This window comes from Roseovarius sp. (genome assembly GCF_030373445.1).
In the GTDB taxonomy this organism is placed as follows: Bacteria; Pseudomonadota; Alphaproteobacteria; order Rhodobacterales; family Rhodobacteraceae; genus Roseovarius.
On sequence record NZ_JAUCYU010000014.1, the window covers coordinates 1 to 52899 of the forward strand.

At 66.9% G+C, this 52899-nt stretch carries 63 protein-coding genes (1 of these 63 only partly in view); 26 read left to right on the forward strand and 37 right to left on the reverse strand.

What is annotated here, in order from left to right; genetic code table 11:
• The coding region (locus QUV18_RS20760; protein ID WP_300896038.1) for a homogentisate 1,2-dioxygenase at window positions 1-939 on the reverse strand (939 nt) is incomplete at its 3' end.
• 69 nt (window positions 940-1008) lie between these two features.
• On the opposite strand from QUV18_RS20760, the gene QUV18_RS20765 reads away from it, so the two are divergent.
• The 3 genes from QUV18_RS20765 to QUV18_RS20775 are packed head-to-tail and all read left to right on the forward strand — an operon-like array spanning window position 1009 to window position 3287.
• Window positions 1009-1455: a MarR family transcriptional regulator gene (locus QUV18_RS20765; protein WP_300896039.1), complete on the forward strand. Its 447-nt coding sequence runs from the start codon at window positions 1009-1011 to the stop codon at window positions 1453-1455.
• A 45-nt stretch (window positions 1456-1500) separates the two neighbouring features.
• Window positions 1501-2364, forward strand: a complete 864-nt coding sequence (locus QUV18_RS20770; protein ID WP_300896040.1) for a DMT family transporter — start codon at window positions 1501-1503, stop codon at window positions 2362-2364.
• Between the two features lie 59 nt (window positions 2365-2423).
• Window positions 2424-3287 (forward strand): ornithine cyclodeaminase, encoded by an 864-nt coding sequence (locus tag QUV18_RS20775; protein ID WP_300896222.1) that lies wholly within the window; start codon window positions 2424-2426, stop codon window positions 3285-3287.
• Here the strand turns inward: QUV18_RS20775 and QUV18_RS20780 are convergent.
• The 21 genes from QUV18_RS20780 to QUV18_RS20880 form a co-directional block, all read right to left on the reverse strand.
• Window positions 3280-3621 (reverse strand): lysozyme inhibitor LprI family protein, encoded by a 342-nt coding sequence (locus QUV18_RS20780; RefSeq protein WP_300896041.1) that lies wholly within the window; start codon window positions 3619-3621, stop codon window positions 3280-3282. The two genes, QUV18_RS20775 and QUV18_RS20780, sit on opposite strands and share 8 nt — an antisense overlap.
• Before the next feature lie 80 nt (window positions 3622-3701).
• Window positions 3702-4511 carry a division plane positioning ATPase MipZ gene (locus QUV18_RS20785; protein ID WP_300896042.1) on the reverse strand — a complete coding sequence of 270 codons (810 nt, stop codon included), beginning with the start codon at window positions 4509-4511 and terminating at the stop codon, window positions 3702-3704.
• Window positions 4512-4702: 191 nt separating this feature from the next.
• Complete coding sequence (gene rpmE, locus QUV18_RS20790; RefSeq protein ID WP_300896043.1) at window positions 4703-4924, reverse strand: 50S ribosomal protein L31; 222 nt, start codon at window positions 4922-4924, stop codon at window positions 4703-4705.
• Window positions 4921-5325: a 50S ribosomal protein L19 gene (gene rplS / locus QUV18_RS20795; protein WP_300896044.1), complete on the reverse strand. Its 405-nt coding sequence runs from the start codon at window positions 5323-5325 to the stop codon at window positions 4921-4923. Before rplS ends, rpmE begins: the two co-directional genes overlap by 4 nt.
• 296 nt (window positions 5326-5621) lie before the next feature.
• Window positions 5622-7028: a multicopper oxidase family protein gene (locus QUV18_RS20800; protein WP_300896045.1), complete on the reverse strand. Its 1407-nt coding sequence runs from the start codon at window positions 7026-7028 to the stop codon at window positions 5622-5624.
• Between the two features lie 61 nt (window positions 7029-7089).
• Complete coding sequence (gene trmD, locus QUV18_RS20805; RefSeq protein ID WP_300896046.1) at window positions 7090-7893, reverse strand: tRNA (guanosine(37)-N1)-methyltransferase TrmD; 804 nt, start codon at window positions 7891-7893, stop codon at window positions 7090-7092.
• Between the two features lie 83 nt (window positions 7894-7976).
• Window positions 7977-8135: a DUF1328 family protein gene (locus QUV18_RS20810; protein WP_300896047.1), complete on the reverse strand. Its 159-nt coding sequence runs from the start codon at window positions 8133-8135 to the stop codon at window positions 7977-7979.
• 95 nt (window positions 8136-8230) lie between these two features.
• Entirely contained in the window at window positions 8231-8752 is a 522-nt protein-coding gene (gene rimM / locus QUV18_RS20815; protein WP_300896048.1) for a ribosome maturation factor RimM, read from the reverse strand.
• The gene (gene bluB, locus QUV18_RS20820) at window positions 8752-9381 is read right to left on the reverse strand and encodes a 5,6-dimethylbenzimidazole synthase (protein ID WP_300896049.1); all 630 of its coding nucleotides are present in this window, start codon (window positions 9379-9381) and stop codon (window positions 8752-8754) included. Before bluB ends, rimM begins: the two co-directional genes overlap by 1 nt.
• 18 nt (window positions 9382-9399) lie before the next feature.
• Window positions 9400-9816, reverse strand: coding sequence for a 30S ribosomal protein S16 (gene rpsP / locus QUV18_RS20825; protein WP_300896050.1), 417 nt, complete (start codon window positions 9814-9816; stop codon window positions 9400-9402).
• A gap of 47 nt (window positions 9817-9863) precedes the next feature.
• Window positions 9864-10160 carry a chorismate mutase gene (locus QUV18_RS20830; protein WP_300896051.1) on the reverse strand — a complete coding sequence of 99 codons (297 nt, stop codon included), beginning with the start codon at window positions 10158-10160 and terminating at the stop codon, window positions 9864-9866.
• Window positions 10153-10758, reverse strand: coding sequence for a GNAT family N-acetyltransferase (locus QUV18_RS20835; protein WP_300896052.1), 606 nt, complete (start codon window positions 10756-10758; stop codon window positions 10153-10155). Before QUV18_RS20835 ends, QUV18_RS20830 begins: the two co-directional genes overlap by 8 nt.
• Before the next feature lies 1 nt (window position 10759).
• Window positions 10760-11350 (reverse strand): GNAT family N-acetyltransferase, encoded by a 591-nt coding sequence (locus tag QUV18_RS20840; RefSeq protein WP_300896053.1) that lies wholly within the window; start codon window positions 11348-11350, stop codon window positions 10760-10762.
• On the reverse strand, window positions 11347-11871 hold the full coding sequence (locus QUV18_RS20845) for a GNAT family N-acetyltransferase (RefSeq protein ID WP_300896054.1): 525 nt from the start codon (window positions 11869-11871) through the stop codon (window positions 11347-11349). Before QUV18_RS20845 ends, QUV18_RS20840 begins: the two co-directional genes overlap by 4 nt.
• On the reverse strand, window positions 11871-12440 hold the full coding sequence (locus tag QUV18_RS20850; RefSeq protein ID WP_300896055.1) for a GNAT family N-acetyltransferase: 570 nt from the start codon (window positions 12438-12440) through the stop codon (window positions 11871-11873). Before QUV18_RS20850 ends, QUV18_RS20845 begins: the two co-directional genes overlap by 1 nt.
• A complete protein-coding gene (locus QUV18_RS20855; protein WP_300896056.1) occupies window positions 12437-12964 on the reverse strand; it encodes a GNAT family N-acetyltransferase in 528 nt (175 codons plus the stop codon). Before QUV18_RS20855 ends, QUV18_RS20850 begins: the two co-directional genes overlap by 4 nt.
• Window positions 12961-13395, reverse strand: coding sequence for a DUF6691 family protein (locus QUV18_RS20860; protein WP_300896057.1), 435 nt, complete (start codon window positions 13393-13395; stop codon window positions 12961-12963). Before QUV18_RS20860 ends, QUV18_RS20855 begins: the two co-directional genes overlap by 4 nt.
• Window positions 13396-13821, reverse strand: coding sequence for a YeeE/YedE family protein (locus QUV18_RS20865; protein ID WP_300896223.1), 426 nt, complete (start codon window positions 13819-13821; stop codon window positions 13396-13398).
• A complete protein-coding gene (gene ffh, locus QUV18_RS20870) occupies window positions 13821-15332 on the reverse strand; it encodes a signal recognition particle protein (protein WP_300896058.1) in 1512 nt (503 codons plus the stop codon). Before ffh ends, QUV18_RS20865 begins: the two co-directional genes overlap by 1 nt.
• A gap of 221 nt (window positions 15333-15553) precedes the next feature.
• A complete protein-coding gene (locus tag QUV18_RS20875; protein WP_300896059.1) occupies window positions 15554-16060 on the reverse strand; it encodes a hypothetical protein in 507 nt (168 codons plus the stop codon).
• A gap of 111 nt (window positions 16061-16171) precedes the next feature.
• Window positions 16172-16762, reverse strand: a complete 591-nt coding sequence (locus QUV18_RS20880; protein WP_300896060.1) for an NAD(P)H-dependent oxidoreductase — start codon at window positions 16760-16762, stop codon at window positions 16172-16174.
• A gap of 206 nt (window positions 16763-16968) precedes the next feature.
• Here QUV18_RS20880 and QUV18_RS20885 point away from each other — a divergent pair, with 206 nt between their 5' ends.
• Together QUV18_RS20885 and QUV18_RS20890 are read left to right on the forward strand one after the other, a co-directional pair.
• A complete protein-coding gene (locus QUV18_RS20885) occupies window positions 16969-17850 on the forward strand; it encodes a LysR family transcriptional regulator (protein ID WP_300896224.1) in 882 nt (293 codons plus the stop codon).
• The gene (locus QUV18_RS20890; RefSeq protein WP_300896061.1) at window positions 17847-18734 is read left to right on the forward strand and encodes a DMT family transporter; all 888 of its coding nucleotides are present in this window, start codon (window positions 17847-17849) and stop codon (window positions 18732-18734) included. Before QUV18_RS20885 ends, QUV18_RS20890 begins: the two co-directional genes overlap by 4 nt.
• 122 nt (window positions 18735-18856) lie before the next feature.
• On the opposite strand, the gene QUV18_RS20895 is transcribed toward QUV18_RS20890, so the two are convergent.
• The gene (locus QUV18_RS20895) at window positions 18857-19855 is read right to left on the reverse strand and encodes a glycosyltransferase family 61 protein (RefSeq protein WP_300896062.1); all 999 of its coding nucleotides are present in this window, start codon (window positions 19853-19855) and stop codon (window positions 18857-18859) included.
• Window positions 19845-20174: a metalloregulator ArsR/SmtB family transcription factor gene (locus tag QUV18_RS20900; RefSeq protein ID WP_300896063.1), complete on the reverse strand. Its 330-nt coding sequence runs from the start codon at window positions 20172-20174 to the stop codon at window positions 19845-19847. Before QUV18_RS20900 ends, QUV18_RS20895 begins: the two co-directional genes overlap by 11 nt.
• A 271-nt stretch (window positions 20175-20445) precedes the next feature.
• On the opposite strand from QUV18_RS20900, the gene QUV18_RS20905 reads away from it, so the two are divergent.
• The 7 genes from QUV18_RS20905 (at window position 20446) to QUV18_RS20935 (ending at window position 24716) form a co-directional block, all read left to right on the forward strand.
• The gene (locus QUV18_RS20905) at window positions 20446-20787 is read left to right on the forward strand and encodes an AtpZ/AtpI family protein (protein WP_300896064.1); all 342 of its coding nucleotides are present in this window, start codon (window positions 20446-20448) and stop codon (window positions 20785-20787) included.
• Window positions 20777-21571, forward strand: coding sequence for a F0F1 ATP synthase subunit A (locus QUV18_RS20910; protein WP_300896065.1), 795 nt, complete (start codon window positions 20777-20779; stop codon window positions 21569-21571). The genes QUV18_RS20905 and QUV18_RS20910 overlap by 11 nt, the downstream gene beginning before the upstream one ends.
• Before the next feature lie 46 nt (window positions 21572-21617).
• Window positions 21618-21854: a F0F1 ATP synthase subunit C gene (locus QUV18_RS20915; protein WP_085799500.1), complete on the forward strand. Its 237-nt coding sequence runs from the start codon at window positions 21618-21620 to the stop codon at window positions 21852-21854.
• Window positions 21855-21942: 88 nt separating this feature from the next.
• The gene (locus tag QUV18_RS20920) at window positions 21943-22488 is read left to right on the forward strand and encodes a F0F1 ATP synthase subunit B' (protein ID WP_300896066.1); all 546 of its coding nucleotides are present in this window, start codon (window positions 21943-21945) and stop codon (window positions 22486-22488) included.
• 5 nt (window positions 22489-22493) lie between these two features.
• Complete coding sequence (locus QUV18_RS20925) at window positions 22494-23054, forward strand: F0F1 ATP synthase subunit B (RefSeq protein ID WP_300896067.1); 561 nt, start codon at window positions 22494-22496, stop codon at window positions 23052-23054.
• A gap of 185 nt (window positions 23055-23239) precedes the next feature.
• On the forward strand, window positions 23240-23761 hold the full coding sequence (locus QUV18_RS20930; RefSeq protein WP_300896069.1) for a methanogen output domain 1-containing protein: 522 nt from the start codon (window positions 23240-23242) through the stop codon (window positions 23759-23761).
• The gene (locus QUV18_RS20935) at window positions 23745-24716 is read left to right on the forward strand and encodes a sensor domain-containing diguanylate cyclase (RefSeq protein ID WP_300896071.1); all 972 of its coding nucleotides are present in this window, start codon (window positions 23745-23747) and stop codon (window positions 24714-24716) included. The genes QUV18_RS20930 and QUV18_RS20935 overlap by 17 nt, the downstream gene beginning before the upstream one ends.
• Before the next feature lie 433 nt (window positions 24717-25149).
• Here the strand turns inward: QUV18_RS20935 and QUV18_RS20940 are convergent, their stop codons facing one another.
• Entirely contained in the window at window positions 25150-26796 is a 1647-nt protein-coding gene (locus QUV18_RS20940) for an ABC transporter substrate-binding protein (RefSeq protein WP_300896072.1), read from the reverse strand.
• A gap of 370 nt (window positions 26797-27166) precedes the next feature.
• Between QUV18_RS20940 and aroC the strand changes: the two genes are divergently transcribed.
• Window positions 27167-28270 carry a chorismate synthase gene (gene aroC / locus QUV18_RS20945; RefSeq protein ID WP_300896073.1) on the forward strand — a complete coding sequence of 368 codons (1104 nt, stop codon included), beginning with the start codon at window positions 27167-27169 and terminating at the stop codon, window positions 28268-28270.
• Window positions 28267-29208, forward strand: coding sequence for an AEC family transporter (locus tag QUV18_RS20950; RefSeq protein ID WP_300896074.1), 942 nt, complete (start codon window positions 28267-28269; stop codon window positions 29206-29208). Before aroC ends, QUV18_RS20950 begins: the two co-directional genes overlap by 4 nt.
• Window positions 29209-29214: 6 nt before the next feature.
• Here QUV18_RS20950 and QUV18_RS20955 read toward each other — a convergent pair whose 3' ends face one another.
• Complete coding sequence (locus tag QUV18_RS20955) at window positions 29215-30021, reverse strand: helix-turn-helix transcriptional regulator (protein WP_300896076.1); 807 nt, start codon at window positions 30019-30021, stop codon at window positions 29215-29217.
• 116 nt (window positions 30022-30137) lie between these two features.
• On the opposite strand from QUV18_RS20955, the gene QUV18_RS20960 reads away from it, so the two are divergent.
• Both QUV18_RS20960 and QUV18_RS20965 read left to right on the forward strand, forming a co-directional pair.
• Entirely contained in the window at window positions 30138-30542 is a 405-nt protein-coding gene (locus QUV18_RS20960; RefSeq protein WP_300896077.1) for a hypothetical protein, read from the forward strand.
• A gap of 3 nt (window positions 30543-30545) precedes the next feature.
• Entirely contained in the window at window positions 30546-30887 is a 342-nt protein-coding gene (locus tag QUV18_RS20965) for a DUF1330 domain-containing protein (protein WP_300896078.1), read from the forward strand.
• Window positions 30888-30911: 24 nt separating this feature from the next.
• Here QUV18_RS20965 and QUV18_RS20970 read toward each other — a convergent pair whose 3' ends face one another.
• The 3 genes from QUV18_RS20970 to QUV18_RS20980 all read right to left on the reverse strand — a co-directional run bounded on the left by QUV18_RS20970 (window position 30912) and on the right by QUV18_RS20980 (window position 33794).
• Window positions 30912-31805: a DMT family transporter gene (locus QUV18_RS20970; protein WP_300896080.1), complete on the reverse strand. Its 894-nt coding sequence runs from the start codon at window positions 31803-31805 to the stop codon at window positions 30912-30914.
• Between the two features lie 85 nt (window positions 31806-31890).
• On the reverse strand, window positions 31891-32178 hold the full coding sequence (locus tag QUV18_RS20975) for an HU family DNA-binding protein (RefSeq protein WP_300896081.1): 288 nt from the start codon (window positions 32176-32178) through the stop codon (window positions 31891-31893).
• A 131-nt stretch (window positions 32179-32309) separates the two neighbouring features.
• Window positions 32310-33794 carry an AMP nucleosidase gene (locus QUV18_RS20980; RefSeq protein WP_300896083.1) on the reverse strand — a complete coding sequence of 495 codons (1485 nt, stop codon included), beginning with the start codon at window positions 33792-33794 and terminating at the stop codon, window positions 32310-32312.
• Window positions 33795-33893: 99 nt separating this feature from the next.
• On the opposite strand from QUV18_RS20980, the gene QUV18_RS20985 reads away from it, so the two are divergent.
• Together QUV18_RS20985 and QUV18_RS20990 are read left to right on the forward strand one after the other, a co-directional pair.
• Window positions 33894-34340 carry a VOC family protein gene (locus QUV18_RS20985; protein ID WP_300896084.1) on the forward strand — a complete coding sequence of 149 codons (447 nt, stop codon included), beginning with the start codon at window positions 33894-33896 and terminating at the stop codon, window positions 34338-34340.
• Window positions 34341-34349: 9 nt separating this feature from the next.
• A complete protein-coding gene (locus tag QUV18_RS20990) occupies window positions 34350-35204 on the forward strand; it encodes an SDR family oxidoreductase (protein ID WP_300896085.1) in 855 nt (284 codons plus the stop codon).
• Window positions 35205-35282: 78 nt separating this feature from the next.
• Here QUV18_RS20990 and QUV18_RS20995 read toward each other — a convergent pair whose 3' ends face one another.
• The 3 genes from QUV18_RS20995 to QUV18_RS21005 all read right to left on the reverse strand — a co-directional run bounded on the left by QUV18_RS20995 (window position 35283) and on the right by QUV18_RS21005 (window position 38505).
• Complete coding sequence (locus QUV18_RS20995; RefSeq protein WP_300896086.1) at window positions 35283-36557, reverse strand: folylpolyglutamate synthase/dihydrofolate synthase family protein; 1275 nt, start codon at window positions 36555-36557, stop codon at window positions 35283-35285.
• On the reverse strand, window positions 36554-37546 hold the full coding sequence (gene accD, locus QUV18_RS21000) for an acetyl-CoA carboxylase, carboxyltransferase subunit beta (RefSeq protein ID WP_300896226.1): 993 nt from the start codon (window positions 37544-37546) through the stop codon (window positions 36554-36556). The genes QUV18_RS20995 and accD overlap by 4 nt, the downstream gene beginning before the upstream one ends.
• Window positions 37547-37629: 83 nt before the next feature.
• Window positions 37630-38505 (reverse strand): type II CAAX endopeptidase family protein, encoded by an 876-nt coding sequence (locus tag QUV18_RS21005; RefSeq protein ID WP_300896087.1) that lies wholly within the window; start codon window positions 38503-38505, stop codon window positions 37630-37632.
• Window positions 38506-38614: 109 nt separating this feature from the next.
• Here QUV18_RS21005 and QUV18_RS21010 point away from each other — a divergent pair, with 109 nt between their 5' ends.
• The 6 genes from QUV18_RS21010 (at window position 38615) to QUV18_RS21035 (ending at window position 44798) form a co-directional block, all read left to right on the forward strand.
• Entirely contained in the window at window positions 38615-40282 is a 1668-nt protein-coding gene (locus QUV18_RS21010) for a tetratricopeptide repeat protein (RefSeq protein ID WP_300896088.1), read from the forward strand.
• 217 nt (window positions 40283-40499) lie between these two features.
• Window positions 40500-42257 (forward strand): dihydroxy-acid dehydratase, encoded by a 1758-nt coding sequence (ilvD, locus tag QUV18_RS21015; protein WP_300896089.1) that lies wholly within the window; start codon window positions 40500-40502, stop codon window positions 42255-42257.
• Window positions 42238-42957, forward strand: a complete 720-nt coding sequence (locus tag QUV18_RS21020) for a hypothetical protein (RefSeq protein ID WP_300896090.1) — start codon at window positions 42238-42240, stop codon at window positions 42955-42957. Before ilvD ends, QUV18_RS21020 begins: the two co-directional genes overlap by 20 nt.
• Before the next feature lie 57 nt (window positions 42958-43014).
• Entirely contained in the window at window positions 43015-43788 is a 774-nt protein-coding gene (locus tag QUV18_RS21025; RefSeq protein WP_300896091.1) for a DUF6478 family protein, read from the forward strand.
• Between the two features lie 11 nt (window positions 43789-43799).
• Window positions 43800-44177, forward strand: a complete 378-nt coding sequence (locus QUV18_RS21030) for a hypothetical protein (protein WP_300896092.1) — start codon at window positions 43800-43802, stop codon at window positions 44175-44177.
• A gap of 129 nt (window positions 44178-44306) precedes the next feature.
• Window positions 44307-44798 carry a lytic transglycosylase domain-containing protein gene (locus QUV18_RS21035; RefSeq protein WP_300896093.1) on the forward strand — a complete coding sequence of 164 codons (492 nt, stop codon included), beginning with the start codon at window positions 44307-44309 and terminating at the stop codon, window positions 44796-44798.
• Window positions 44799-45351: 553 nt separating this feature from the next.
• Here QUV18_RS21035 and QUV18_RS21040 read toward each other — a convergent pair.
• Both QUV18_RS21040 and mutL read right to left on the reverse strand, forming a co-directional pair.
• A complete protein-coding gene (locus QUV18_RS21040) occupies window positions 45352-46524 on the reverse strand; it encodes a DNA recombination protein RmuC (RefSeq protein WP_300896094.1) in 1173 nt (390 codons plus the stop codon).
• The gene (gene mutL / locus QUV18_RS21045; RefSeq protein WP_300896095.1) at window positions 46521-48383 is read right to left on the reverse strand and encodes a DNA mismatch repair endonuclease MutL; all 1863 of its coding nucleotides are present in this window, start codon (window positions 48381-48383) and stop codon (window positions 46521-46523) included. Before mutL ends, QUV18_RS21040 begins: the two co-directional genes overlap by 4 nt.
• 134 nt (window positions 48384-48517) lie before the next feature.
• Here mutL and QUV18_RS21050 point away from each other — a divergent pair, with 134 nt between their 5' ends.
• Window positions 48518-49414 (forward strand): MBL fold metallo-hydrolase, encoded by an 897-nt coding sequence (locus QUV18_RS21050; RefSeq protein WP_300896096.1) that lies wholly within the window; start codon window positions 48518-48520, stop codon window positions 49412-49414.
• A gap of 12 nt (window positions 49415-49426) precedes the next feature.
• A complete protein-coding gene (locus QUV18_RS21055; RefSeq protein ID WP_300896097.1) occupies window positions 49427-49804 on the forward strand; it encodes a rhodanese-like domain-containing protein in 378 nt (125 codons plus the stop codon).
• A 62-nt stretch (window positions 49805-49866) separates the two neighbouring features.
• On the opposite strand, the gene QUV18_RS21060 is transcribed toward QUV18_RS21055, so the two are convergent.
• From QUV18_RS21060 to QUV18_RS21070, 3 genes are all read right to left on the reverse strand, one after another.
• The gene (locus QUV18_RS21060) at window positions 49867-50151 is read right to left on the reverse strand and encodes a hypothetical protein (RefSeq protein WP_300896098.1); all 285 of its coding nucleotides are present in this window, start codon (window positions 50149-50151) and stop codon (window positions 49867-49869) included.
• Window positions 50152-50603: 452 nt separating this feature from the next.
• Window positions 50604-51719, reverse strand: coding sequence for a hypothetical protein (locus QUV18_RS21065; protein ID WP_300896099.1), 1116 nt, complete (start codon window positions 51717-51719; stop codon window positions 50604-50606).
• Between the two features lie 180 nt (window positions 51720-51899).
• On the reverse strand, window positions 51900-52899 hold the 3' portion of the coding sequence (locus tag QUV18_RS21070) for an ammonium transporter (protein ID WP_300896100.1). 332 nt of this gene lie beyond the right edge of the window; only the last 1000 of its 1332 coding nucleotides appear in the window; its start codon lies beyond the right edge, outside the window; its stop codon occupies window positions 51900-51902.

A 52899-nucleotide genomic window follows, 5' to 3' on the forward strand; every position in this document is an offset into this window, starting at 1 on the left:
GAGCACGGTGAAGATCGACGGGTCGGGGTGGTCGAAGAGGATCGCGCCGACCGGGGAATAGGTGCGCAGGTCGTACTTGCAGGGGGCGTAGTTGCCGTGCCACGCGACCACGTCGAGCGGGCTTTGCGGGATCTGCGTTTCGTGGAACTGGCCACACCACTTGATGGTGAGGGTGGAGGGGGTTTCCCGATCCTCGAAGGCCGCCACCGGCGCCTTGAAGTCGCGCGGGTTGGCGAGGCCGTTGGCCCCGATGGGCCCGCGGGCGGGGAGTTCGAATTTCTGGCCGTAGTTCTCGCAGACGAAGCCGCGGCAGGGCCCTTCCAGCACCTCGACCCGGTAGACGAGGCCGCGGGGGAGGATGGCGATTTCCTTGGGTTCGACGTCGATGATGCCGAGCTCTGTGCAGAAGCGGAGGCGTCCTTCCTGCGGGACGACCAGCAGCTCGCTGTCGGCGGAGTAGAAATAGGCATCTTCCATCGAGGCGGTGACGAGGTAGATGTGGCTGGCCATGCCGACCTGCGTGTTCACGTCGCCCGCCGTGGTCATGGTGCGCATTCCGGTGAGCCAGGTGAGCCTTTCGTCGGAATGGGGCACGGGATCCCAGCGGTACTGGCCCAGCGAGATCACGTCAGGGTCGACATTCGGGGCGGATTTCCAATGCGGCAGGTCGATCTTCGTGTAGCGCGCCGAGTGCTTGACCGAGGGCCTGATCCGGTAGGTCCAGGTGCGCTCGGGCGGGTTGGCGGTGAAGGCGGTGCCGGAGAGCTGTTCGCCGTAGAGGCCGTAATTGCATTTCTGCGGCGAGTTCATGCCCTGGGGCAGGGCGCCGGGCAGGGCCTCGGTCTCGAAATCGTTGCCGAAACCGGGCATGTAGCCTTCGTGCGTGCCCACGGGCGTGGCGGCCTGGGTCAGGCCATGGGACTTGGTCTGGCGGTTCATGGCAGCGGTCCTCCTTGACCAATGGAGCTAACAGTTGAATTTGTAACTAACAAGGCTACATGGCTCACCATGATGCGCGATACATGTGACGAGACATTCGAGCTGGCCGATTTCCTGCCGTACCTGCTGAACCAGGCGGCGGAGGCGTCGGGGCAGGAATTCCAGACGATCTACAAGGGCCGCTACGGGATGTTGCGGACCGAGTGGCGGGTGCTGTTCCACCTTGGCATTTACGGCCGGATGACCGCCAAGGAGATCGGCGAGCGGGCGGTCATTCACAAGACCAAGGTGAGCCGGGCCGTGCAGAAGCTGGCGGCGCGGCGGTTCATCACGCGCGAGCGGCACGCGGCGGACCGGCGGTTCGAGTATCTCGACCTGACGACGGCCGGGCGGGCGGCCTATCGCGACCTGCACGAGGTGGCGCGGCAATACGATGCAAGGCTGACCTCGCAGTTCTCGGCGGAGGAGACGGCGCTGTTGCGGTCGATGCTGAAGCGGCTGGCCGGCGGGCGGTAGGCGCGGGACTTTACTTTCCCGAGGAAAAGCCGTTCTGCTGGCGCCATGAATGAACATCTCAAAGGTCTGATCATCACCACGCTGGGCGTGCTCTTCGTGGTGCCGGATTCGCTTTACGTGCGGCTCATCGATGCCGAGCCGATGGTCACCGCGTTCTGGCGCGGGATGAGTGCCGGGGGGATCATCCTTCTGGGGCTTCTGGCGGTGCAGGGCACCAAGGGGTTCGGGCAGGTGCTGCGCTCGGGCTGGCCCGGGGTGATCTACATGGTGCTGATCGGGTATACGGCGCCGGGCTTCGTGCTGGCGGTGACGCATACCAGCGTGGCGAACGTGGTGTTCATATTCGCCTCGATGCCGATCTTCTCGGCGATCTTCGCGCGGGTGTTTTTGGGCGAGCCGATCAGCCGGCGGGTGGTGATGACCATGCTGGCGGTGATGGCGGGGCTGGCGATCATCGCCTATGGCTCTGGCGAGAACGAGGTGGCGCATTGGTCGGGGGACTTGTACGCGCTGTCGGTGTGCATTGCCTATTCCGGCGCGCTGACGGCGGTCAGGGGGCTGAAGGATATCTCGATGATCCCGGCGATCCCGCTGGCCTATATCGGGGCGGCGCTTTTGATCTGGCCGTTCATCGAGCCGGGGCCGCCGGTCGAGGCGCAGTGGCACCTGTTCCTTGGGCACGGGGCGTTCATCGCGGTGGCGACCTGTTTCCTGACGCTGGGACCGCGCTATATCAGCTCGCCCGAGGTGTCGTTGCTGATCCTTCTGGAATCGGTGCTGGCGCCCCTGCTGGTCTGGGCGATCGTGGGCGAGGACCCGGGGCGCTGGGCGATGATCGGGGGCGCGGTGGTGATCGGGGCGCTTTTGGCGTCGAACTTCGTGGCCCTGAGGCGGCGGCGGGTGGTCTGACGGTGGGGCCGGCGTTCATCTCTTACGAGGAGGGCGAGCGGCAGCTTGAGTGGCTGGCGATGGCGAAGGCGCTGGAGGCGGGGCATCACCTGCCGCGTGCGACAGCCGAAGTGAGTTACCTGACACGGGGCGAGGATACCGCGATCACGCTGTCGGCGTGGATCGACGGGCTGGGGCTGGCGGTGAAGTCGGCGCATGTGTTTCCGGGGGCGCCGGCGCATGGCGCGCCGAACATCAATGGCGGGGTGTATGTCTACGACGACAAGACCGGGGCGCTGAAGGCGGTGCTGGACTTTCACCTGGTGACCAAGTGGAAGACGGCGGCCGACAGTCTGCTTGCGGCGCTGAAGCTGGCAAGGCCGGAGAGCCGGCGGGTACTTATCGTGGGCGCGGGCGTGGTGGCACGGTCGATGGTGGAGGCCTATGGCGCGGGGTTTCCGGGGTGTACGTTTCGTGTCTGGAACCGGTCGGTGGAAGGGGCCGAGAGGCTGGCGGCCGAGTATCCCGGTGTGGAGGTCGTGACCGACCTGGAGGCGGCGGTGCGTTGGGCGGATATCGTGAGCTGTGCGACGCTGGCGAAGGAGCCGTTGATCCACGGCGAGTGGCTGCGGCCGGGGCAGCATGTCGACCTGATCGGGGCGTTCCTGCCGGATATGCGGGAGGCGGATGACGCCGCCATGCGGCGGGCGCGGGTGTTCGTGGATATCCGCGGCGACACGATGGAGAATATCGGCGAGATCGCGGACCCGCTGGCGCGCGGGGTGATCTCGGAGGCGGACGTGTTGGCGGATTTCTATGATTTGCCGAAGGGCATGTTCCGGCGGGAGAGCGATGAGGAGATCACGCTGTTCAAGAATGGCGGGGGCGGGCACCTGGACCTGATGGCCAGTGCCCATATTCTCGAGATGTGCGGCGCTACCTGATGAATTCGGCAAGCTCGCGGGCGCGGTCTTCGCCGAGGTTCATCTTGCAGGCGCCGACGGCCATGTCGGTGCCGGGGTCGCCGCCGAAGGTGGTGGCGAGGAAGGCGCACTGGGCGTCGCGATAGGCGATCCATGCGGTTTGCGAGGCTTCGAGCGCGGGGACGGCGGTGGTTTCGCCGGTGATGGTGTCAATCTCGTGGGCAAATTTCATCGCGGCGTCGAGGTACATGGCGACGATTTCGTCGACCCGCTGAACTTCGGCCTCGATCGTGTCGGCGGGGGCGGCGGTGGCGAAGCCGAGGGTGAGGGCGAGGAGAATTGCGAGACGAGTCATGGTGGCTTTCGGTAGCGGGTGGGGCGTTTTCTTGAAAAGAAAACGGGCCGAAATCTTTTGAAGATTTCGGGGCGTCGCGCCTAGAAATCGACCTCGACGCCGGGGAGGTTGAGCGCCTTGATCAGGTCGCGGAGTTCCTGCCGGGCGGCGACGTTGGAGATGTTGAGCTGTTTCACCCCGATATCCTTGAGATCGAGCAGGGTGAGGCCGCGGGGGAAGAGTTCGCGGAAGATGACACGCTCGTTGAAGCCCGGGGCGGTGCGGAAGCCGATGCGCTTGGCGAGGTTGTCGAGCGCCGCACCCATCTTTTCCTTGTTGACCATCTGTTGCGCGCCGAGGCGGTTGCGGACAACGATCCAGTCGATCGGTTTGAGCCCGGCCTGGGCGCGCAGCTGGCGGGCGTTCCAGACCATCTCGGAATAGACCGAGGGGCCGAGGATCTTCATGCCGTCGGCATCGACATGGGCGAGCAGGTCAAAATCGATGAAGCTGTCGTTCAGGGGCGTGATCAGCGTGTCGGCCAGCGAGTGGGCGACCTGGCTGAGGCGGGTGTGGGAGCCGGGGCAGTCGATCAGGATGAAATCGCTGTCGGGTTCCAGCTCGGCTACGGCGGCGGAAAGCCGGCGGTCATAGATGTTCTCGCCCGGCTGGAGGGCGGACTGGTCGACCTCGGGGAGGTCGCGATAGGCGGGAGAGGGGAGGTTCAGGCCCGATTTCTGAAGGAAACGCTCGCGGTTGCGGATGTAGGTGCCGAGCGTCTTCTGGCGGAGGTCGAGGTCGAGCGTGCTGACCTTGTGGCCGAGCCGGGCCAGTGCCGTGGCCACGTGCATCGACACGGTCGACTTGCCCGCACCGCCCTTTTCGTTCCCCACGACGATGATATGCGCCATGTTCCGTTGCCCCTCGTTCTGCGCCTGGTGTCTGCGCGATTTTTTGCGCAACTTACCGGTGCCGTTGACGATTTGAAAGAGAGCTTCGCGCAGTTGCGGCGCGGGACTGGCGCTGTTGCATCAGGTGGGCGGAAAAGGAAAACGCCGCCCCGGTGGGAGCGGCGTTCGGTGGTTCGGCGCGTGGCGCCCGATCAGAAGCCGAGGCCTGCGTACTTGTTCTTGAACTTCGACACGCGGCCGCCCGCGTCGGTCAGGCGGTGGCCGCCGCCCGTCCAGGCCGGGTGGACCGTGGGGTCGATGTCGAGCGACAGGCTGTCGCCGTCGGACCCGTAGGTCGAGCGCATGGTGACGACGGTACCGTCGGTCATCTTGACTTCGATGAAGTGGTAATCGGGGTGGATGTCTTTTTTCATGTCGCCGATCCTTGCACGGGTTTCTTGCCGTCGTCCTTGGGCTTGTAGTTCGAATCCTCGGCGATCCGGGCCGATTTGCCCCGGCGCGCGCGCAGGTAGTACAGCTTGGCGCGGCGAACGCGGCCGCGGCGGATCACGGTGATGTTGTCGATGTTGGTCGAGTAGAGCGGGAAGATCCGTTCCACGCCTTCACCGAAGGAAATCTTGCGGATGGTGAAGCTTCCGGCGATGCCGTCGCCGTTCTTGCGGCTGATGCAGACGCCTTCGAAGTTCTGCACCCGGGTGCGGGTGCCCTCGGTAACCTTGAAGCCGACGCGGACGGTGTCGCCTGCCTTGAAGTCGGGAATGTCCTTCCCGAGTTCGGCGATCTGTTCCGCCTCGATCTGAGCGATAATGTCCATCGCTGCATTCTCCTAATTGCGCTTGCGGTTTGGCCCGCAAAGGTGTCTCGCGTCCTCAGAGCTCTTGGTCTTCGTCCGGGTCCGCCGTGCCGGTCATTGCCGGGGGCGCCCGCCAGAGGTCAGGTCGTCTTGTCTTGTTCGGTGCCCCTAAGGGCCTGTCCGGAAAAGCGAAAATGGCGCGGAGACGGACCCATCAGAAGAAAAACGGGAATCACGCGCGCCGACGCTGGTTCGGAATGGGCGCGGTAAATCAGGTTCGAGGCTCAAATTCAAGGAAAAAAGGGCCCTGGCAGGCGTCAGGCGACCTCGACCACGCCCATCATGCCGGAGGCCTGGTGTTCGAGGATGTGGCAGTGGAGCATCCACTTGCCGGGGTTGTCGGCGACGAGCGCGATCTCGGTGGTCTCGTCGGGCATCAGGAGGGCGGTGTCGCGGAGGGTGGCGATGTTGCCGGCGCGGGGGTCGGTGAAGCGGAAGCTGTGGCCGTGGAGGTGGATGGGGTGCGGCCAGCGGGTGCGGTTTTCCAGCGTGATGCGGTGGGTCTTGCCGAGGGCGAGGCGCAGGAGCGGTTCTGTTTCGTGCAGGCGGGTCGGGACGGTGCCGTTGATCGACCAGAAGCGGCCCGCCTGGGCCAGTTCCTGAATGGAGAGCATTTTGCCGTCCATCATGGCCTCGGACATGCCGCCCATGGCGCCGCCGTCGAAGGTGAGTTTGTGGGTCTCGGCATTGGCGAGGTCGGGTTGGGCGACGGGGTTGGGGGGCAGCGCCTCGGGCGGGCCGAGAGGGGTGTCGCGGAGGGGCGGTTCCTCGGAGACCTCCCATGTCATGACTTCGAAGGCGCGGTCGGGGCCGTAGGCGTCGTCGATCACGCGGGCGGGGGTGCCGGGGGCCACGTCGATATCGAGGATGAGGTCGGCGCGCTGGCCGGCGCCGAGCCAGACGCCGGTGTCGCCAAGTTTCTGCGGGGCGACCGGGTGGCCGTCGAGGGCGATGAGCCACGGGTCGAAGGGGGCGAAGGTGAGGTGGAAGTTCTGGGCGTTCGAGACGTTGCAGATGCGCAGGCGGAGGCGTTCGCCGGAGCGGACGGGGGTGCGTGTCAGGTAGGTGCCGTTGACGGTGAGCACGTTGCCGGTGCGGCCGCCGTGGCTTTGATCGTGGCGGTTGCTGAAGGGGGCGATCTGGGCCTGCTGGTCGAGGCGCCAGTCGTCGATGGCCCATGTGAGATCGCGGTCGGCCTGAAGGCGGGCGGCGATTTCGGGGGGTTCCTCGACGATCAGCAGGCCGTGGAGGCCGCGGCCAACCTGTTCGGAGCTGTTGACATGGGGGTGATACCAGAAGGTGCCGGCGTCAAGGAGGGGAAGTTCGTAGTCGAAGCTGTCGCCGGGGGCGATGGGGGGCTGGCTGAGGAAGGGCATGCCGTCTTGTGAGACGGGGACGCGGAGGCCGTGCCAGTGGACGGTGGTGGGCTCGGGCAGGTCGTTCTGGACGGTGACGCGGAGGGTGTCGCCTTGCCGGGCGCGGAGGACGGGGCCGGGGGCGGTGCCGTTGTAGAGCCATGCCTTAGTGGCCGGGCCGTCGGGGACGACGAGCGGCGCCTCGCCCGGGGCGGCGGTGAGGGTGAGGGGGTTGGCGGCGGCGAGGCGGGGAAGGGTCGTGACAAGGCCGGTCGCCAAGGCGCCCTTGAGTACGGTGCGTCTGTGCATGGTGATCCCCTCCCTGTGCCTGGGATCGAAGATAGGGCGCGGGAGGGTCTGTGGCGAGAGGTCAGTCGTTTTTGTCGCGGCGGGCGGTGTAGGCCTGCCAGAGGTCGGGGCGGCGGGCGCGGGTGAGCGCCTCGGCCTGTTGCTGCCGCCACTCGGCGATTTTCGCGTGGTTGCCGGAGAGGAGGACTTCGGGGATGGCGCGGCCGTTCCATTCGGCGGGGCGGGTGTATTGCGGGTGTTCGAGAAGGCCGGAGGTGAAGCTTTCCTCTTCGGTGGAGGCCGCGTTGCCGAGAACGCCGGGGAGGAGGCGGACGGTGGCGTCGATCATCGCCTGTGCCGCGATCTCGCCGCCGGTGAGGACGAAGTCGCCGAGCGAGACCTCGGTGATGCCGTAGTGGTCTATCACGCGCTCGTCGAGCCCTTCGAAGCGGCCGCAGATCATGGTGAGGCCGGGGCCTTCGGAGAGGTGTTGGGCCATGGCCTGATCGAAGCGGCGGCCGCGGGGGCTGAGGTAGAGGAGGGGGCGTGAGGGCGGCGCGCCGGCGGTGGCGGCCTCGATGGCACGGGACATGACGTCGGCGCGCATGACCATGCCGGCGCCGCCGCCGGCAGGGGTGTCGTCGACATTGCGGTGGCGGCCTTCGCCGAACTCGCGCAGGGGGGTGGTTTCCAGCGCCCAGAGCCGGTCTTTCAGAGCGCGGCCCGTCAGGCTTTCGCCCAGCACGCCTGGGAAGGCCTCGGGGAAGAGGGTGATGATATGGGCGGTCCACACCCCGGCGAGGCGGGGGTTGTGATCCATCAGGCTGCGCGGTTGAAGCGAGGCGGTGATGGATTTGCGGCCATGGGAACGGGGCTGGTCAGACATGGCCTGTCTTTTGGGGGGGACGGGCCGGGGCGGTCAAGCGCATTCGTCGTGACCGGCCCCGGCCCGAAGGCCTGTGGCCCTCGTCAGAGGGCTATGACCCCGATCGCGAAGAGCAGGAAGAGCACCAGCGCGACAATGATGAGGATCTTGGCGCCCGACAGGGCGACGCCGGAGAGGCGGCCGAAACCCAGCATGGCGGCGATGGCGGCGATGGCGAGGAGGATGAGGATCCATTCGAGCATTGGGGACGTTCCTTTCAGTTGACCGCGCGGGGATTTGGCGGCGTCTGAGGGATAACGTCACGTGATGCGTCTGGTTCCGCCCGTTTCGTACGCGATCAGCTTTTTGCGTCGTCGGGGAAGAGCCCGTCGGGCGGATCGGCCACGATCCGGCGGGCGGCGAGGTCGACCGTGGGCACGGCCTCGCGCGTGAAGGGCAGAAGGACGGTGGCGGAGGAGCCGGGCAGGCGGATTTCGAGCAGGTCGGTGGCGCCGTGGTTGTGGACGGCCTTGACGGTGCCGAGGCGGGTGCCGCCGGTGTCGAAGACCTCCACCTCGATCAGGTCGGCATGGTAGAACTCGTCCTCCTCGGGTTCGGGGAGGCGGGCGCGGTCGACATAGAGGCGCGTGCCGCGCAGGGCATCGGCCTGTTCCTTGGTGGCGATGCCGGAGAGGCGGGCGGTGAGGCCGTTCTTGGTCTGGCCCGTCAGGGTGATCTCGTAGCTTTGGCGGCCGTCCTCGGAGGTCAGCGCGCCATAGGCGGTGACATCCTCGGGGATGGCGGTGAAGCTTTTCAGACGGACCTCGCCCTTGACGCCGAAGGCGCCGGCGATGGCCCCGAGGCAGACACGGTCTTCCATCAGCGCACCTCCAGGGGGATCGAGCCGCGGCGGTCTTCCCACCCGGCCTGTTCGAGTTCGGGGGTGTCGGAGAAGGCCTCGGGCCAGCCGACACAGAGATAGGCGACCAGCGACCAGTCACCGGGCAGGTCGAGGTCGCGGCGGAGGCGGGCGGGGTCGAGGATCGAGACCCAGCCGACGCCGAGCCCCTGCGCCCGGGCGTAAAGCCAGAACTGGGTGATGGCGGCGACAACGGAATAGGGCCGCATCTCGGGCATGGTCAGCGCGCCGAGCCCCGCGCCCTTGGCGGTGGCGGTGTCGCAGAAGACGGCGAGTTGCACCGGGGCTTCCTGCATGCCGGTGAGCTTGAGCGTGCTGTAAAGCTTTGCCTTGTCGCCGGAATAGCCGTCGAGCGCCCGTGCATTGGTTTCGCGGAAATTGTCGAGCGCGGCGGCGCGGGCGGTGTCGCTGTCGACACTGATGATGCGCCATGGCTCGGAAAGCCCCACGGAGGGGGCGAACAGAAAGGTGTCGAGGCACTGCGCGAGCAGCGCCTCGTCCACCGGATCGGTGCGGAAGCGGCGCACGTCGCGCCGCCACCGCATCAGGTCGATCAGGCCGGACTGGAAGTCTGATGAGAACCGCGACATTCCAGTTTCCTGCCCGATTTACTCTTCGGTCGCCTCTTCGGAAGCGGCCTCTTCTGCCGGGGCTTCCTCGGCCGGAGCGTTGGCGGCTTCCTCGGCGGCCTTGGCCTTCTCGGCCTTCTGCTCGGCGCGGTCCTGGGCTTTCTGGCCCGGGGTGCCCTTCTTGGGGTTCGCGCGCTCTTTCTTCTCGAGCACGCCGGCGTTCTCGAGGAAGCGGGCGATGCGGTCGGACGGCTGGGCGCCGTGATCCATCCAGTACTGGATGCGCTCGACGTTCATCTTGACGCGGTCCTCGCTGTCCTTCGGCAGAAGCGGGTTGTAGGTGCCCAGCTTCTCGATGAAGCGGCCGTCACGCGGCATGCGGCTGTCGGCAGCCACGATGCTGTAGAAGGGGCGTTTCTTGCTGCCACCACGGGCAAGGCGGATTTTCATGGCCATTGTGATTTCTCCTTTTGAATGGCGTTGGTTCGGCGGGATGTCCCGCCCTACGATTGGTGTTGCTGGTGATGCCGGATCACCTCGGCGATGATGAAGTTCAGGAACTTCTTGGCGAAATCCGGGTCGAGATCGGCCTGTTTCGCCAGGTCTTCGAGCCGTGCGATCTGGGCCTCTTCGCGGGCCGGATCGGACGGGGGAAGGTCATGTTCGGCCTTGAGCTTGCCCACGGCCTGGGTGTGTTTGAAGCGCTCGCCGAGCGTGTAGACGAGGATCGCGTCGAGCCTGTCGATGCTCTCGCGGTGCTCCTTGAGGAGCGAGGCGGCGCGGGTGGTTGCGTCAGTCAATGGGCATCCCCTTCGGTTTGAAGAGCGGGTCGCAGTAATGCTCGATTTCCAGTTCGATCCCGTCGCGAAGCTGGCCGGACTGAAGGCGCGCGGGGGCCGGGTGGCGGTAGACCGTGTCGTTGCCGTCGATGGTGGCGGCGTCGGGGTCGCGGACCGCGCCAAGCCGCTCGGCCAGGCGGATGGAATCGAGGTTCTTGGGGTCGATGTAGCTGACCGCGTCGTCCCAGCCGAGATCGGCATAGAGGTGCTTGCGGACCCGGTGGGTCGCCTCGAGCGCGTAGCCGTTGCCGGCCTCCTCGGGCCAGATGATCCAGGCGAGTTCGCGTTCGGGCCAGGCGGCGGGGAACCAGCCGCCGGCCATGCCGAGGGTGCGGTCGGTTTCCTTGTCGTGGATCATCCACATGCCGAAGCCGCGGATGTTCCAGTGGCCGATTTCGGCGGCGTAGAGCATCCAGGTCTCGTACGGGTTGAGCGGCCCGCCCATGAAGCGCGAACGGTAGGAGGCGAAGGTGGCCTTGAAGTTCGGGTAATCCTGCGGTTCCGGCCCGCGCAGGGAGAGGCGGCGGGTTTCGAGGACGGGGATGGACGTGGTGACCATGTCAGCGGCCCCCCGGTACGGCGTGGCGGTAGACGGCGCAGCGGTCGGCGTCCGGCAGGGCGGCTTCGGCGGCCGGGTCGCGGGTGGCGCCGAGGCGTTCGGCCAGCGCGACGGAGCGGATGTTGTCGGCGTCGACATAGCTGACCAGCCGGGAGAGGCCGAGCGGGCCGAGGGCGTGGTCGCGGACGGCGCGTGCGGCTTCGAAGGCGATGCCGCGGCCTTCGGCTTCGGGGGTGACGGCCCAGCCGAGCTCGGGCTCCATGTCGCCGGGTTCGGCGCCGATCAGGACCATGCCGAGCACGGTGCCGGAGGCGCGGTCGGTGACCGTCCAGGCGCCGTGGCCGCGCAGGGGCCAGGTGCCGGTGAGCTGCATGAAGATCTCCCACGCGTCGGCGCGGGTTTTCGGATGGCCGAAGAACGAGCCGCGCGGGCCGTCGACCATGGCGGCGAAGGCGTCGAAATCCTCGATCCGGGGGGCGCGCAGGACCAGGCGTTCGGTTTCCAGCACGGGGATCAGGGCCTGCATCCGGGCGGCGAGATCGGCCGTGGCGCCGGTGGGCGGGGTTTCGTGGAAGGGGATCGGGTGGGTCATGCGCCGATCTCCTCTGCCGGGTGGCGCCAGAGCTGGCAGGGGCTGCCCAGCACCTCGACATCGCGCTCGTGCCAGCAGCCGAGGCGTTGGGCCAGGCGGAGCGAGCGGGCGTTGTCGGGGGCGATGTAGGACATGATCGCGTTCATGCCGAGATGTTCGGCCGCGTGGCGGCGGGCGGCGCGGCAGGCCTGGTAGGCATAGCCGCGGCCCTCGAACCCGTCGTAGATGTGCCAGCCCAGCTCGGGCTCGTGCCAGCCGTCATTGTAGATCACGCCGACGCGGCCCGCGGCCTCGCCGGTTTCGCGGTGTTCGAGCATCCACATGCCGTAGCCCCGGAGCGACCAGTGGCCGATGCCCGCCATGAAGGAGCGCCAGCTGTCGTAGCGTGCCTGCGGCCCGCCGACGAAGCGGGCGCGGTCGGAGGCGGCGAAGCGGGCGAAGGCCTCGAAATCCGCTTCGCGGTAGCCGCGGAGGATCAGGTCTTCGGTTTCGATCACGGGGACGGAGGCGGGCAGCGACATCAGGCGTAGGCCTCCGGGCTTCCGTCACTGTCGGTGTCGAGCCCGAGCGCCGAGGGGCTCGGGTGACGATAGAGCATGTCCTCGCCCATGTTGGGGTTGTGGTAGGTGCGCTCGTAGGTGGCGCCCATGCGTTCGGCCAGCGCGACCGAGCGGTCGTTGCCGGGCACGATGTTCGAGGTGAGCGTGGTGAGGCCCAAGTCGGTATAGGCCCATTCGCGGGCGCGGGTTGCGGCCTCGTAGGCGATGCCCTTGCCTTCGTATCCGTCGTAGACGACCCAGCCGACCTCGGGCTCGGGCCAGCCCTCGGGCTCCCATATGCCGGAGATGCCGCAGGGGGTGCCGGTCTCTTTCAGCTCGATGGTGAAATAGCCGTAGCCGCGCAGGGCCCAGTGGCCGATATTGGCGGCGAACCAGCGCCAGGCGGTGGGGCGGTCTTTTTCCACCCCGAAGCCCCAGGCGCGGACCGGGTCGGTGAGGAAGGCGCAGAGCGGCTCGAAATCGGCCGGTTCCGGCGCGCGCAGGATCAGGCGGGGGGTCTCCAGCCGGGGGATGTGCAGCGCGAGGGTCATTGCGCGGCCCTTTCGGCGGGGCGGGCGTGGCGGTAGACGAGGTCGGTTGCGTCTTCGCCGCGCGCGTCGCGGTCGAGGGTGGCGCCGAGGCGTTCGGCCAGCGCGATGGAGCGGGTGTTGCCGGGGCTGATGTAGCTGACCAGTGTGGGCAGGCCGCGCTCGGTGAAGGCCCAGTCGCGGGCGGCGGTGGCGGCCTCGAAGGCGTAGCCTTGGCCCTCAAACCCCTCGTAGAGGTGCCAGCCGATCTCGGTTTCCGGGTAGGTGTCGTGGTTGAGGATGCTGACCGCGCCGACAAGGGCGCCGTCTTCGCGGCGTTCGACATGCCAGGGCCCGAAGCCGAAGAGCGGCCAGTGGCCCAGCTCGGCGGCGAATTCCTTCCACGCGGCGGGGCGGTCTAGCTGGAACATGTGCGCGGCGCGATCGCTGGCGACGAGGGTGCAATAGGCCTCGAACTCCTCGACACGCGGGGCGCGGAGGATCAGGCGGGCGGTTTCGAGGCGGGGGATCTGCACGGTCCGGGTCATGCCGCCTTCCCCTTGCCGGTGAGGCCGAGGTCGATGGCACGCCAGATGATCATGCCGCTGATCATCGCCATCAGGAAGATGATGCCTTGCGTGCCGCCATAGGAGAGAGAGGCGAGTGCCGGGCCGGGGCAGAGGCCGGCGAGGGCCCAGCCGATGCCGAAGAGGGCCGAGCCGGTGAGCAGGCGCGGGTCGAGCTGCACCGAGGGTTTCGCGGGCAGGGCGGTGCCGAGCGCCGATGACCGGCGTTTCGCGGCGACGCGCCAGGCGATGGCCATCGGGAGGATGGCGCCGCCGAGGACAAAGGCGAGCGTGGGGTCCCACGCGCCGAAGATGTCGAGCCAGCCCTGCACCTTGGTGGTGTCGGTCATGCCGGAGACCAGCAGACCGGCCCCGAAGAGGCCGCCGGCGAGGAAGGCGAAGAGCGCGCGCATTCAGATCACCCCCATCACGTGGCGGGCGATCAGCATGGTGGCCGCGCCGACGCCGAGATAGACCAGTGTCGCGACGATGCCGCGCGGCGAGAGGCGCGAGATGCCGCAGACGCCGTGGCCCGAGGTGCAGCCATTGGCCATGCGGGTGCCGATGCCGACGGCGAGGCCGGCGATGGCGACGATGAGAAGGTTGCCGGTGAGGTGGGTGTCGGGCCGGGTGGTGGCCAGGGCGATCAGGGCGGGCACGCCGACGAGACCGGCGAGGAAGGCCAGCCGTTCGACCAGGTTAGACCAGCCGGAGCCGTCGACCACGCCGCCGATCAGGCCGCTGGCGCCCATGATCCGGCCGTTGACCAGCAGGAACAGCGCCGCCGCGCTGCCGATCATCAGGCCGCCGATCAGGCCGGTTATCCAGTCGGGCTGGATCATTTCTTCTTGCCGAACCCGCTGAGACCCGGGGGCAGGGACTGGCCGCCGCCCATGCCGGGGAAGCCGCCGGGCATGCCGCGGCCCGAGCCCATCTGCTTGGCCGCCTGTTCGATCGCCTTGGGGTCCATGCCCTGCATGTCCTCGGGGGAGGGGCCGCCCTTGCCGAACATGCCCTTCATGGCCTGTTTCAGCATGCCGCCTTTGCCCATCTTTCCCATCTTCTTCATCATGTCGCCCATCTGCCGCTGCATCTTGAGCAGCTTGTTGAGCTCGGAGACTTCCATGCCGGCGCCCGCGGCGATGCGCTTCTTGCGGGAGGCCTGGAGGATCTTGGGATTGGCGCGTTCCTTCTTGGTCATGGATTGGATGAGGGCGATCTGCTGGACGAGCATCCGGTCGTCGATGCCGGCGCCTTCCATCTGTTTCGCCATCTTGCCCATGCCGGGCATCATTCCCATCATGCCTTCCATGCCGCCCATCTTCTGCATCTGTTCAAGCTGCATCTTCAGGTCGTTCATGTTGAACTGACCCTTCTGGAAGCGCTTCATCATGCGCTCGGCCTGTTCGGCCTCGATGGTCTGCTGGGCTTTTTCCACGAGCGAGACGATGTCGCCCATGCCGAGGATGCGGCCGGCGATGCGCTCGGGCTCGAAGGTTTCGATGGCGTCCATCTTCTCGCCGGTGCCGACGAAGCGGATGGGCTTGCCGGTGATGGCGCGCATCGACAGCGCGGCGCCGCCGCGGCCGTCGCCATCCATACGGGTGAGGACGACGCCGGTCACGCCGATCTTGTCGTCGAACTCGGTCGCGACGTTGACGGCATCTTGACCGGTCAGGCCGTCGACCACGAGCAGGGTTTCGCGCGGGTTGGCGACGTCACGGACATCGGCCGCCTGCTGGATCAGCTCGGCGTCGATATGGAGGCGGCCGGCAGTGTCGAGCATGTAGACGTCGTAGCCGCCGAGGGAGGCCTGCGTCTTGGCGCGCTTGGCGATGGTGACCGGGTCTTCGCCCTTGACGATGGGCAGGGTGTCGACGCCGACCTGCTGGCCGAGGATCTGGAGCTGTTCCATGGCCGCCGGGCGGTTGACGTCGAGCGAAGCCATGAGCACGCGCTTGCCGTCGCGTTCCTTGAGGCGCTTGGCGAGCTTGGCGGTGGTGGTGGTCTTGCCGGAGCCCTGCAGGCCGACCATGAGGATCGGGGCCGGGGCGTTGTCGATCTTGAGCGCGCCGGGGTCGCCTTCGCCGGTGAGCGTGTCGACCAGCGCGTCGTGGACGATCTTGACGACCTGCTGGCCGGGGGTGACGGATTTCGTCACGGCCTGGCCGGTGGCCTGGTCCTGCACCTTCTTGATGAACTCGCGCGCGACGGGCAGCGAGACGTCGGCCTCGAGCAGCGCGACGCGGACCTCGCGCAGGGCGGTCTTGACGTCGTCTTCGGACAGCGCGCCCTGTTTCGTCAGCCGGTCGAGGACGCCGGATAGGCGTTCTGATAGATTTTCAAACATGCCTGCGGCCTCCTTCGCCGGTTTCTGTCATGCCCTCCGAACATAGGAGAGGCGGTTCAAATCATAAACGCCCCCACGGGCGAAACTCGCTGGTGGGGGGCGATCCCGGGCATGGCCCATGGGACCGGAAGCGATAGGGACTTCCGGAAATTTGGGGTCGGTTAAGCCGAAAGCGCCGGCGAGTCAAGCGAAGGCTGCCGGATGGGGCGGCGGGGAGGGTCTCAGGCAGGCTGGCTGGTGCTGCGGCTGGCGGCGAGCCAGTCGTTGATGGCGGCGACGAGGCGGGCGGCGCCGGTGCCGGACGAGAAGACCTCGGTGATCGGGTGGAGGGTTTCGCCCGCGCCGGTGCCGTCGTTAAGCACCAGGGTCGGGCGAAAGAGGCGCTGGCGGGATTTTCCCGAGCTGGTCGTGCTTTCGGTGGTGGCGCGGACCAGTTCGACCAGCGGCAGCGTGGTCTCGCGAAGGCCGAGCATGGTGCGGCGGCGGATCGTGGCGGTCTGGGCCGCCGCGTCGAGAATGACCTGGAGCCGTTCGACGAAGACGCACATGGCCGCGATGCCGAGCCCCCCGCCCAGCGTGCCGAAGGCCAGGCCCAGCCATTCGCCGGCGAAGACCAGCAGGACGCCGGGGGTGACGAAGGCCATGACGAAGCCGAAGAGTCCGATGGCGAGCAGCAAAGGCACCCGTTCGGCGACCAGCAGGTCCGGCGTGTTGCGGTATATCTTCATCGGCTCCCCTGAAAGCCATTTGTACGGAAGGTAGCAAAATTTCAGGGGCGCGGGCGGAAAATCCGCCGTCCGCGGCGGGGCGGGCGGCGGATTGCTCATGAATCGGGCCGGTCAGGCGGCGTTGCGCAGTTCTGCGATCTGGTCGAGGGCCTTTGCCATGCCGGCCTCGGCGTCGGCACCGAGACGGTCGGCGGCGACCACGGTGACGTCGGTGATGCCCATGAAGCCGAGGATGAATTCCAGGTAGGGGGTGGCGTGGTCGATCTCGGAGCCCGCCCCGGTGCCGCCGGAGGCGAGTGCGACGATGACACGTTTGCCGGAGAGCAGGCCGACGGGGCCCTGCTCGGTATACTTGAAGGTCAGGCCGACGCGGGCGACGAGGTCGATCCAGGCCTTGAGGGCGGCGGGGATCGAGAAGTTGTAGACCGGCAGGCCGATGACGATGGTGTCGGCCTGTTTCAGCTCGGCGACGAGCGCGTCGGACTGGCCGAGCACGGCCTGCTGGGCCGGGGTGCGGCTGTCGGCGGGGGTGAAGTTGGCGGCGACCCAGTCTTCGGTGACATGGGGCAGGGGCGTGTCGGCGACATCGCGGGTGATGACGCGGGCGTCGGGGTGATTGGCGACGATGCGCGCCGAGAGGTCGCGGCTGACGGAGCCGGTGTGGCGGGCGGAGGCGTCGATATGCAGGATGGTGTGGGTCATGTGAGGAGGTCCTTGGAAGATCGGTTGCGATTGGCATCAAGATTGGCTTGTGCCGATGCGAACGCAACGATAGGAAAGTGACAGGCTATGTTGATATTCGCACATGAGTTGGCGGGCGGCCTGCACGGGCTGCGCCAAGAGCGGACATCGGATGGCCGGGAGCCGGGCCCCTATGGGCCGACAGAGCCGGAGGGTGAGCGATGCCGATGGACAACTGGGATGAAATCCGGACGGCGTACAACGTCGCCCGGATCGGGACGGTGAGCGGCGCGGCGGAGGTGCTGGGTGTGCACCACGCCACGGTGATCCGGCATATCGACGCGCTGGAGGAGCGGCTTGGCGTGAAGCTGTTCCAGCGGCACGCGCGGGGCTATACGCCCACGGAAGCCGGCGAGGACCTGTTGCGGGTGGCGCAGGCGACGGATGACCAGTTCAGCCAGCTGGCCGGCCGCATCAAGGGGCGCGGCAACGACGTGTCGGGCGAGCTGGTGGTGACCACGCTGGGCGGTCTGAGCCACCTGCTGGTGCCGGTGCTGGCGGATTTCCAGAAGGCGCATCCGGAGATCGTGGTGCGCTTCCTGACCGGCGAGCGGCTGTTCCGGCTGGAATACGGCGAGGCGCATGTGGCGGTGCGGGCGGGCAACCCGCCGGACCAGCCCGACAACGTGGTTCAGCCGTTCCACAAGCAGCGGATCACCCTCTTCGCCAGCGAGGGCTATGCCGCGGCGCACGGCCTGCCCGGCGATGTGAGCGATTATCACAAGCACCGGTTCGTCAGCGCCGACGACCCCAAGTCGCGCGCGCCCTTTGCCAAGTGGCTCCGCGAAACGGTGCCGGTGGAATGCATCACCTTCCGCAGCGGCGACGTGCATGCCCAGCGACGGGCGATCCGCGAGGGCGCCGGGATCGGCTTCATGTCGCGGCTTCAGGCCGAGGAGATGGGCGGTCTGGTCGAGGTGACCGAGCCGCGCGAGGAATGGGCGGCGCCGCTGTGGCTGGTCACCCACATGGACCTGCACCGGACGACGAAGGTGCAGGCCTTCTTGGCCTTCCTGAAGGACCGAGCGAAGGCCTGGGAGGACCTATGACCGAAGCGATGAAGGGGCATCTGGCGATGCTCTGCTTCTCGGCGCTGGTCGCCGGGTCGTTCGCGCTGGGCTCGATGGCGGCGAACCACGTGGAGCCGGTGGTGCTCAACGCGGTGCGGTTCATGGCGGCGTCGGTGATCCTGGGGGTGGCAGCGCACGTGGTGGCGGGCATTCCGCGCAAGGCCTTCTCGGCGCCGTGGCGGTACCTGCTGCTGGGCGGGTCGATGGGCTTGTACTTCGTGCTGATGTTCGAGGGGCTGAAGACCGCCGAGCCGGTCTCGGCCGCCGCGGTGTTCACGCTGACGCCGATCCTGTCGGGGGTGTTCGGCTACCTGCTGCTGCGGCAGGTGACGACGGCACGGATGGCGCTGGCGCTGGCCGTGGGGGCGGTGGGCGCGCTTTGGGTGATCTTCGACGCGAGCTGGCAGGACGTGGCGGCCTTCGAGGTGGGGCGCGGCGAGATCGTCTATTTCTGGGGCTGCGTGGCGCATGCGGTCTATACGCCGATGGTGCGGCTGCTGAACCGCGGGGAGAAGCCGGTGGTGTTTTCCTTCGGGGCGATGGTGGGCGCGACGGTGCTGGTGACGGCGGCCGGGTGGCAGAAGCTGATGGCGACCGAGTGGGCGACGCTGCCGCCGATCGTCTGGGTGACGATCGCCTATACGGCGGTGATGGCGACGGCGGTGACCTTCGTGCTGCTGCAGTTCGCCAGCCTGAGGCTGCCGAGTGCGAAGGTGATGGCCTATACGTACCTGACCCCCACCTGGGTGGCCTGCTGGCAGGCGGCGCTGGGCAAGGGGTTGCCGCCGGGGATGGTGCTGCTGGGGGTCGGCATGACGGTGCTGGCGCTGGTGCTTCTGCTGAAGGACGAGCACCCGGGCTGAGGCGGGGGGAATTTTCCGGTGCGGAAAATTGGCCGGAAAACGGGGTTTTCCGGTGCCTCCGGCGGGGATATTTCCAGCCAGAAGAAGCCGGGGCCGGGGAGCCCCCGCGACGTGGCGCGAGGCTAGAGGAAGCCGGCGCTGTCGAGTTCCTCCTCGACCACGGCGAAGTCGATCGGTGTGGCGGCCTCGCTGGGGTGGGGGGTGTCGTCGGTTTTCGGCAGGACCGGGCGGATCAGGCTGACCTCGGACTGGGCGAAGGCCTCGATCTGGGCGGTGAAGGCGTCGAAGACCTTGGGCCGGTGGCGGCGCTGGATGAGGCCGACGCGGGCGCCCGGCTGCATCGAGAAGGGGGCGAGGTGGAAGGCCGAGCCGTCACCGCCGACCAGCACGCGCGCGGCCATGTAGCGGGCGAGCTGTTCCTCGATCGTGTGGTCCTGGGGATGGAAGATGTCGTAGCCGGCGCGGCGCATCAGGTCCTCGATCTTCTGCTCGTCATGAACCTGCTTTTCCTCCTGCTTGAGGGCGGAGCGGGAGATGTAGAGCTTTTCGGGCCCGTCGGGCTTGATGTGGCGGGCGATGCGGGCGCGGATTTCGCGGCGGTAGATCCCGGTGCCCGCGACCCAGCCCAGCGGCCCGAAGCCGGGCGAGGGCAGGAGAAGGGTTTCGTAGCGGCTGGGATACTTGGCGAGGTGGACCGGCAGGCCCTCGGTCAGCATCGACAGGAAGCTGCCGTAGCGGCGGTCGAGCGCGACGGAGAAATCCATGCCGTCCTTGGGGATGATGACGATGCCGTCGAGCTCGTCCCGGTAGGGGCCGAGGGCCCAGAGGCGGATCAGGGTCTCAACGACGAAATGACCGAAATGATGCCGCCCGATGCCGACGAAGAGCCAGCGGCCGGGGACGATCTCGGCGAAGGGCGTCTCGTCGAGCTGGGGGATGCCGGAGAGGCGGGCGCCGGACAGGAGCGTGCGCGACATCTGGCGGAAGCTGCCATCCGCGCGGAAGACGCCGCAGGCGCTGTCGGGGCCGGGCGCCATCGGCATGACGAGAGGCAGTTGCAGCCGCTCGACGATGGCCGGCGGCAGGCGGTCGGGCGAGAGGGGGACGTGGTTATCGGTCATCGGCAAGCTCGGAGGCGAGGAAGCGTTCGAAGGCGTCGAGGTTGACCGCCTCGAACTGGCCGAAGCTCTGCATCCAGATCGAGGCGTCGCGCAGGGCGTCGGGTTCGAGCTTGCACCATTTGACCCGGCCGCGCTGTTCCTGGGTGATGAGGCCCGCGCGGCTGAGGATGCCGAGATGCTTGGAGATGGCCGCGAGCGACATGTCGAAGGGCTCGGCCACGTCGGTGACGGCCATGTCATCCTCGAGCAGCATGGTGAGGATGGCGCGGCGCGTGGGGTCGGCAAGGGCCGAGAAGGCGGCATCGAGCGGGTGAGACATGGCACCTGTTAAGCCTGCTCGGGCGCGTGCCGTCAACGGGGATGATGCGGGCGGGGGCGCTGCGGGAGGCAATCTCAACCGAATGGTTGAATATGCGGAATCCGGGGTTTCAGGCACGGCAGGGGACGAGGCGGGTGGTGGAGGCGATTGGCTGGGATCGGATATGTATTGGAAAACAATGATTTGCGGGACATTTTCTGCGGTGCCGCGCGTGCTTGACTCGGGACCCGCCCGCGCATAGCAAAGGCGCAACCGTTCCGGAGGGGCAAGGGTGACCGATCCAGATGACAGCGAGCGCATGGCGCAGCTCGAGGCGAGGATCAACAAGCTGAAAGGCAAGGACACCCCGAAGCCTCACCAGGAAGAGCACTACAGCCAGGCGCATCTTGCTTGGCGGATGGTGATCGAACTCGTGGCCGGTCTGGCGATCGGTTTCGGCATGGGGTTCGGGCTGGACAGCCTTTTCGGCACGCTTCCGGTCTTCCTCGTGATTTTTACATTGCTGGGCTTCGTTGCCGGCATCAAGACGATGATGCGGAGCGCCAAGGAAATCCAGCAGGCGGACGACGCGCCCGACGGGGCGGAAGACAAGAGGGTGAAAGATGGCGACTGAAGCAGCGAACGGTGCCGAACACGCAGAAGAGGGCGGGCTGGTTTTCCACCCGATGGACCAGTTCATCGTCAAGCCGCTGTTCGGCGACGGGCCGGTGGGCATGTTCACCATCACCAACGTGACGCTGTGGATGGCGCTGACGATCCTGTGCATCTTCGCGCTGCTGGTGCTGGGAAGCTCGAGCCGGTCGCTGGTGCCCGGGCGCATCCAGTCGATTGCCGAGCTGGCCTATGGCTTCATTCGCAAGATGGTCGAGGACGTGGCGGGCAAGGACGCGCTGCCGTATTTCCCCTATATCATGACCCTGTTCATGTTCATCGTCTTCTCGAACTTCCTGGGCCTGCTGCCGGGGTCGTTCACCACCACCAGCCATATCGGCGTGACGGCGGTGCTGGCGATGGCGGTGTTCCTGACGGTCACCATCCTGGGCTTCGTCAAGCACGGTGCCGGCTTCCTCAGCCTGTTCTGGATCAGCGCCGCGCCGCTGCCGCTGCGGCCGATCCTGGCGCTGATCGAGGTGATTTCCTACTTCGTGCGCCCGGTCAGCCACTCGATCCGGCTTGCCGGCAACATGATGGCCGGCCACGCCGTGATCAAGGTGTTCGCGGCCTTCGCGCCGATGATCCTGATTTCCGCGGGGATCGGCCTTGTCGTGACCCCGCTGTCGATCGTGGCGATCACCGCGATCTACGCGCTCGAAATGCTCGTGGCCTTCATCCAGGCCTACGTGTTCACGATCCTGACCTGCGTGTACCTGAAGGATGCGCTGCATCCCCACCACTAGGGATCGAACAACCTTTTTTGCCAATTCCAACGTAAGGAGACATGAAATGGAAGGCGACGTCGTACAAATGGGTGCTTACATCGGTGCCGGTCTTGCCTGTACGGGCATGGGCGGTGCAGCTGTCGGTGTGGGCCACGTTGTGGGTAACTTCCTGTCGGGCGCCCTGCGCAACCCGTCGGCGGCCGGTGGCCAGACCGCAACCATGTTCATCGGTATCGCGTTCTCGGAAGCCCTGGGGATCTTCTCGTTCCTCGTCGCGCTTCTGCTGATGTTTGCCGTCTAAACCCTGCGGAACCTGATCCTTACGGCCGGGTGGCGGCGCGACACGCGCAGCCGCCCGGTGTATTCGGAAAGTTCCCAAGGAGGACGTCATGGCAAGCGAAACGCATGAAACTGTAAGTGCCTGCGTCGACAATACCGGCGGCGCGGTCGGCATGCCGCAGTTGTGCCCCGACTGGATGGGCAACCAGATCTTCTGGCTGGTCGTCACGCTGATCGTGATCTTCTTCATCCTGTCGCGCCTCGCACTGCCGCGCATCGCCGCGGTTCTGGCCGAGCGTCAGGGGACCATCACCAACGATCTGGCCGCGGCCGAGGACCTCAAGGCGAAAGCCTCCGAGGCCGAGGAAGCGTATAACAAGGCGCTGGCCGATGCGCGGGCGGAAGCCCAGAACATCATCGCCGCCACCAAGGCCGACATCAAGGCCGAGCTGGACGAGGCCACGGCCAAGGCCGACGCCGAGATTGCCGCCAAGGCGGCCGAGGGCGAAAAGAAAATCAGCGAGATCCGCGCCTCCGCGATGGAGAGCGTCAAGGACGTGGCTGAAGCGACGGCGAAGGAGCTTGTCGCGGTGCTTGGCATCAAGGCCGACGACAAGACGATTTCCAACGCGGTGCAAACGCGGGTCAAGGGGTAAGCGAGATGAAAAAGCTGATCGCAACATTCGCCGCGCTGACCGCCGGCAGCCCCGCACTGGCCGCGACGGGCCCGTTCTTCTCGCTGTCGAACACCAATTTCGTGGTGCTGATCTCGTTCCTGCTGTTCATCGCCATCCTTCTCTATCTCAAGGTGCCCGGCCTTGTGGGCAAGCAGCTTGACAAGCGGGCCGAGGGCATCAAGTCGGAGCTGGACGAGGCGCGCGCCATCCGCGAGGAGGCGCAGACGCTGCTGGCCAGCTACGAGCGCAAGCAGAAAGAGGTGCAGGGCCAGGCCGACCGCATCGTCGCCCATGCCAAGCAGGAGGCCTCCGAGGCCGCCGAGAAGGCCAAGGCCGACCTGAAAGTGTCGATCGAGCGCCGGATCCGGGCCGCCGAAGACCAGATCGCCTCGGCCGAGGCGAGCGCGGTCAAGGAGGTGCGCGACCGTGCCGTGACCGTGGCGGTTGCCGTGGCCAAGGAAGTGGTGGCGAAGGAAATCACCGCGACGCAGGCCAACAAGCTGATCGACGAGTCGATCGCCGACGTGGAGGCCAAGCTGCACTGAGCGGCGCCTTTCGGACGATTTGCAGACGGGCCGCCACGTGCGGCCCGTTGTTTTTTTGGGCTGGCCTAGCGGATCAGCCGGGATCGGTTCACCCAAAATTAGGTATTTGGGCCAATGCTGCGGGAACCACCGGCGGTGCGGAAGGCCCGTGCCGTCAATCGTTCTACTTGGTAAAGGTGCTTGCAATGGTTTTGGATCAAACCACGGGGGATGTCGGATCCCTTGATATCGAGCTTGCCCGACCGGACTTTTTCGCGGACATCGCCACGACGCTGGCCGGAGAGCTGGAAGACACGATCGGCCTGGTCGAGGCGTCGTCTTTCGTCGGGCAGGTCGGGGACGAGCTGGGTGCATCGATCAGCCGGCGATACGCGGAAGCGATGGGCGGGCTTCCGGAGGAGCCAGGGGCGCTGGCCGCGATCCTCTCGGACCTCAAGAGCCGGATCGGCGGCGATTTCTCGGTCGAATCGGTAAGCGGGACCGAGATCGTGCTGATCAACAGCGCCTGTCCCTTCGCCGACCGGGTGAAGGGGCGGCCGTCGCTCTGCATGATGACGACGAACGTGTTCGGGCGCATCGTGTCGGATGCGCGGGGCTATGCGCGGGTGAATATCGAGAAGGCGATCGCGACCGGCCACCCGGGTTGCCGCGTTCGGGTGAGCCTGCAGGACGATGACGCGGGAGACGGGTTTGAGTTCTTCAGATGAGTGCGATCCGACCCTTGCCGGGATCAGCACCGTCGTCACTGCCCTGAAACAGCCGGCGATGGTGATCGACCCGACGGGTCATGTTCACTGTGCCAATGCCGGCGCGCAGGCCCTGATCGGCGGGCCGGGCGGTCGGCCGCTTCAGGAGGTTCTGCTCTCCCCCGAGGCGGAGCTTTGCCGCAGGCTCTCGCGGCTGACGCGGACGAGTGCGCCGGCCTACCTGCGGCTCGAGTTTTCCGGCGGAACGCCGACGATCTTCCAGGGGTCGATGCTTCGGGGGCAGGATGGCCGCGGCAACGGGCTGATCCTGCTGGTGGCGGACAATGCCAGCGCGCTGATCGGAAAGTTCATCAACCTGAAAACGGCGTCGCGGAAGTTCCGCCAGCAGATCGATCACAGCCAGCGGCGGCAGCGCGCGCTGCGGCAGGAGGCGGCGCAGCTTAAGCGGCTGAGCGAGACCGATCCGCTGACCGGCCTCTTGAACGTGCGGGCGTTCGAGGAGAAGGTGCGCCACGCGCTGGCCGACCGGCCGGGGCGGCACGGGGCGCTGATCTTTCTCGACCTCAACGAGTTCAAGCATGTGAACGACGTGCATGGGCACGAGGCGGGGGACAAGGTGCTCAAGCACGTGGCACAGGCGCTGACATTCCCGCCGCATAGCTGGGTGGCGACGGGGCGCATTGGCGGCGACGAGTTCGCGCTGTGGATGCCCGGCACGGAAGCCGAGGCGGTGCCGGAGCTGCTGGCGAGCCTGCAGGCGCGGGTATCGGTGCCCTACGCGCTCATCGGGCGGGCGGGGCGGCTGACGGAAATCTGCATGACCGCCGCCGCCGGCGCGGCCAGCTGCCCGGAAGACGCGACCGGCTATGGCGAGCTGAAGCGGATTGCCGACAGCCGGATGTATGGCAACAAGGCCGACAACCGGCAGAACCCGAGACCCCAGGCCGCCAAATGAAAGGAGGCCGTTGAACCGGCCCCTCAATCATTCCTGCCACGGTGTTGGGGTGCGCCGGTGCCTGTTGGTCAGGCCCTCGACGCGAAGGAGACCCGGGCGGCCAGGGCCGCGCGGAGGGAAATTCGGGTTGGAGACGCGATGCCGGGGATAGCGCGGGGGCGGCAATGAGCCGGCCTGTCTGCTGCGTGTCCCCTTGCCGTCAGATGCACGGCTTGCTCCCCGTTTCGCGGCGCTGTCCGGGGCTGACCCGGGGCGCGTTTGCTGTCTTTCAAGGTATAGGCGAATCGCTGCGAATCGGTCAACAGGAAGTGATTCGTTTTTCGCGAATCAATCCGAATAATCGTTCCGCCTGCGTCATCGGCGGGCGGAGGCACGAAAAACCCGGCGGCGCGCGGGGCGCCGCCGGGCAGACTTCATGCAACCAAGGGCCGGATCAGCTGTCGAGCCAGGTTTCCTCGAAGTGCATTTCGCGGAACTGGTGGACGAAGTTGTTCTTCACCTCGTCGGTGTGGTGTTTGGTCTGGTTGCGCCAGTACGGCTGCACGATCGCGCCGTCATCCTGCAGCATGGTCTGCAGCTTGGCGGACAGCTCGCGGCGTTCGTCGGCGTCGAAGACGCCCAGTGCCTCTTCCAGCGTCGAGTCGAACTCGGGGTTGCTATGGGCCGATTCGTTCCACGCCTCGCCGGACTTGTAGGCCAGCGCCAGAACCTGAACCCCCAGCGGGCGCGGGCCCCAGTTGGTGGTCGAGAACGGGTATTTCGTCCAGTCGTTCCAGAAGGACGAGCCGGGGATCACCGTGCGCTTGATGTTGAAGCCGGCCTCGCGCAGCATCGCGCCGATGGCGTCGGTGGTCACCGTGCGCCAGTCGCCGTCGATCGAGATGAGCTCGAGCTCGGTCTCGCCATGACCGGCGGCCTTGGCCATCTCGATGGCGGCGGCGGGGTCGGGCGCCTTCTTCGGAATCTCGGCATATTCCGGGTGGAAGGGCGCAACATGGTGGTTCTCGGCCGGGATGCCGTCGCCGTTGATGCCGAGCTGCAGCGCGATGTTGTTGTCGACCGCCATCTGCACGGCGTTGCGAAGCTCCTTGCTGGTGTAGGGCTCGGTGTCCGCCCGCATCCGGGCGACGATGGTGTTGGCGGTCGCCTTCGACTGCTTGACGAGGCCGAGACCGTCGAGCGTGTCGATGAAGTCGGCGGTGGTCTCGTCGTTGATGTCGATCTCGCCGCCGTCGAAGGCCGCCACGATGGCCGCGCCGTCGGTGCCGAAGTCGATGAACTTGACGCCGTCGAGATAGGCCTCGCCGCCCCACCATTCACCGTTCTCGCGGCGCTTCACCTCGGCGCCGGTGCCGATTTCCATCGACACGAATTCGAACGGGCCGGTGCCGATCGGCGATTTCGACAGGTCGCTGTCGTCCCCATGGCTGCGGTGCACCACGAGCGCCGGGTAATCGGACATGCCCGCGATGAGCGAAATGTCGGGCCGCGGCAGGTGCAGCTTGATCGTGTAGTCGTCGACGCGCTCGATCGCGCCGTCGGCAACCTTGTTGGTCTCGGGGTCGATCAGCGGCGACATGCGCGATGCCATCGAGTTGCCCTCGACCGTCTTGTCGCACCAGCGGGTGATGTTGTGGATCACGTCGTCGGCATCGAAGGTGTCACCGTTGTTCCACGTCACGCCCTGGCGGACGTTGAGCGTGTACATGGTGGCGTCATCCGACACTTCCCAGCTTTCCAGGAGCATCGGCTTGAAGCTGAAGTCGACGTCCCAGCGGACCAGCGGCTCGCAGAACTGGCGGACGAGGTTGCCCGGCTCTGTCCAGGCGAACTTGCGCGGGTCCTGGATTTCCAGAACGCGGCTGGCGACGCGCAGGATGCCGCCCTTCTTGGGCTCTTCCTGGGCATGGGCCGGGGTGGGGGCGGCCATGCCGATCAGGCCATAGGCCGCGGCCGAGGTGGCGCCGAAGGTGGTGGCCATCGCGAGAAATTCGCGGCGGTCGAGCTTGCCGGCTTTCACGTCTTCCGCGAGCTGGCGGACAACGGGGCGAACAGCCTCCGTCGATGTATGCTCTGTCATTTTCTTCTCCCTGTTGGTGATGGTTTTCGAGGTGTTTGTGGTTGCGTATCCCGGGTCAACCTTACCCCAGACATGATGATGATCCAGCGAATTCTCGGCCCGTGGGCGGGCGCGGCAACTGGCCGGGGTCCGGAGAGAATGGGGGTGACATCGGCGCGGGCCTGTAATTTTTTCGACAGGATCAGGCCTGTTTGCGACATCGGTGTCGGTTGTAATCGTCTTAATTGGACAGGGCTGTTCAATCGGCCTGCCGCCTGCCGGAAGAGGCGGCGAAATCCCGGTATGTTGCCCCGCGCCGGGGGCCTTCGGGGGGATTGGGCTTGAGGCCGGGGCGGCACGCGGCTAATTCAGGCGGAGCAAGGAGGGCGCGATGAGCCTCAACACGTTCGGACATGTCTTTCGGGTCACCACTTGGGGCGAGAGCCACGGGCCCGCGCTGGGTGCGACGGTGGATGGCTGCCCGCCCGGCGTGCCGGTGGACGAGGCGTTCCTGCAGCAATGGCTGGACAAGCGGCGGCCGGGGCAGAGCAAGCACACGACGCAACGGAAAGAGCCGGACGCGGTGAAGATCCTGTCGGGGGTGTTCGAGGGCAAGACCACGGGCACGCCGGTGCAGCTGATGATCGAGAACACCGACCAGAGGTCGAAGGATTACGGCGAGATCGCCCAGACGTTTCGGCCCGGCCATGCGGATATCACCTATCACCAGAAATACGGGGTCAGGGATTACCGCGGCGGCGGGCGGTCCTCGGCGCGGGAGACGGCGGCGCGGGTGGCGGCCGGCGGGCTGGCGAGGGCGGCGTTGAAAGAGCTGGTGCCGGGGCTTCAGATCACCGGGTACATGACCCGGATGGGCGAGATGGAGATCGACCGCGACCGGTTCGACTGGGAGGTCATCGGGCAGAACGATTTCTGGATGCCCGACGCGGAGGCGCTGCCGAATTGGGAGAAATACCTGCAGGAGATCCGCAAGGGCCAGAACTCGGTGGGCGCCGAGATCGAGATCTGCGCGCGGGGCGTGCCGGCCGGGCTGGGGGCGCCGATCTACGGCAAGCTCGACACCGACCTGGCGGCGGCCTGCATGTCGATCAACGCCGTGAAGGGCGTGGAGATCGGCGAGGGCATGGCGGCGGCCCGGCTGACGGGCACGGCCAATGCCGACGAGATTTTCATGGGAGAGGACGGGCCGGAGTATTCATCGAACCATTCCGGCGGCATACTAGGGGGGATTTCCACCGGTCAGGATATCGTGGTGCGCTTCGCGGTGAAGCCGACCTCGTCGATCCTGACGCCGCGCCGGTCGATCCGGCTGGACGGTTCACCCACGGAGGTGGTGACGAAGGGGCGGCATGACCCCTGTGTCGGCATCCGCGCCGTGCCGGTGGGCGAGGCGATGGTGGCTTGCGTGATCCTCGACCACCTGCTGCTCGACAGGGCTCAGACCGGGGGAGAGCGCGGCCAGATCGGCCCGTGATCGAGGTTCTTTCGATTACGTTCCCGCTCTTTGCGGCGATCGGGCTGGGCTATGGCACGGTCGCCTTCGGGCTGTTCAGCAGCGACGACATGAAGGTGCTGGGGCGCTACGTGCTGAACATCGCGCTACCGGCGCTTCTGTTCAACGCGGTGGCGGGGCGGGACCTGGGCGAGGTGCTGCACCCCGGGTACATGGTGGTGTTCCTGGCGGCCGGGCTTGCGACGATGCTGGTGGGATACATTGCCGTGACGCTGACGGGCACCGGGCCGGCGCGGCGGGCGGTGGCGGTGATGGGGATGGCGGTGCCGAACTCTGCCTTCGTGGGATATCCGGCGCTGTTGCTGACGCTGCCGGATATTGCCGGGCAAGTGCTGGTGCTGAATTTCCTCGTGGAGAACGTGATCCTGATCCCGCTGGGGCTGATCCTGCTCGACCTGGCGCGGCCGCGGCCGGGGCGGACGATTGCCGGCGTGCTGGGCGGGATCGCGAGGGATTTCTTCAGCCGGCCGTTCGTGATCGGGCTGTTGCTGGGTCTGGTGGTGTCGGTGACGGGCCTGCCGTATCCCGAGCCGCTGGAGCGGTTCCTGTCGATCCTGGCCGGGTCGGCCAGCGCGCTGGCGCTGGTGGTGATCGGCGGGACGCTTTACGGCCTGCCGATGCGGGGCGACCGGGCGCTGGCGAGCGGCATTGCCGCGGGCAAGCTGGTGCTGCATCCGCTGATGGCGGCGCTGGCGGTGGCGGTCTGTTCGATGACCGGGCTTTTCGCGCTTCCGGAGGAATTCCGTCAGGCGGCGATCCTGTCGGCGGCGATCCCGATGTTCAGCATCTACATCATCCTGGCGCAGCCTTACGGGCATGACGGGATTGCCTCGATCGCGCTGCTGACGGCGGTGGCGTCGTCCTTCGTGACGCTGTCGGTGGTGTTGTGGCTGCTCTAGCCGCGGTCAGCTGCCGGGCATGAGCCGGGCGGCGGTACGGGCGTCGGCGGGCAGGAAGGTTTCGATGGCACACTCCGAGAGGGCGATGTCGAGCGCGGTGCCGAAGACGGTGGTGGTGCTGAGGAAAGACAGGGTCCCGGCTTCCGTGCGCAGGCGGAAGGGGATGGCGATGCCGGCGGGATGGATCATGTCACCCGGTCGGTAGGGTGCGGCGCCGGGTGGCACCGGGTAGGTTTTCAGCTCTTCCAGCAGGGTGACGAGGCCGGGATCGGCCGTCTGGTCGATCAGGCCGTTCAGCCGGTGGAAGACATGCGTGCGCCATTCGCGGAAATTCTCGATGCGCGGGGCGAGGCCGCCCGGGTGAAGCGTGAGGCGAAGGGCGTTGACGGGCGGTTCGAGGAGGGCCGGGTCGATCCCGTCGAGCAGGGCGGTGATGCCGGCATTGGCATGGAGCATGGTCCAGTGCCGGTCGATGGCGAGCGCGGGGAAGGGCTCGTGGTGCTTGAGGATGAGCTGCACGGCCTGATGCGCCGCCGCGCTTTCGGGGTCGTCTGCGGGCCGTTCGCGATAGGCCGGGGCGAAGCCCGCCGCGACCAGCAGGGCGTTGCGCTCGCGCAGGGGGATCGACAGGGTTTCGGCCAGCCGGAGGACCATCTCGCGGCTGGGACGGCTGCGGCCGGATTCGATGAAGCTCAGGTGGCGCTGGGAAATCTCGCTGTCGGCGGAGAGCGCCAGCTGGCTGAGGGATCGGCGGTTGCGCCAGAGGCGGAGCATCGGGCCGAAATCGGGGGAGGGGGCGGTTGCGGTTGTCATGGGGGGATCATACCGCGGCGGGTGCTGGGGCCAATTACCTTTGGCGTAATCGACGGGGTGAAGCGCGATGGTCAGATTGCAGGCCATGAGTGAAATGCCAGACAAGGAGTTTTCCCATGGCACCCCTGCAAACCCGATACTCCCTTTCCTCGATCCTGCTGTTCGATGCCGCCGCCTGTGTCGGCATGGGCGCGGGGCTTGTCTTGCTGGCCGGGCCGCTGGCCGGGTTGCTGGCATTGCCCGCGCCGCTTCTGTTCTGGGCGGGCGTGATCCTGTTCCCGGTGGCGGCCTACATGGCCGCGGTGGCGCTGTGGTTGCCGGGCAACCAGCCGGCGGTGATGCTGGTGATCCTCGGCAACGTGCTGTGGGTCGTGGCCAGTGTCGCACTGTTGGCGGGAGTGGTCACACCGAATGCGCTGGGCGTGGCCTTCGTGTTGGGGCAGGCGGCGTTCGTGGCCGTGCTGGCCCGGCTGGAACAGCTGGCCCTGCGCGCGACCTGCCCGCACAGGCAGCAGGTGTGAGCCATGGCGAGGCAGGACAGGACCGCGAAGGCCTATGCCGTAGCGCTGTTGCACGACGTCGAGATGGGGCCCGAGATCGTGGCCTATCTCGAGGGGATCGACGAGACGCTGGCGCCTTTCGGCGGGCGGTTCATCATCCATGGCGGCCCGGTGACGGAATTGGAGGGCACGTGGGCCGGCGACCTGATCGTGATCGAGTTTCCCGACCGGGCGGCGGCGCAGGGGTGGTACGCCTCGCCTGCCTACAAGGCGATCCTTCCGCTCAGGACCGGGCATTCGAAAGGTGTCGCGATCCTGATCGACGGGGTCGGCGAGGGGCACGCGGCCCCGGATATCCTCGGCTGAGGCCGGGGGCCGGCCCGGGCGGTGTCAGGTTTGTGCCGCCGCCCCGGCCGGTTTCTGGCGCTGGCGGGAGAGCTGCACGGCGAGGATGCCGCCGGTGACCACCAGCACGCCGAGGATGTCCCACATTCCCAGCCGTTCGCTGAGGATCACCGCCGCGATGACGACGCCGAAGAACGGGTTGAGGAAGTGGAACGTCGCCGCCTTGATGGCACCGATGCGGTCGACCAGCAGGAACCAGACAAGCGTGGCCGCCAGCCCCGGCACCAGCGTGGTATAGGCGAAGGCCGCGACGAGTTGCCAGGACCAAGCGATCTCGATGGTTTCGGTGGCGGCGCCGAAGAGGCCGAGCGCCGCGCTGCCCACCAGCATCTGCAGCCCCACGACCATCAGGAAATTACCACCCGAGGTGGCGCCGCGCACGGCGAGCGTGGCGAAGGTAAGGGCGATCACCCCGGCGATGCAGAGCGCGACGCCGTACATGTCGGCCCCGCCCTGAAGCCGCGAGCCCATGATGATGGCGACGCCGATTACGCCGGCGACGAGGCCGAACACCCCGAGCGGGCCGACCTTCTCGCCGAAGATGGCCCAGCTGGCCAGCCCCACCATGAGCGGCATGGTCGAGGCGATGATGGCGGCAAGCGAGGCCTCGACCGTCTGCATGGCGACGAAGTTCAGCCCGAGATAGAGCGCGTTCTGGCAGATGCCGAAGATGATCGTGGCCCGCCATTGCGCCGGGGTCAGTTTCCAGCTTTGTCCCAGCATCCGGGCGATCAGCACGCCCAGCAGCCCCGAGATGAGAAAGCGCAGCGCCAGCGCCGAGACGGGCGGGGCGGCGACAACGATGAACTTGGCCGAGGTGAAGGCGCTGGACCACATGAAGGCGAAGGCCAACCCCATGACGATTGCCCGGATATCCATGATTGTCCCGCCTCCCGACACTGCAACAGAAAAGGGCCGCCCCTTGCGGGGGCGACCCTTTCCGAAACTCGTGCCGATTACAAGGTCAGTCGTTCACGCTGTCCTTGAGAGCCTTGGCGATGGTCATTTTCACGACCTTGTCCGCCGGCTTCTGGATCTGTTCGCCGGTGGCGGGGTTGCGCACGGTCCGCGCCGGGCGTTCGCGGCAGTAGATCTTGCCGACGCCGGGCAGGGTGACCGCGCCACCGCCCGACACTTCGCGGGTGATCACGTTGACAACCGCATCCAGTGCCGCGCTTGCGGTTTTCTTGTCGCCGCCCATCTCGTCTGCGAGGGCTGCAACCAACTGCGTTTTCGTCATCGGTTTTGCCATTTTTCTGGTCTCCTTCAACTGCCCGTTCCTATGGGCCTCGTGGGGTGATTTAACTGTATCTTGAGAGCGAACACAACGAATAGTGTAAGAAAAGAAGGGTTTTTCGCGGATTTTGTGGTGATTTTTCCGCCTCAGAGGAAGGCAGTCTCGTCGAAACTGCGCAATTTGCGGCTGTGGATGCGTTCCAGGGGCATTTCCCTCAAGGTTTCCATTGCGCGGATTCCGATCATCAGGTGCCGTGCGACCTGAGTCTTGTAGAAGTCGCTGGCCATGCCGGGAAGCTTCAATTCGCCGTGGAGCGGCTTGTCGCTCACGCAGAGCAGCGTGCCATAGGGCACCCGGAAGCGGAAGCCGTTGGCGGCGATGGTGGCGCTTTCCATGTCGAGCGCGATGGCGCGGGATTGCGACAGGCGCTGCACGGGCCCGGACTGGTCGCGGAGTTCCCAGTTGCGGTTGTCGAAGCTGGCCACCGTGCCGGTGCGCATGATCCGCTTGAGGTCGTACCCCTTGAGCCGGGTTTCGACGGCGACGGCCTCTTCCAGCGCGATCTGGATTTCCGCCAGCGCCGGGATCGGCACCCAGGCCGGCAGGTCGGCATCGAGCACGCCATCCTCGCGCAGGTAGGCATGGGCGAGGACGAAGTCGCCAAGGCTCTGGGTGTTCCGGAGGCCGGCGCAATGGCCCACCATGATCCAGGCATGTGGGCGCAGCACGGCGATATGATCGGTCGCCGTCTTGGCGTTGGAGGGGCCGACGCCGATATTGACCAGCGTGATACCCGCCGCGCCGGGCCGGGTCAGGTGATAGGTCGGCATCTGCGGCAGTTTCAACGGCAGGTCGAGCGGCGCGTCGGGTTCGGTGATGGTGGCGTTGCCGGGGCCGACGAAGCTTTCGTAGCCGCTGTCGGGGTCGGCCAGCACGCGGCGGGCATAGGCCTCGAACTCCGAAACGTAGAACTGGTAGTTGGTAAACAGCACGTGGTTCTGGAAATGCTCTGGCGCGGTGGCGGTGTAATGCGAGAGCCGGGCGAGGGAGTAGTCGACCCGCTGCGCCGTGAAGGGTGCGAGCGCGCCGGCGCCGTCGGGGCCGGGCTGGAACGTGCCGTTGACGATGTCGTCATTTGTGGTCGTGAGGTCCGGCACGTCGAAATAGTCGCGCAGGGTGAAATCCATCGCGCCTTCCTGCGGCACGGTCAGCCCGGCATCGTTGGCCACAGCGAAATGCACCGGCATAGGCGTGTCGGAAACGCCGATGGTGACGGGCACGTCGTGGTTGTCCATCACCAGCTTGAGCTGTTGCAGCAAGTAATTGCGGAACATCCGCGGCCGGGTGACGGTGGTGGCGTTGGTGCCGGGTTCAGCCACGTGGCCGAAGCTGAGGCGGCTGTCGATCTTGGCGAAGCTGGTCGTGGTAAGGCGGATTTCCGGGTAATAGGCGCGGATGCGGTGGGCCGGTGCGCCGTTGATGACCGCGTCGGAGAAGGCGTCGCACAGGAAGGCGGCGGCGGTGTCGTAGAGCTCGATCAGCCGGTCGACGGCCTGGCCCGCGTCGCGGAAATCCTCGGCAGCGGGCAGGTCGGGGGTGTGGATCCCGCCGGAAAGGTCTGTCAGCGCCATCGGATTGTTCCCGTCACATTCAACTTTTGCCGCTCAAGTTGACACGCGGGGGCGGGCGGATCAACCTGCGCCGGCATTGCGGCAGTCTCGGAGGGGGAGATGGATTTCGAAACGGTCAGCCCGGCGGAGTTCGGCGCGTCGCTGAAAGGGCTGGGACTGAACATCCTCGTGCGGGACGTGGCGGCGGAGGTGCGGTTCCTGGAAGCGGTGTTCGGGATGGCAAGCCACCGGGTGAGCCGGGATTTCGCGATCATGGCGTACGGTGGCCAGGTGTTCCAGCTGCATGGCGATCACACCTATTCGCAGAACCCGCTGCTGGGGTTGTTGCCCGAGGCGCCGCCGCGCGGGGCCGGGATAGAAATCCGGCTTTATGACAATGATCCGGACGAGGCGGCGGAAAGGGCGGAGCGGTTCGGGGCCCATGTGTTGCAGGCGCCGTCGGACAGGCCGCACGGGCTGCGCGAGACCTTCATCCTGTGCGAGAACGGCTATGCCTGGGTGGCCTCGCGGGTGTTGCGTGTTGAAGAGCCGGCGGCGGGTGGCTAGGTCGGGCGGATGGGCAAGACACTGATCTCCTTCGGGCATGGCTATTCGGCGCAGGCGCTGGCGAAGCGGCTGTTGCCGCAGGGCTGGGTGATTTACGGGACGACGCGGAAACCCGAGAAGGCGGACGCGTTGCGGGAAGACGGTGTGATCCCGGTGATGTGGCCGGATGGCGACCTGACGGAGGCGTTCGAGGCGGCCACGCATATGCTCGTGTCCGCCGGGCCGGACGAGGAGGGCGACCCGGTGCTGGCGAAGCTGGAGCCGCAGATCCGGGAGATGGCGCCGCGGCTGGAATGGGCCGGGTACCTGTCGACCACCGGCGTTTATGGCGATCACGAGGGCGAGTGGGTGGATGAAAGCGCGCCGCTGACCCCCGCCACCAAGCGTGGCAAGCTCAGGGTGATGGCCGAGACGCAATGGCGCGACATCGACGGGCTGCCGCTGCACATCTTCCGGCTGGCGGGGATTTACGGGCCGGGGCGGGGGCCGTTCGAGAAGGTGCGCAAGGGCACGGCAAGGCGGATCATCAAGGAAGGCCAGGTGTTCAGCCGGACCCACGTGGAGGATGTCGCTCAGGTTCTGGAGGCGTCGATCAACCGGCCGAACCCCGGTGCGGCCTACAACGTCTGCGACAATGACCCGGCGCCGCCGCAGGACGTGATCGCCTATGCCGCCGAGCTTCTGGGGCTGCCAGTGCCGCCGGAGGTGCCGTTCGAGGAGGCGGATATGAGCCCGATGGCGCGGTCCTTCTATGCCGAGTCGAAGAAGGTGGATAACCGGCGGATACGGGAAGAGCTGGGCGTTGAGCTGAAGTATCCGGATTACCGGACGGGGCTGAAGGCACTGTTGGCCGAGGCGGGGTGAGGCGTTTTCCGCGCGGAAAACGGGTAAGAAAATGCGTATTTTCTTATCCGGAATTTTCGAGAATTCCGGGCGCGTAACTCAACCGTTTTCGCGCAGGATCGAGCCGGCGAGGTAGAGCGAGCCGCAGATCAGGATGCGGGCGTGGGGATCTTCGGCCACGATGGCGCGGATGGCCTCGAGTGCGCTGTCGGCGATGCCGGCCTCCATTCCCACGGCCCGGGCGTCGGCGGCGGTGTCCTCGGCCGAGAGCGTATTGGGTTCGTCGGGGATCGACAGCGCCGTGAGGCTGGCGGCATGGGCCGCGAGCGGGCGCATGTAGCCCTTCACGTCCTTGGTGTTCATCATCCCGCAGACAAGATGCATCGGCCGGTCGGGCAGGCTGGCGAGGTAGCGCCCGAGCGCCTCGCCCGCCGCGGGGTTGTGGCCGCCGTCGAGCCAGAGCTCGGCCTCGGGGGCGGCGTCGACCAGCGGGCCGTGGGTGAGGCGTTGCATCCGGGCGGGCCAGCGGGCCTGGGTGACCGCCGCCTCGAGCGCGGCATCGCCGGCCTGAAGGTGGCGGAGGGCCATGAGCGCGGCGCCGGCATTCTCGATCTGGTGGGCGCCGGGGAGGTTGGGCAGGGGCAGGTCGCGCAGGCCGGTTTCATCCTGGAACACAAGGCGCCCGCGTTCGGTGGTAACGTGCCAGTGCTGGCCATGGGCCATGAGGGGGGCGCCGAGACGCATGGCCGTATCCTCGATCACCTCCATCGCCGGCTCGGCCTGCGGGCCGACAACACAAGGCACGCGGCGCTTGAGGATGCCGGCCTTTTCGGCGGCGATCTTGGGGAGCGTGTCGCCGAGGAAGGATTCGTGGTCGATCGAGACGGGCGTGATGACGGTCAGTGCCGGTTGGGCGATGACGTTGGTGGCGTCGAGCCGCCCGCCGAGGCCCACCTCGAGCAGGGTGTAATCGGCGGGCGTGCGTGACATGGCCAGCAAGGCGGCGCAGGTGGTGATCTCGAAATAGGTGATCGGCTCGCTGCCATTGGCGGCATAGCATTCGTCGAGCACCGCCGTGAGGTCGGGCTCGGAAATCAGCGACCCGGCGAGGTATATGCGTTCGTGAAACCGGGCGAGATGCGGCGATGTGTAGGCGTGGACGCGTTTGCCCGCGCCTTCGAGCCCGGCGCGGATCATTGCCAGCGTCGAACCCTTGCCGTTGGTTCCGGCGATATGAATGACCGGCGGAAGCGCGTCCTGGGGGTTGCCCAGTTGGTCGAGCAGGCGCCAGACACGGTCGAGCGTGAGGTCGATGATCTTGGGGTGCAGCGACATCATCCGGTCGAGGATGACGTCGGAGGAGGCGCCGCTCATTCCTTGTCGGATTTCTTCTTGTCGGCCTTGGGTGCCGGCTTGGGGTTCTCGGGCGGCTCGACCGGGGGCGGCGAGGGCGGCATTGCCTCGGCGGTGTCCGGTTCGGGGGCGGGCGCGGGCAGGTCGCCCTTCACCGCGGGCGGCAGGCCGAGCAGCATCCGGGTGATGGTGATCAACTCCTCGCGCATGGCGGTGCGCGGGGTGACACGGTCGAGCATGCCGTGGTCGAGCAGGTACTCGGCCCGCTGGAAGCCTTCGGGCAGCTTCTCGCGGATGGTCTGTTCGATGACCCGCGGCCCGGCGAAGCAGATGAGCGCGTTGGGCTCGGCGATATGCACGTCGCCCAGCATCGCGTAGGAGGCAGTGACGCCGCCGGTGGTCGGGTGGGTCAGCACGACGATATAGGGCAGCCCTGCCTCGCGCAGCATCTGCACGGCGACGGTGGTGCGGGGCATCTGCATGAGGCTGAGGATGCCTTCCTGCATCCGCGCCCCGCCCGCGGCCGAGAACAGGATCAGCGGGCGCTTGAGCTTTACCGCCTCCTGCGCCGCGGCGATGATGGCGTTGCCGACATACATGCCCATGGAGCCGCCCATGAAGGTGAAATCCTGGGCCGCCGCCACGATGGGCGTGCGCCCGATCTCGCCCCGGGCGACCAGCATCGCCTCTTTCTCGCCCGTGGTCTTCTGGGCGGCGCGCATGCGTTCGGGGTATTTCTTCTGGTCGCGGAAATGCAGCGGGTCGGCGGTGGGAAGCGGCACGTCGACCTCGGAAAAGGTGCCGCCGTCGAACAGCGCCGTGAAGCGGGCGCGCGGCGTGATCGGCATGTGGTGGCCGCAATTGGTGCAGACGTTGAGGTTCTGGCTCAGTTCGCGGTGAAACAGCATGGTGCCGCATTCATCGCATTTCGACCACAGGTTCTCGGGGATTTCCCGCCGCGAGAAGATCGAGTTGATCCGCGGTCTGACGTAATTGGTGATCCAGTTCATCCGGTCGCCCTTTTGCGGCTTGGCCATATGGCGCCTGAAATAAGCGCCGGGCGCGCGGAATGCAATCGGACTTGCGGCAGGGCCTAGCGGCGCAGGGCGATCCGGGCGGTGAGCCAGGCGCAGAGGGTGAAGAGGATCTCGATCGGCAGGACGTACCAGGCGAGGCCTTCCTCTTCGAGCGCGAGGGGGAAGGTATAGAGCGCGATACCGTCGAGATTGCCCGCCGGGGCGGTGACCAGAATGGCGAAGACGTTGTTGGTGAAATGCAGCGCCAGCGCCGGGCCCAGCGTGCCGGTGCGCGCGGTCAGGTCGGCGGCGGTGACGCCGAAGAGCCCGGCCCAGAGAATCAGCGCCCAGGCGTTGGGTCCGGCCAGGAGCGGGCTGTAGTGGAACAGGCCGAACAGCGCCGAGGGCAGGCCGATCCAGACAAGCGGGCTGCGGAAGCGGGCGGCAAGCTGGCTTTGCAGGTAGCCGCGGAACACCATCTCCTCGGCGCCGGTCTGGATCAGCACGCAGGCCAGCGCGAGGGGCAGCCAGAGCACCCAGTTGCCGGGCGAGAGGTTGGGGCTGAGCTGGTATTCCGGCGGCATCGGCATGACCGTCAACAGCAGGTAGAGCGGCAGGAGGTACCGGGTGCAGCGCAGGAACTGGTTCGTGGCGGTGCCCGCCGGGCCGATCAGGCTGGCGAGACCGCGCTGGTGCACCAGGCGCAGCACCATCCCGAGCGCGAGGATCAGGAAGGTGAACTGGAACAGCAGGATCAGTACCGCCAGCGGCGTGCGCCCCTCGGTCAGCGCGGCCGCGCCGTCATATCCCAGCGCCGACGGCACGACCCCGGCATAGGCAAAGGCCAGTGGCAGGAAGAACAGGACGACCAGCACCACCCCCGCCGCAAGCCGCAACGGGTTGGCCGATGGCCGCGCCGGGGCGGCCAGGGTTTCGTGGGCGTCGTAGCGCATGAGGGCCAAGCTAGGGGCCCTGCCGGGCGGGGGCAATGGTGCCCGGTGAAAAGGGGGTCAACGCGGGGCCGGCCTTTCGCTATCCTGCCCGCGGACAGGGAGAGTCGGCATGGACGGATATTTCGATTTGGGGGCCCACAGCTTTCCGGTGACCACGGGCTCGGACGAGGCGCAGATCTGGTTCGACCGGGGCCTGTTGTGGACCTACGGGTACAATCACGAGGAGGCGGTCGCCTGTTTTGACAGGGCCATCGCCGCCGATCCGGGCTGTGCCATGGCTTATTGGGGCAGGGGGTATGCGGCGGGGCCGAATTACAACATGCCGTGGGACCTGTTCGACGAGGCCGGGCGTGCCGCGGCGCTGTCGGCGGGGCATGACGCTGCGCAGCAGGCGCTTGCGCTGGCGGACGGGGTGACGGCGTGGGAGGCGGCGCTGATCCGGGCGCTGCCGGCGCGCTATCCACAGGGCGAGCCGGCCGATCCGAAGGTGATGCGGGGCTGGAACACCGATTTCGCCGACGCGATGCGGGCGGTCCATGGCGACCACTCGGACAAGCTCGAGATCTGCGCCGTCTTTGCCGAAGCCCTGCTCAACATCACCCCGTGGAAGATGTGGGACCTGCCCAGCGGTCAGCCCGCCCCCGGCGCCCGGACAGAGGAGGCGCAGGCGGTGCTGGAGAAGGCCATGGCGCTGCCCGGCGCGATGGGGCATCCGGGTGTCCTGCATCTCTACGTGCACCTGAAGGAGATGTCGCCCTTCCCCGAGAAGGCGCTTAAGGCCGGCGACGCGCTGCGGACGCTGGTGCCCGATGCGGGCCACCTGATCCATATGCCCACGCATATCGACGTGCTCTGCGGGCATTACCAGAACGTGGTGCACTGGAACGAGGCGGCGGTGCGGGCGGACGAGCGGTTCTGGCGGGAGCGCGGGGCGTACAACATCTATTCCGGCTACCGGCTGCACAATTACCATTTCGTCATCTACGGCGCGATGTTCCTTGGCCAGATCGAACCGGCGCTGCGGGCGGTGCGCGGGGCGTTCGAGACGGTGCCGGAGGAGATGCTGCGGATGGTAAGCCCGCCGATGGCGGATTACTTCGAGGCCTACCTGGGCTTCGAGCCGCATGTGCTGGTGCGGTTCGGGCGGTGGCGGGAGGCGACGCAGCTTCGGCTTCCGGACGACCCGGAGCTTTACTGCACCCTGGCCGCGCATGTGCATTACGCGCGTGGCGTGGGGCATGCGGCGCTGGGCGAGGTCGAGGCGGCGCTGGCGGAGGAAAAGCTTTACCACGCGGCGATGGCGCGGGTGCCGGAGAGCCGGCTCATTCACAACAACAAGGTGATCGACCTGCTGGCCATCGGGGCCGAGATGCTGCGGGGCGAGATCCTTTATCGCGAGGGGCGGTTCGACGAGGCCTTCGCGGCGCTGCGCCGGTCGGTGGCGCTGGATGACAGCCTGCCTTATGACGAGCCCTGGGGCTGGATGCAGCCCACGCGGCACGCGCTGGGCGCGCTGCTGTTGGAGCAGGGGCGGATCGCCGAGGCGGAGGCGGTGTTCCGCGAGGACCTGGGGCTTGGCGGGCAATTGTCGCGGGCGACGGTGCACCCGGATAACGTCTGGGCGCTGAAGGGGTTGCACGACTGCCTGAAGGCGCGGGGTGAAACGGTGGAAATCGCGCAGGTGCGCCAGCGGCTCGACCTGGCGCAGGCCCGGGCCGACAAGGCCGTGGCGGCGTCGTGCTTCTGCGCGCAGGCGGCGCTGAAGGCGGCCGAGTAGGGGGGCGCTGCCCCCGCCGCGCCAAGGGCGCGACTCCCCCGGGATATTTCCGGCCAGAAGAAGCCGGGTGTGCGCCAAGGGCTTCTTCTTGGTCCAAATATCCCCGCCGGAGGCATCCGACAGCGCGGCCCGCGACCCCGCCTCGAGGGGACAACCGGCTTGCCCCACGGGCGGCTCTATCCTAGACCGTTGAGACGACGCTCCAGGAGGCCCCCAGATGACGAAGTTCGACAAGACCAAGCTGCCCAGCCGTTACGTGACCGAGGGCCCCGCCCGCGCGCCGCACCGGTCCTATTACTATGCCATGGGCATGACCGAGGACGAGATTCACCAGCCCCTGGTCGGCGTCGCGACCTGCTGGAACGAGGCCGCGCCCTGCAACATCGCGCTGAGCCGGCAGGCGCAGGCGGTGAAGGGGGGTGTGAAGGAAGCCCACGGCACGCCGCGCGAGTTCACCACCATCACCGTCACCGACGGGATCGCCATGGGGCACGAGGGCATGCGCTCGTCGCTCGCCAGCCGGGAGGCGATTGCCGACACGGTCGAGCTGACCATGCGCGGGCATTGCTATGACGCGCTGGTGGGGCTGGCGGGCTGCGACAAATCGCTGCCGGGGATGATGATGGCGATGGTGCGGCTGAACGTGCCGAGCGTCTTCATCTACGGCGGATCGATCCTGCCGGGCAAGGCGCCGCAGGTGGATGATATTCCAGAGGATTTCCGCAGCCGCGACCTGACCGTACAGGACATGTTCGAGGCCGTGGGCCGGCACCAGAACAAGGAGTTGTCCGACAAGGCGCTGGCGATGCTGGAGCGCGTGGCCTGCCCGAGCGCGGGCGCCTGTGGCGGTCAGTTCACCGCCAATACCATGGCCTGCGTCTCCGAGGCGATCGGGCTGGCGCTGATGAACAGCTCGGGGATGCCCGCGCCCTACGAAAGCCGCGACCAGTATGGCGAAGCGTCGGGGCACGCGGTGATGCACCTGCTGGAAAAGAACATCCGCGCCCGGGACGTGGTGACGCAGAAGAGCCTCGAGAACGCCGCGCGGGTCGTGGCCTGCACCGGCGGATCGACCAATGCGGGCCTGCACCTGCCGGCGATCGCGCACGAGGCGGGGATCGACTTCTTCCTCGACGATGTCTGCGAGATCTTCCGCGACACGCCCTATTTCGTCGACCTCAAGCCGGGCGGGCAGTTCGTGGCGAAGGACCTGTTCGACGCGGGCGGCATCCCGGTGGTGATGAAGGAGCTGCGCAAGGCCGGCCTCATCCACGAGGATTGCGTGACCGCCAGCGGGCGGAGCATCGGCGAGGAGCTTGACCGGATCGACCGCGAGGCGGACGGCCGGGTGATCTACCCGATCGACAAGCCGATCACCAAGACCGGAGGCGTGGTCGGCCTGAAGGGCAATCTTGCCCCCGCGGGCGCCATCGTGAAGGTGGCGGGGATCGCCGCCGAGAACCAGGTTTTCACCGGCCCGGCGCGGGTGTTCGAATGCGAGGAAGACGCCTTTGCCGCCGTGCAGAACCGCGGCTACGAGGAAGGCGAGGTGATCGTCATCCGCAACGAGGGCCCCGCCGGCGGCCCCGGCATGCGCGAGATGCTGGCCACCACCGCCGCCCTTTCCGGGCAGGGCATGGGCAAGAAGGTGGCGCTGATCACCGATGGCCGGTTCTCGGGCGCGACGCGGGGCTTCTGTGTCGGTCACGTGGGGCCGGAGGCGGCGCATGGCGGGCCGATCGCGCTGTTGAAGAACGGCGACATGATCACCATCAACGCCATCGAGGGCGAGCTTTCCGTGGACGTTTCGGAGGACGAGCTTGCCAAGCGGAAAGAGGCGTGGGGCGGCCCGCGCGAGACGATCTATGCCTCGGGCGCGCTGTGGAAATACGCCAAGCTTGTGGGCGAGACCTACAAGGGTGCGGTCACCCATCCCGGGGGCAAGGCCGAACGCCATGTCTACATGGATATCTGAATGGCGCGCGGTCCGGGGGTTGCTCCGGGCCGTGGTGCTTGCGGCGGTATTGCCCCTGGCGGGGTGCATGGCGGCCGAGCCGGGGGCGCTCGGGTTCCTCTCCTCGGGGAGCGAGCCGGCCACGCGTGACGCGCTGCGCAAGGTTCAGATGTACGAGGGCGATGTCGTCGTGCGGGGGCCGGCGGGCTATTGCATCGATCGGCGGACGCTGCGGCGGGCCCGCGATGGCGGGTTTGCCCTGCTGGCCAGTTGCGAGTCGCTGAGCGGGCTGCGCGGGCACGGGGTCGAGCCGCTGATGATGACCATCTCGGTCATGCCCGACGCCCCCGGCGCCACCCGCCCGACGCCGGGCGAGATCGCCGCGCTGATGGCGCCGGCGGAGGTGATCGCCGCCCACGAGACCACGGACGTGACGCTGGTGCATTTCGCCAGCGGCGGCGACGGGGTCCTGGAAGGGGGCGATGCGCGGCACTGGCGCGGGGGGATGCTGTTGAACGGCCACCTGATCGCGCTGGCGCTTTATGCCCGCGAGGGCAGCCCGATGGCGGGCAGGGACGGGCGGGCGCTTCTGACCGACCTGGCAAGGTCGATCCGGCGGGCCAGCCCGGCTCGCCCGGTGGCGCCGCCGGCCACTCGAAAGGCGCCGAAACCCGAACCGGAAAGGTCGGATTCGAGTGGATTGTCAACGGATTCCGGATAATGATGGGACCGGGTTAACCGAGGCAGGACAGGGCGGACCAGACAGAGTGGACCCGGAATGGCAGTGTTGAGAAATTCGGTTCTGGACTGGATCGCGCAACGGCGGTCGCTGCGACGGTGGCGGAGCGCGGCGCGGCAGGCGTCGTCTTTTTCTTTCAAGGACTTGCGGAAGGAACGGGCGGCGGCGCGGAAGCTTCGGCACGAGCTGAACGAGCTGATCGCGGTGGCCGATCACCGGCTGGCGCTTCCGGTGATCGGGTCGGCGGTGTTTCCGAAACCGCATGGCACCGACTGGGCCTGGCGGCCGTCGTTGTGGCGCAATCCGCTGGCGGTGCCGGGGATGTCGTCGGCGCAGAGCAACACGCGGCTGGGCGACGAGATCGTGCTGTTCCACGACTGCAAGCATTCCGAGCTGACGCTTCGGCAGGTGCGCAACCTGCGGGAGGCCGACCTGGCGCCGTTCGGGCTTCGGATGGACGTGTTCAACTTCGACGGATCGTTCCTGTCGCTGGCGCTCGATCTGCCGGACGGGGCGGTGCAGGGGTTGACCCGGTCGCACCTTGTGAGGGTGGATACGATCGCCGAGCTGGAGAAGCCGCTGGAGATCTTCGTGCGGCTCAATATCAAGCACGGACCCAATACAGAGCAGCTGGTGAGGGAGCTTCCCCTGAGGGAGGACATGGTGATGGCCGAGTTTGACCTGGCCTATTCGAACATCAATGAAAAAAGGGTCGAGCGCGCCTGGATCGACCTGATCTTCGAGAACCCGCAGATGAGCCAGGTGACGGTGCGGGACCTGACCCTGAGCCGGCGGTTGCGGGCGGAGTTCTGAGGGAGCATTTCATGACCGATCTGACACTCACCAAGACGCGGCTGTTCGAGGGCGTGTGGGAAGGCGTGCTGACCCGGGAGAGCGGCGGGACGGCAACGCCTGAGGTCGAGGTGACGCATCTTCAGATCCCGCTGGACGGTGTCGAGGTCATTGAAAAACCGGAAGAAAAACTGTGGGTGCTGCGGGTGCCCATCCCGGCGGAGGTGATCGCGGACGGGGTGCAGACCTTCCTGATCAGTGACCGGGCGACGGGCGAGAAGATCGGCGATTTCGCCCTGATGTCGGGGGATGCGCTGAGCTATGATATCCGGGCCGAGGTGACCCTTCTGCGGGAGGAGCTGGACATGCTGAAAAGGGCCTTCCGGCGGCATTGCCTGGAGACGACGTGAGGCGGTTCGGCCCGGGTCGGTGACGGGCAGATTCTTGCCGGAACGGCCCGCGATTCGGCTTTCGGGTTGCCGATTCGGCCATTTTCCCCCTTCCTGCGGTCACCACGGGGTTTTGGGACAGGACACCGAATGAATCTGAAGAATATTTTGCTGTGCCTCGGCATGGTCGCGATGGCGGCATGCGGCGAGGCGCGGGAGCCGGAAGTTTCGCGCGCGGCGGCGCCGCTTTTCCCGAACGAGACGCCGGAACTGCGCGTTCTGATCAACAAGTATGCGGATGCCTACGAGGTGCCCCGGCCGCTGGTGCACAAGGTGGTGCAGCGCGAGAGCGATTACCGGCCCAAGGCCCGGAACGGCCCCTATTACGGGATGATGCAGATCCTGCCGGCGACGGCGCGGGGGATCGGGTTCAAGGGCGCGAACAGCGACCTGCTGGATGCAGAGACCAACCTGAAATGGGCGGTGAAGTACCTGCGCGGCGCGTGGCTTGTTTCCGACGGGAACATGGACGAGGCGGTGATGTGGTACGCCAAGGGCTACTACTACGAGGCCAAGAACCGGTGCCAGCTGGTCGAGACGGGCCTGTTGAACCGCGAGATTGCGAAGCACTGCCGCGGGTAGGCGTTTCGTGAGGGTTTGATGGAAAGGCCCCGGGGTTTCCCGGGGCTTTTTTGTTTTTGGGGGGGTGGTGCCACGGTCGCGGTTTGTCACACGCCCGGAACAGAGCCGCGCCATGGCGCGGCGCCGGGCGAGCGCCGGCCCGTCCCCACGGGCAGGCGCTTTGGCAGGTGGGGCATTACGTTTCTTAGGTACGATGTACTCGGCGCCATAAAGTGGCGGCTAGATCTGTTGCAGCGCCTCCCCACGGGCCGGCGCTCGCCCGGCGGGCAATCGGGGGCGATTTTCGGATGGGTCGGTGGGTTGGCACCCACCCTACGGAAACGTTTACCGGCGGGGAGAATGGCCGGGTCGGCGGTGGCGGTCGGTTCGGCAGGGAAATCCGCGTTAACCACCTGAAATCGCCGGGAAAAGCCGATGTCGGTATCGCGTCGGTATTACGTCGGTATTTTGTCGGTGTTTTTTGCGGTGCCGGGAGGCGAGATCAGCGAAACGGGCGGTTCGTGACCGGACCGGGCGCCGGGGGGAGGGAATTGGTAAGGATGGCGGGGTAAGGTTACCCGTCGGGCTTGGTCAACTTGACGATCGTGGGTTCGGTTTCGGGGGCCAGTTCCTCGAAGTCGAAATTGTCGAGGCGCTTGGCGCGGCGGCCGGCCTTGTCGGCGGAGATCTTGATTTCCGAGATGTCCTTGGCCGCCTGGTGGAAGTGGCGGTCGAGGTTTTCGACGCGGTTGCCGAGCCGGTCGACATCGGCGAAGAGCAGGCCCAGTTCGCGGCGGATGGCGCCGGCCTGTTCGCGCATCCGGGCGTCTTTCAGGATGGCGCGCATGGTGTTGAGCGTGGCCATGCAGGTGGTGGGCGAGACGATCCAGACGCGGGCCTCGAACCCCTCGCGGACGAGCTCGGGGAAGTTGGCGTGGAGCTCGGCGTAGACGGCCTCTGACGGCAGGAACATCAGCGCGCCGTCGGCGGTTTCACCGTCGAGGATGTATTTCTCGGCAATGTCCTTGATGTGCTTGCGGACGGAGGTTTTGAGGAAGCGGGCGGCCTCCTGCACCTGCCGGTCGTCGGCGGCGTTGCGGAGAGCCTCGTAGGCCTCCAACGGGAACTTGCTGTCGATGCAGATCGGGCCCGGCGGGTTGGGCAGGTGGATGAGGCAGTCGGCCCGCTTGCCGTTCGAGAGGGTGGATTGCAGCGTGTAGCTGTCGGATGGCAGCGCCTTGGAGACGATGTCGTGGAGCTGGATTTCTCCGAACGCGCCGCGGGTCTGCTTGTTGGACAGGATGTCCTGCAGGGTGAGCACGTCGCCGGAGAGCTTGGTGATGTTCTCCTGCGCCTTGTCGATGGCGGTGAGGCGTTGTTGCAGGTCGCCCAGCGATTGCGCCGTGCGGCGGGCGGAGCCGTGGAGGTTTTCGTTCATCTGCTCCTGCACTTGCGCCAGGCGCTTTTCCATCAGGTGCAGCATGTTGGTCTGGGCCTTCGACTGGGCCTCGGCCACGTGGGTGAGGCCGCCGGAGAGCTGGTGCTGGCCGTCGGAGAGGCCCTGCACGCGCTGGCCGAGATCGCCCATCTGGCGGATCAGGGGTTCGGTGAGCCTTGCCGAGCGGGAGGCCGCGCGGATGGCCGCGAAGAGCAGGATGACGATGAGGAGGAGCAGCACGCCGGCGCCGAGGGCGGCCAGCGTGAGCGGGTCGGAGAGGTTGAGGGTGGTGTCGCCGATCTGGATCATGTGCGCCCGAAGAGCCGTTCGATATCGGCGAGTTTGAGTTCGACATAGGTGGGGCGGCCGTGGTTGCACTGGCCGGAATGGGGGGTTGCCTCCATCTCGCGGAGGAGGGCGTTCATCTCGTCGGCGGACATGCGGCGGCCCGAGCGGATGGAGCCGTGGCAGGCGATGCGGGACAGGATGGCCTCGATGCGGGCGCGGAGGGTGAGGGATTGGCCCTCGTCCGAGAGCTCGTCGAGGATGTCGCGGAGCATGGCGCCGGCGTTGCAGGGGCCGAGGATGGCCGGGGTTTCGCGCACGGCGATGGCGCCCGGGCCGAAGGGTTCGATGGTGAGGCCGAGTTTGGCCAGTTCCTCGGCCTCGTCGAGGAGGCGGGCGGCGTCGGCCTCGCTCAGGTCGACGATCTCGGGGATCAGGAGGGCCTGGGCGCGGACGCCGTTTTCGGCCATCTGGCGTTTGAGTTTCTCGTAGACGAGGCGTTCGTGGGCGGCGTGCTGATCGACGAGGATCATGCCGTCGTCGGTTTGCGCGACGATGTAGTTTTCATGCACCTGCGCGCGGGCGGCGCCGAGGGGGAGGGATTGCGGGCGTGGTTCTTGCGGCTGCTCGTCCGTCTCTGGCGTGACGGCCTCGCGGGTGGGTTCGACGCGGGCGGAGTAGCTGTCCTGCATCTCGGCAAAGCCGGGCGCCTGGGCCTGGTAGGCGGCGGCGCGGGCGGCGGGCGAGGGGCGGTCCATCTGGTAGATGCGGGGGCTGGTCTGCTCGGGGCGCATGGCGCCGAGGGTGGCGCCGGCGACGGTGGAAGAGGCGCGGTGGCCGGCCTCGGCCAGCGCGTGGCGGAGGCCCGAGACGATGAGGCCGCGGGCGAGGCCGGGGTCGCGGAAGCGGACCTCGGATTTGGCCGGGTGGACGTTGACGTCGACCAGCACCGGTTCGCATTCGATGAAGAGGGCGGCGGCCGGGTGCCGGTCTCGGCTGAGGAAGTCGTGGTAGGCGGCGCGGAGGGCGCCGTAGAGCATCTTGTCGCGGACGGGGCGGCCGTTGACGAAGAGGTATTGGGTGACGGCCGAGCCCCGGGAGTAGGTGGGCAGGGCCGCGAAGCCGGTCATGTGCAGGCCCTCGCGGCTGGCGTCGATCGGCAAGGCGTTGTCGGTGAACTCGCGCCCGATGATGCGGGTGAGGCGGCCGTGGAGGGCGTCGAACAGGTCGCCGGTTTCGGCATCGGCGCGGAAGGTGACGCGGCCCTCGCCGCCGCCGGAGGTGTCGCGGAGGGTGAAGCCCGTGAAGGGCTCGGCCATGGCGAGGCGCTTGACGGTGTCGGTGATGGCCTGCGCCTCCGCCCGGTCGGAGCGCATGAACTTGAGGCGCGCGGGGGTGGCATGGAAGAGGTCGCGCAGGGTGACGATGGTGCCGGCGTTGAGGGCGGCCGGTTTGACGGGGCCCAGCTTGCCGCCGGTGACGGCGATTTCGGCGCCGTCGTCGCCCGGGGGCCGGGAGGTGATGGTGAGGCGGCCGACGGCGCCGAGGGAGGGCAAGGCCTCGCCCCGGAAGCCGAAGGAGTGGATGTTCAGCAGGTCGGTGCCGTCGATCTTGGAGGTGGCGTGGCGGGCCAGCGCCAGGGGGAGGTCGCCCGCTGCCATGCCGCAGCCGTCATCGGCCACGCGGATCAGGGTTTTTCCGCCATCGGCATAGGAAATGTCGATGTGCCGCGCGCCGGCGTCGAGGGCGTTTTCCACCAGTTCCTTGACCGCCGAGGCCGGGCGTTCCACGACTTCGCCGGCCGCGATGCGGTTGACGGCGGCTTCGTCGAGCTGGCGGATTATGGGCCGGTTTTGGCTTATATTGGGGCTGATCGTGTTCATTCCGCTAAACCTAGCATGGGTGGGGACGATTCTGCCAGACGGGAACGGCGGTGCCGCGAGAAATGCGGAGCCGGGGGGTTGGAAACGAAACATATTCAATTATCTGTATATGAACTCAGGAACGGAGGGTCGAGATGTTCAGCCGCAGGAGCCCGTCGAACGGGGCAGGATCGCCGGAGGTGACCGGGTTTTACGAGCCCGACACGGGCAGTGTTCAATACGTGGTGGCCGACCCGGCCACGCGGAAGGCGGCGCTGATCGACGTGGTGCTGGATTTCGATCCGGCGAGCGCGAAGACCGGGACGGAGAGCGCGCGGGAGGTGCTGGATTTCGTGAAGGCCGAGGGGCTGGAGGTCGAATGGGTGCTGGATACGCATCCGCATGCCGATCACCTGATGGCGTCAAGCTGGCTGGCGGAGCAGACCGGCGCGCCGAACGCGATTGGCGAGAAGGTGGTGGAGATCGCCCATCTCTGGGCCGATCTCTACAACATGCCGGGCGTGTTCGACCCGGAGAAGGATTTCAGCCGGCTGTTCGCGGATGGGGATACGTTTCGCATCGGCGACCTGGAGGTCAGGGTGATGCTGTCGCCGGGGCATACGCTGGGCTCGATCACTTACGTCGTGGGGGACGCAGCCTTCGTGCATGACACGTTCATGCATGTGGATGTGGGCACGTCGCGGGCGGATTTCCCGGGCGGGTCGTCGAGCGTGCTCTATGACAGTCTGCAGCGGATCCTGGAGTTGCCGGACGAGACGCGGCTCTTCATCGGGCATGACTACCCGCCAGTGAAGGACCGCGAAGACCCGGCGTGGGAGGCCACGGTGGCGGAGCACCGGGAGAAGAACCCGCATGTGGGCGGGGGCGCCTCTCGCGAAGACTACGTGAAGCTGCGGGATGAGCGGGATGCGACGCTCGGCCTGCCGGACCGGATGCTTTACGCGCTGCAGGTGAACCTGCGGGGCGGGCGGCTTCCGGAGAAGGAAGGCGACGGGCACCGGTATTTCAAGATCCCGGCGAACAGATTCTGAGAGGAGAGCGAGATGAAAACGGAAAACGTGGGCGACGCCGTGCTTGAGACATGGACTGTCGAAGAAGTGGCCGAGGCCTTTGACCGCGACGAGATCGTGCTGATCGACGTGCGCACGGTGCAGGAATATTCCTTCGAGCATATCGTCGGCGCGCTTCTGATGCCGATGCCGTTCTTCGAGGCGCGCAAGCTGCCGGGGCAGTCGGACAAGCGGATCGTGTTCCACTGCGGCTCGGGCGTGCGGTCGGAGAAGGTGGCGCGGACATGCATCGAGGCGGGGATGACCCGGATCGCCCATATGGAGGGCGGCTTTGGCGCGTGGAAAGAGGCGAAGAAGCGGTACGTGGGCACGGATATGGCGACGGGGGCGCCGAAGGTGGTGAATGGGTGAAGGAGGGATGCCGGTGTTCGTGGTGGTTGCGGTGAAGGGCGGCGTTGGGCTCATGTTTTCCGTCAGGGCTCGATGACGATGGGGATTTCCGCGATAACCACTCTGTCGAAATTCAGCATTTGCACACCCATGTGCGGTAAGCGGCCCTTGGGTTCATGCCAATGCGTAACCACGCCGCAAATTGAGCATCTGTGGAATTCGATGGTCCGTGTCGCGCGGCGGTAGACGTCCGTTTTTCCGTCCACCTGCACGGTGTCGCGCTTGAAATAGCCCCAGCGCGCTCCGACCCGCGAGCAGAACTCACACGGACAGGCATTCATTTCCGAAGGCAATTCCGGGATGGTCACCGTAACGTTTCCACAGTCACATTGACCCCGCATATTGCACCCCCGGTATGAAAAGTGATCAGGCCCGTATTCTACAGCATCAGGCGTACCGAGAAAGACCGCATTGTTCGCATTGCCGACCTTCATGCAGTGCGCGGCATAGAGCGGTCCAATACCTTAGGCAGCTTTTCCGCCAAGCCCCCGCGCGGAATCGAGGGCGGAGCCCGCCGCGCATCGACGGGCCGTACCGTCGCACCGGAGGTGCGCCGCCTATACACGGCACGCCTTTGGCGTGACGGCACGGCGATTTGGCAGGTGAAGTGCCACGCTCGTAGAATGGATGTCCTTGGCGGGCATAAACTGCCCCTTACCACCGTTGGTTCGCCGTACCACGGCCCGTCGATGCGCGGCTTGTCGGGTGGGGCGGAGGGCTGACCGCCCTGCCGCCGCTCACGCCTTCCGAGACATCTTTCCTACAGCACCGCCCGCGCGACGCGGAGCATCTGGAGCAGGTCGTATTCCGAGTTGTCCAGCTGCACGAGCTGGCCGTTCAGCACGGCGTAGCTCTGGTCCGGGCCCGGCTGGGGCAGGCGGTAGAGGTTGATCAGCTCGTCCTGCGTCAGCGCGGCTGTCGGGGCGATGGGCACGCCGCCGAGGTTGGGCACCTGGGCGAGCTGGTTGACCACCATGAGCGAGGTGTAATCGTCGTCGTCCAGCAGCACGGGCATGCCGTCGATCAGGCCGTATCGCTGGCCGCCCGGGGCGGGGGAGAGGTTGTAGAGCGAGGCGATCTGGTCGGATTGCAGGAGCAGGTAATCGGGGTTCGGGTCGACATCGTAGCCGGAGCCGAGCCACGTGTCGCGGCGGTCGATCCAGAGCGAATCGTAGCGGTCGCGGTCGTAGGACACCCAGTCTTCGTAGCTGATGCCGTCCCTGGCGAGGCCGGGCGGCACGCAGGGCGGGTTCTTCTTGGCGAGGCCCGGCGGGCAGTTGGCATAGGAGATGAGCTGGTCCTGCGGGGTGTCCGCGATGACGAGCTGCGGGGTTGCGAGGGCCAGGCCGGTGGCGGCCAGCACGCGCGTCATGTCGCGGCCGTCGGGCGCGGATGTCGAGAGCAGGCGGGTGACGGCGTTTTCGCGTTCGTCCGGGGTGAAGGCCTTGACGCGCATGTTCTTGTTCTTGCCGTTCGAGGCGAGGTCGGCGTTGCCCTTGGCCTTGTCGGCGTTGCCGTTGGATTTCTGGACGGCCTGTTCGGGCTTGCCCTTGGCCTTGCCGGCGTTGCCGTTGGCTTTCTGGACGGCCTGTTCGGGTTTGCCCTTGGCCTTGCCGGCATTGCCGTTGGCTTTCTGCGCGGCCTGTTCAGGCTTGCCCTTGGCCTTTCCGGCGTTGCCGTTGGCTTTGACCTGCTTCTTCTTGACCTTGGCGTTGCCCTTGGCTTTGCCCTTGCCCTTGGCGTCGGCAAGCCAGACCTGCTGGTCGGAGGCGGTGTCGATGCCATTCAGGGGGGCGTGCCCGTGGATCGGGGCGGCGGCCAGGGAAGTGGAGCCGAGGGCGAGGGCGAGGGCGGAAGAGATACAGATCTTTTTCATGCGGAATGCCTTTCTTTTCGAAAGCAACGCGCCCCCCCCGCCTTGCGTTCCATCGCGGAGGGCGGTGCGCGGTTGTCCGCCGGGGTGGCGGGCCCGTCCGACCCGGGGCGACATGTTGAAAAGGCATAAAAAAACCCCGGGCCGAAGCCCGGGGGAAGTTGCTCCAGGAAAGACGCTTTATCAAGCGTTGGAGAACTCGGGATAGGCTTCCATGCCCATTTCGCTCATGTCGAGGCCGGCGATTTCGGCCTCTTCGCTCACCCGCAGGCCCATGGCGGCCTTGAGGATGAACCAGAGCACGAGGCTGGCGACGAAGGTGAACACGCCGTAGGCGATGATGCCCGTGATCTGTGTCACGATGCTGGCCTCACCATTGTAGAAGACCACGGCGATGGTGCCCCAGATGCCTGCGAACAGGTGAACCGGGATGGCGCCGACGACGTCGTCGATCTTCATCTTGTCGAGCATCGGCACGGTGAGCACCACGATCACGCCGCCGACGGCGCCGATCCAGAGCGACCCGAAGAGCGTGGGGGCCAGCGGTTCGGCGGTGATCGACACCAGGCCTGCCAGGGCGCCGTTGAGCACCATGGTGAGGTCGGGCTTCTTGTACATCGCCTGCGTCAGGATCAGCGCGGTCACGGCGCCGGCCGCTGCGGCCATGTTGGTGTTGGCGAAGATGCGCGAGACGTCCGACACGTCACCCACGGTGCCCATGGCAAGCTGCGAGCCGCCGTTGAAGCCGAACCAGCCCAGCCACAGGATGAACGTGCCCAGCGTGGCGAGTGCGAGGTTCGAGCCCGGGATCGGGATGACCTTGCCGTCCTTGCTGTACTTGCCGATACGGGGGCCCAGCACGATGGCACCGGCCAGGGCGGCCCAGCCACCCACGGAGTGCACCACGGTGGAGCCTGCGAAGTCGGAGAAGCCCATCTCGGACAGCCAGCCGCCGCCCCACTGCCAGGAGCCGGAGATCGGGTAGAGCACGCCGGTCAGCACGATGACGAAGACAAGGAAGGGCCACAGCTTGATGCGTTCCGCCAGTGCGCCCGAAACGATCGAGGCGGTGGCGGCGACGAAGACCAGCTGGAAGAAGAAGTCCGAGCCGATCGAGGCATAGTCGAGGGCCGCGTCGGCCGCGGCCACGCCCACCGGGTCAAGCACGGTGGTCGAGAAGAAG

What these genes read in the sequence shown, in the direction of transcription:
- ilvD (WP_300896089.1), top strand. Translation starts at nt 40,500, where the DNA reads ATGACGAAGTTCGACAAGACCAAGCTGCCCAGCCGTTACGTGACCGAG.
- QUV18_RS20880 (WP_300896060.1), bottom strand. Translation starts at nt 16,762, where the DNA reads ATGACCCACACCATCCTGCATATCGACGCCTCCGCCCGCCACACCGGC.
- QUV18_RS21050 (WP_300896096.1), top strand. Translation starts at nt 48,518, where the DNA reads ATGTTCAGCCGCAGGAGCCCGTCGAACGGGGCAGGATCGCCGGAGGTG.
- QUV18_RS20970 (WP_300896080.1), bottom strand. Translation starts at nt 31,805, where the DNA reads ATGGATATCCGGGCAATCGTCATGGGGTTGGCCTTCGCCTTCATGTGG.
- QUV18_RS20930 (WP_300896069.1), top strand. Translation starts at nt 23,240, where the DNA reads ATGGTTTTGGATCAAACCACGGGGGATGTCGGATCCCTTGATATCGAG.
- QUV18_RS20985 (WP_300896084.1), top strand. Translation starts at nt 33,894, where the DNA reads ATGGATTTCGAAACGGTCAGCCCGGCGGAGTTCGGCGCGTCGCTGAAA.
- QUV18_RS20980 (WP_300896083.1), bottom strand. Translation starts at nt 33,794, where the DNA reads ATGGCGCTGACAGACCTTTCCGGCGGGATCCACACCCCCGACCTGCCC.
- accD (WP_300896226.1), bottom strand. Translation starts at nt 37,546, where the DNA reads ATGAACTGGATCACCAATTACGTCAGACCGCGGATCAACTCGATCTTC.
- QUV18_RS20840 (WP_300896053.1), bottom strand. Translation starts at nt 11,350, where the DNA reads ATGACCCACCCGATCCCCTTCCACGAAACCCCGCCCACCGGCGCCACG.
- QUV18_RS20910 (WP_300896065.1), top strand. Translation starts at nt 20,777, where the DNA reads ATGGCGACTGAAGCAGCGAACGGTGCCGAACACGCAGAAGAGGGCGGG.
- QUV18_RS21020 (WP_300896090.1), top strand. Translation starts at nt 42,238, where the DNA reads ATGTCTACATGGATATCTGAATGGCGCGCGGTCCGGGGGTTGCTCCGG.
- rpmE (WP_300896043.1), bottom strand. Translation starts at nt 4,924, where the DNA reads ATGAAAAAAGACATCCACCCCGATTACCACTTCATCGAAGTCAAGATG.
- QUV18_RS20960 (WP_300896077.1), top strand. Translation starts at nt 30,138, where the DNA reads ATGGCACCCCTGCAAACCCGATACTCCCTTTCCTCGATCCTGCTGTTC.
- QUV18_RS20895 (WP_300896062.1), bottom strand. Translation starts at nt 19,855, where the DNA reads ATGACCGATAACCACGTCCCCCTCTCGCCCGACCGCCTGCCGCCGGCC.
- QUV18_RS20810 (WP_300896047.1), bottom strand. Translation starts at nt 8,135, where the DNA reads ATGCTCGAATGGATCCTCATCCTCCTCGCCATCGCCGCCATCGCCGCC.
- QUV18_RS21035 (WP_300896093.1), top strand. Translation starts at nt 44,307, where the DNA reads ATGAATCTGAAGAATATTTTGCTGTGCCTCGGCATGGTCGCGATGGCG.
- QUV18_RS20920 (WP_300896066.1), top strand. Translation starts at nt 21,943, where the DNA reads ATGGCAAGCGAAACGCATGAAACTGTAAGTGCCTGCGTCGACAATACC.
- QUV18_RS20990 (WP_300896085.1), top strand. Translation starts at nt 34,350, where the DNA reads ATGGGCAAGACACTGATCTCCTTCGGGCATGGCTATTCGGCGCAGGCG.
- QUV18_RS20855 (WP_300896056.1), bottom strand. Translation starts at nt 12,964, where the DNA reads ATGACCCGGACCGTGCAGATCCCCCGCCTCGAAACCGCCCGCCTGATC.
- QUV18_RS20885 (WP_300896224.1), top strand. Translation starts at nt 16,969, where the DNA reads ATGGACAACTGGGATGAAATCCGGACGGCGTACAACGTCGCCCGGATC.
- QUV18_RS20850 (WP_300896055.1), bottom strand. Translation starts at nt 12,440, where the DNA reads ATGACCCTCGCGCTGCACATCCCCCGGCTGGAGACCCCCCGCCTGATC.
- QUV18_RS20900 (WP_300896063.1), bottom strand. Translation starts at nt 20,174, where the DNA reads ATGTCTCACCCGCTCGATGCCGCCTTCTCGGCCCTTGCCGACCCCACG.
- rpsP (WP_300896050.1), bottom strand. Translation starts at nt 9,816, where the DNA reads ATGGCCATGAAAATCCGCCTTGCCCGTGGTGGCAGCAAGAAACGCCCC.
- QUV18_RS21065 (WP_300896099.1), bottom strand. Translation starts at nt 51,719, where the DNA reads ATGAAAAAGATCTGTATCTCTTCCGCCCTCGCCCTCGCCCTCGGCTCC.
- trmD (WP_300896046.1), bottom strand. Translation starts at nt 7,893, where the DNA reads ATGTCTGACCAGCCCCGTTCCCATGGCCGCAAATCCATCACCGCCTCG.
- QUV18_RS20915 (WP_085799500.1), top strand. Translation starts at nt 21,618, where the DNA reads ATGGAAGGCGACGTCGTACAAATGGGTGCTTACATCGGTGCCGGTCTT.
- rimM (WP_300896048.1), bottom strand. Translation starts at nt 8,752, where the DNA reads ATGGAAGACCGTGTCTGCCTCGGGGCCATCGCCGGCGCCTTCGGCGTC.
- QUV18_RS21025 (WP_300896091.1), top strand. Translation starts at nt 43,015, where the DNA reads ATGGCAGTGTTGAGAAATTCGGTTCTGGACTGGATCGCGCAACGGCGG.
- rplS (WP_300896044.1), bottom strand. Translation starts at nt 5,325, where the DNA reads ATGGACATTATCGCTCAGATCGAGGCGGAACAGATCGCCGAACTCGGG.
- ffh (WP_300896058.1), bottom strand. Translation starts at nt 15,332, where the DNA reads ATGTTTGAAAATCTATCAGAACGCCTATCCGGCGTCCTCGACCGGCTG.
- QUV18_RS21030 (WP_300896092.1), top strand. Translation starts at nt 43,800, where the DNA reads ATGACCGATCTGACACTCACCAAGACGCGGCTGTTCGAGGGCGTGTGG.
- QUV18_RS21005 (WP_300896087.1), bottom strand. Translation starts at nt 38,505, where the DNA reads ATGCGCTACGACGCCCACGAAACCCTGGCCGCCCCGGCGCGGCCATCG.
- QUV18_RS21055 (WP_300896097.1), top strand. Translation starts at nt 49,427, where the DNA reads ATGAAAACGGAAAACGTGGGCGACGCCGTGCTTGAGACATGGACTGTC.
- QUV18_RS20775 (WP_300896222.1), top strand. Translation starts at nt 2,424, where the DNA reads ATGGCGAAGGCGCTGGAGGCGGGGCATCACCTGCCGCGTGCGACAGCC.
- QUV18_RS20995 (WP_300896086.1), bottom strand. Translation starts at nt 36,557, where the DNA reads ATGAGCGGCGCCTCCTCCGACGTCATCCTCGACCGGATGATGTCGCTG.
- QUV18_RS20780 (WP_300896041.1), bottom strand. Translation starts at nt 3,621, where the DNA reads ATGACTCGTCTCGCAATTCTCCTCGCCCTCACCCTCGGCTTCGCCACC.
- QUV18_RS20925 (WP_300896067.1), top strand. Translation starts at nt 22,494, where the DNA reads ATGAAAAAGCTGATCGCAACATTCGCCGCGCTGACCGCCGGCAGCCCC.
- QUV18_RS20785 (WP_300896042.1), bottom strand. Translation starts at nt 4,511, where the DNA reads ATGGCGCATATCATCGTCGTGGGGAACGAAAAGGGCGGTGCGGGCAAG.
- mutL (WP_300896095.1), bottom strand. Translation starts at nt 48,383, where the DNA reads ATGAACACGATCAGCCCCAATATAAGCCAAAACCGGCCCATAATCCGC.
- QUV18_RS20770 (WP_300896040.1), top strand. Translation starts at nt 1,501, where the DNA reads ATGAATGAACATCTCAAAGGTCTGATCATCACCACGCTGGGCGTGCTC.
- aroC (WP_300896073.1), top strand. Translation starts at nt 27,167, where the DNA reads ATGAGCCTCAACACGTTCGGACATGTCTTTCGGGTCACCACTTGGGGC.
- QUV18_RS20875 (WP_300896059.1), bottom strand. Translation starts at nt 16,060, where the DNA reads ATGAAGATATACCGCAACACGCCGGACCTGCTGGTCGCCGAACGGGTG.
- bluB (WP_300896049.1), bottom strand. Translation starts at nt 9,381, where the DNA reads ATGTCGCGGTTCTCATCAGACTTCCAGTCCGGCCTGATCGACCTGATG.
- QUV18_RS20890 (WP_300896061.1), top strand. Translation starts at nt 17,847, where the DNA reads ATGACCGAAGCGATGAAGGGGCATCTGGCGATGCTCTGCTTCTCGGCG.
- QUV18_RS21040 (WP_300896094.1), bottom strand. Translation starts at nt 46,524, where the DNA reads ATGATCCAGATCGGCGACACCACCCTCAACCTCTCCGACCCGCTCACG.
- QUV18_RS21010 (WP_300896088.1), top strand. Translation starts at nt 38,615, where the DNA reads ATGGACGGATATTTCGATTTGGGGGCCCACAGCTTTCCGGTGACCACG.
- QUV18_RS20765 (WP_300896039.1), top strand. Translation starts at nt 1,009, where the DNA reads ATGATGCGCGATACATGTGACGAGACATTCGAGCTGGCCGATTTCCTG.
- QUV18_RS20835 (WP_300896052.1), bottom strand. Translation starts at nt 10,758, where the DNA reads ATGGTCACCACGTCCATCCCCGTCCTCGAAACCCGCCGCCTCTCCCTG.
- QUV18_RS20940 (WP_300896072.1), bottom strand. Translation starts at nt 26,796, where the DNA reads ATGACAGAGCATACATCGACGGAGGCTGTTCGCCCCGTTGTCCGCCAG.
- QUV18_RS20955 (WP_300896076.1), bottom strand. Translation starts at nt 30,021, where the DNA reads ATGACAACCGCAACCGCCCCCTCCCCCGATTTCGGCCCGATGCTCCGC.
- QUV18_RS20965 (WP_300896078.1), top strand. Translation starts at nt 30,546, where the DNA reads ATGGCGAGGCAGGACAGGACCGCGAAGGCCTATGCCGTAGCGCTGTTG.
- QUV18_RS20800 (WP_300896045.1), bottom strand. Translation starts at nt 7,028, where the DNA reads ATGCACAGACGCACCGTACTCAAGGGCGCCTTGGCGACCGGCCTTGTC.
- QUV18_RS20845 (WP_300896054.1), bottom strand. Translation starts at nt 11,871, where the DNA reads ATGTCGCTGCCCGCCTCCGTCCCCGTGATCGAAACCGAAGACCTGATC.
- QUV18_RS20975 (WP_300896081.1), bottom strand. Translation starts at nt 32,178, where the DNA reads ATGGCAAAACCGATGACGAAAACGCAGTTGGTTGCAGCCCTCGCAGAC.
- QUV18_RS20860 (WP_300896057.1), bottom strand. Translation starts at nt 13,395, where the DNA reads ATGCGCGCGCTCTTCGCCTTCCTCGCCGGCGGCCTCTTCGGGGCCGGT.